Source organism: Lysinibacillus sp. NPDC095746, from assembly GCF_044763535.1.
Taxonomy (GTDB): Bacteria; Bacillota; Bacilli; order Bacillales_A; family Planococcaceae; genus Lysinibacillus.
The window spans coordinates 1-57,671 of the sequence record NZ_JBIWGL010000013.1; the positions used below are offsets into that span (position 1 = coordinate 1).

Genomic DNA, 57,671 nt, shown 5'->3' on the forward strand with positions numbered 1-57,671 from the left:
AAGGCACTTCCTGTTCAAAATTGAACAAGAAGTGCCTTATTTTTATCTGAGAAAGGTTCGCTTTTATGAAAACGTAAGTTTTTCAGTGCCCTCCAGTAAAATGCACATCTTTTTTTGTTCACATCAATTTAATATTTTATCCAATTCTATTGTTATATAATAAAATGTGACATGTTTTACCAAGGGGAAGGTGGAAGTTTGTATGGGGTTATTCGGTTTATTTCAAAAGCCAATGGATGAAAGTGTTGAGATGCACAACGATTTAGAAATACAAATATTAAAAAAGCGAATTCTGGAATTGGAACTTGAGCAGGAAAGCATTGATGTGAAAAATGCGATTTTAGATTTTGTACTAGCGCATATGGAGTTAATTAATTTTCAAACGGCTTTAAAGGTTCAAAATGTCTCTACGAGTGTAGGGGATATTTCAGCAATGAGTGAAGAAATGTCGTCAAATACAGAGGAAATGCTTGCGGTTGAGCAAAATGTTAATGCAAACATTCAAGAAATAAAACAGCATTCATTACTACTTGTAGAGGAAATGGAATCATCTATTTCAAAAGGTGAAATGGTTCAGGAGTTGTTGGCCAAAGGAGCTCATTCAACAGAGCAACTGAAGAATGAAATGACCAAAATGGACAATATTAGTACTGGTGTAACTGGGATTGCCGATCAAACACAATTACTATCTTTAAATGCCTCAATTGAAGCCGCACGTGCTGGTGAGCATGGAAAAGGCTTTAACGTTGTTGCGATGGAGGTAGGGAAGTTAGCCAACAGTTCGAAAGGTTCATTGCAAGAAATGACAAAAATTCGAACAGTCATTGATAAGAAATTACATAATACAATAACAAATATTAAGCAAGTCGAACATTATTTAACTGACTTTTTAAGGATCATGAAGGACAATATTGCTAATCTGACTGTAACAAGTAGAAATATTGAAGAAGCAGCACATGGTATTCATCAAATAACAGCTGCCTCAGAAGAAAATGTAATAGCTGTAGGTCGTTTAGCGGAAACAACGACGGAATTATCACGTACTAGTGACTTCTCGGATCTAATACAAAATCAAGTATCTGAAATGTTAAAAGCTATTGCACCGACAATCAGAAGGCCATCAGAGCAAACGATAGTTAGCCAATTGGCAGCAAGGTTAATGGATCATGCTAGTTTTTTACGAAATGCTATTCACAAGGCTGGTCAAAAAGAAACGATAAAAACGCATCATCAATGTATGTTTGGAAAATGGTATTACGGACATTTTGAGGAATATCAAAACTTACCAGAATATCGTAATATTGAACAACCACACGAATTAGTACATATGGCCGCCCAAAAGTTAGTGAATGAACTGTCAATTCATAACATAGAAGAAATGATTCAACACTCACTTAATATTTTGGAGGCATTTATTTCGTTCATAGATGTGCTTTTAAAAAAAAGACATGCTCAATTATAAATAAAGGTTAACGAGGAAGCTGCTTTGCTGTCGCGTCTATAACGATAATCCAAGGAGTTGCTCAGTCTCTGCAGTGAATAACTTCTATATTATATATAAAAAGGATTGACATCCATAAATTAGGGATGACAATCCTTTTCGTTTTATTCAGTAGGAACGGTGTTCATGATTCTTTCTTTCACGTCCCATTTTACTGTGAACGTAACATTTTGTTGCTTTTCACGTTTTTCATCATAGCATTCTGTTAAATAACCTTTTGCTTGCTGGATTTGCTCAGCTATAAATCCTGCTTCAAGTCTAAAGCTACGAAGACCGATTTGTAACAGTTCTGGATCATTTGTCAACTGGAATATGCGTCCATCCTTCGACTCTTTGATAAGCTCTAAATTACCCCAACAGGCATCTGCGAAAAATGCGATAAGTTCATCTTGACTTGTACAGGGGAACTTCCGAGCTAGATCTTTTCCTGCCCAGTAAAGGACATCACCTTCGTGTTTACCAAGAATGGAAGATAAAATATAATCGCGAATTATCTCATACCCAAAAGCTGAGATTGTAGGAGATGAAGTGTTTAACATTGAAAGCCTTCTTTCTTTGAATTTTCTTAAAATTTGATACTGATAAAGTAAAGATAGATTTTTCGAGAAAAAACGATGCATCATGTACTAGATTACTTCTTTAATAAGGAGTGTGAAAAACTTTAAGTTGCCTTGACGCTCGTAGCTCTTGAGAGTACAATAAACATGTCATAATATTGTACCATGATGAAATACACAGTCAATGAAGTATCAGTTACAAAATGATGACTTCTTTAGTTGTGCTATTTTAAGTACTAAGGGGGGTAACAGTCTTGTCGAAAGATCGAGAGTTTTTATGGCGTCGCTTACATTCTCTACTTGGTATCATTCCAGTAGGTCTGTTTTTAACGATGCACCTGTTCATTAACTTTACAGCAACAGGCGGAGCAGAAAGTTACAACGCAGCTACCGCTAATATGGAAAAGATTCCATTCCTTATCCTAGTTGAATGGATTGTCATCTATATTCCATTAATGTTCCACGCATTTTATGGTGTCTACATTGCATTCACTGCTACACCAAATACAGGACGTTTCAGCACATACCGTAACTGGATGTTCTCATTACAACGTTTCACGGGTGTATTCTTAGTGATCTTCATTGCATGGCATATTTTCCAAACTCGTATTCAAAAAGCACTTGGTACAGAAGTTGATTACGACATGATGGCAAATATCGTTTCAAATCCATTCATGCTTGGATTCTACATTGTTGGTATTATATCAGCAACTTTCCACTTATCTAACGGTTTATGGGCATTCCTAGTAAGCTGGGGTATTACACAATCTCCTCAGTCTCAAAAGATTGCTACTTATGTAACAAACATTATTTTCGTAATTCTAAGTGTAGTTGGTGTGGCTGCTATTTTAGCTTTTGCTTAATGTAATAGAAGCTACTATAGAGCATATGGCAATCATTGCAATTTTTTAAGAGGAGTGAGAAATAATCATGGCGAAAAGCAAAATAATTGTTGTCGGCGGCGGTCTAGCTGGTCTGATGGCAACGATTAAAGCAGCTGAAGTTGGTACTGAAGTTGATTTATTCTCATTAGTTCCTGTAAAACGCTCACACTCTGTATGTGCGCAGGGCGGAATTAATGGTGCGGTAAATACAAAAGGTGAAGGGGATTCTCCTTGGATTCACTTCGATGATACAGTATACGGTGGGGACTTCTTAGCGAACCAACCACCAGTTAAGGGTATGTGTGATGCAGCCCCTGGTATTATTCATTTAATGGACCGTATGGGTGTTATGTTCAACCGTACACCAGAAGGTCTTCTTGATTTCCGTCGTTTTGGTGGTACATTACACCACCGTACAGCATTCTCAGGTGCGACGACTGGTCAACAATTACTTTACGCACTAGACGAGCAAGTTCGTTCTCACGAAGTAGCTGGTTTAGTTAACAAATATGAGCACTGGGAATTCCTTGGTGCAGTAATCGATCCTGACGGCGTTTGTCGTGGTATCGTAGCGCAAGATATGCGTACAGAAGAAATTAAATCATTCCGTGCAGATGCTGTTATTATGGCGACTGGTGGCCCTGGTATTATCTTCGGTAAAACAACAAACTCTGTTATCAATACAGGTTCTGCTGCTTCTATCGTTTACCAACAAGGTGCTTCTTACGCGAATGGTGAGTTCATTCAAATTCACCCAACAGCTATTCCTGGAGATGACAAAAACCGTCTAATGTCAGAATCAGCTCGTGGTGAAGGTGGCCGTATTTGGACTTATAAAGACGGTAAACCATGGTACTTCTTAGAAGAGAAATACCCAGCATATGGTAACTTAGTACCGCGTGATATTGCTACACGTGAAATCTTCGACGTTTGTGTGAACCAAAAACTAGGTATTAACGGTGAAAACATGGTATACCTAGATCTTTCTCATAAAGATCCACATGAATTAGATGTAAAACTTGGTGGTATTATTGAAATCTACGAAAAATTCGTAGGTGATGATCCACGTAAATTACCAATGAAAATTTTCCCAGCAGTTCACTATTCAATGGGTGGATTATGGGTTGACTACAACCAAATGACTGAAATTCCTGGTTTATTTGCAGCAGGTGAATGTGATTATTCTCAACATGGTGCAAACCGTCTTGGTGCAAACTCATTATTATCTGCTATTTATGGTGGTATGGTTGCTGGTCCAAACGCAGTAGACTATGTTAAACATCTTAAAAAGCATGCGGAAGATCTTCCACAAGAAATCTATGATGCACGCGTTCAAGAAGAACAAGCTAAGTGGGAAGCTATCATGAAAATGGATGGCACAGAAAACGCTTACTTACTTCATAAAGAGCTTGGTGAAATGATGACTGCTACTATGACAGTAGTACGTTATAACGACCAACTTGAAGATACATTGAACAAACTTGATGAATTCCAAAAACGTTGGGAAAACATTAACATCAACGATACACAAAAATGGAGTAACCAAGGTGCTCACTTTACGCGTCAGTTGAAAAATATGATTTACCTTGCGAAAGTAATGACAAAGGGTGCATTATTACGTAACGAATCACGTGGTGCACACTATAAGCCAGATTTCCCGAACCGTGATGATGAGCAGTTCTTAAAAACTACAATGGCGAAATTTGACCCAACTACTGGTGATCCAATTATCACGTACCAAGAAGTCGACGTTTCATTAATTCCACCACGTAAACGTGATTACTCTGCGAAAGGAGACTAAGAATTATGAATATCGCAGCTAATACTGGAAGAATGGTCAAAGTTGAAATTTTACGTCAAGATACACAAGGTGGCAATGGCTACTGGCAGAAATTCGAAATTCCTTACCGTCATGGTATGAACGTTATTTCTGTATTAATGGAAATTCAAAAGAATCCAGTTATGTCAAATGGTGAAAAAACAACACCAGTTGCATGGGATATGAACTGTCTTGAAGAAGTTTGTGGTGCATGTTCAATGGTTATCAATGGCCGCCCACGTCAATCTTGTTCAACGCTTGTTGACCAATTGACTGAGCCAATTAAACTTGAGCCTATGAAAACTTTCCCAGTTATTCGTGACTTACAAGTTGACCGTGAACGTATGTTCAATGCACTTAAAAAAGTTAAAGCATGGGTTCCAATCGATGGTACTTATGATTTAGGTGAAGGTCCACGTATGCCAGAAGGTAAACGTCAATGGGCTTATGAATTATCTAAATGTATGACTTGTGGTGTATGTATGGAAGCATGTCCAAACGTGTCTGAAAAAGCTTCATTCATCGGACCAGCACCATTATCACAAGTACGTTTATTCAACACTCACCCAACTGGTGCAATGATTAAAGACGAACGTTTAAATGCAATCATGGGTGATGGAGGCCTTGCAAACTGCGGTAACTCACAAAACTGTGTAGCTGCTTGTCCAAAAGGTATTCCTTTAACAACATCTATCGCATCATTAAACCGTGCAACTACAGTGCAAATGTTCCGTAACTTCTTCGGTTCTGACCACTACGTAGACTAATAGTACAAGCTTTACTCCGAAACTCCCTTACACTGCACGTGTGAGGGAGTTTTTTCTATGAAAAATAAAAAATAATTTTGTAGAATAAAACTTGAAAATGCTTGATTATCCAATTCGCCATTAAAGTTTCGTACAATAGGGAGTTCAGATAGGGGCATTTTCAAGAAAGAGTAATAAACTAAATATGATGTCTTCATTAAAAAGATCGAATTAAGGAATAAAATAGCATCATTGGGGTGTACAGAAAGTGAGTTTTAACGAGTGAAAATGTGAATTTTCTATGATAATATAGTGTTTTCCTTTATAATGAATCTATATTCATTTATAACTTGCTAATTCCGTTTGTTGTTTTGGGAAGAAGCGAGTGAAAACTAGGGGGATGGCTAAGATGAAAGCAAATTATATCGGAGATTTTCAGGAATGGGCAAAGGATTTTGCATTTTTTATTGAGGTTCGTGTACGTTTTTCAGAAACGGATATGTACGGTCATATGAACAATACAGTTAGCTTTACATATTTTGAACAAGCACGAATTGATTATTTTCGTCATTTAGGTGTTCTCATGCCATCAGCAATTGACGAACATGTTGAGGGTATTCCAATTGTAGCCGACTTACAGTGTGATTACGTGAAACAAGTTTTCTTTGATGATGTACTAAAAATCTATACGAAAGTAGCGACAGTAGGCAACTCATCATTGGACATTCATTACTTAGCGAAAAACCAACATGATGAAGTTTGCTTTACGGGTCGTGGTACGGTAGTGCAAATGAACCCTCGAACTGGCAAGAGTGTACCATTATCTGAAGAAGAAAAAACTCACCTAGCAAGTTTGGTGTTCCTATAGTATTGGAAAAGGATGGCGAAAGTTAATTATCCAAAGACAGAAATTTTGAGCGTTATATTTTTCAACAGTATTGCAATTCGAGGAAATAAATATAAACAATGATTTCGACGATTGAAATTGCACATGTACGGCTCATTACAAAAAGTTGTAGATGACATTTGGTAAAGCGTATGCCATATATATAAGTTGATTGAAGTGGAAATTGGGCAATTCCTTGGGGATCAGCGCTCATCGGACGCCCCCGGGAAAGCGCCTAAGCGAAACAAGAAATCAACCACTCGTTATGGTGATGATGCATTTTTACATAAAATTATTAATTGTGGAAGTAATTTCCGAATTTTTTTAGGAAACACGAGATATTCATGAAAATAGCCGTCACCGCTCCTCATTCCTTAACATAAGTTACAATACGTGCGGGGGAGGAGGGTGTAACTGAAAATGAATGGCTCTCATCATCGTTCTCTTTTAACGAACCGAGAACGTGAAATATTTGCGCTTTTATTAGCTGAAAAAACAACGAGGGATATTGCAGAGCAACTTGGTATTAGTGAAAAAACAGTGCGAAATCACATTTCCAATACAATTCAAAAGTTAGGTGTAACGAATCGATCTCAGGCGTTAATTGAGCTGTTACGCTTAGAAGAATTCAAATTAGACTAATTGGACACTTGCTATTTCAGAAAAAAAACGACAAAATAGAACTATTCAACGTATTTTTAGGAGTGAAATAGTTATATGTCGGATAAAGTAACAAAGCACTCACCTGAAACCGTTGCAACGGTTGAAAAGGAATTACGCTATATAGCGGCGATTGTGAAGCAAAAAGGAAGAGAGATTGTTTCACAGTATGCGATTACGCCGCCACAATTTGTTGCATTACAGTGGTTAGAAGAGCTTGGAGATATAACAATTGGTGACTTGTCAAATCGATTATACTTAGCTTTTAGTACAACAACAGATCTAGTGGACCGAATGGAGAAAAATGAATTAGTCAAGCGAATGCGTGACGAAAATGACCGTCGTGTCGTTGTTGTTCATCTTCTCGAGAAGGGCGAACGCATTATTCAAGAGGTTATTGAAAAAAGACAGCAATATTTGCAAGAGAAGCTTGTTGGTTTTAACGAACAAGAAGTCGCGCAATTATCAAGCTATTTAGAAAAACTACATGTACACATGAAACAGGATTGAGGCGGAAAGTATGAATGCCCCGATAGGCGTTATTGATTCAGGAGTAGGCGGTTTAACCGTAGCAAAAGAAATAATGAAGCTATTACCAAACGAAACAATCTATTATATTGGTGATACAGCAAGATGTCCGTATGGTCCAAGAAGTCGTCAGGAAGTACGAAATTTCACTTGGCAAATGGCAAAAGCACTAGAGAAAATGAATATCAAAATGCTCGTCATTGCTTGTAATACAGCGACTGCAGTAGCACTCGAAAGTTTACAAAGAAATATGCCTTTTCCGGTACTAGGCGTTATTAATGCTGGCGCACGTGCAGCTGTAAAGAAAACGAAGCGACATGAAGTCGTTGTGCTTGCAACAGAAGGAACAATTAAAAGCGGGGCGTATGAGGAAGCCTTATTATCATTGAATACGTCGGCTCATATTATTCCGCTTGCTTGTCCAACATTCGTACCACTTGTAGAAAGTGGCGAATATAAAGGTGAATTTGCAAATAAATTAATTGCGGAAGGCTTAAAGCCGTTGAAAAATGAACAATTTGATACGGTCATACTAGGATGCACGCACTATCCTATTCTGCAAAAACAAATTGAAGCTGTTGTAGGAGAAGAAGTTTTTGTGCTTTCTTCTGCAGAGGAAACAGCAAAGGATGTTCAAGAAATGCTTGAATATAATGGCACATTGGCTGACCCAGACGCTGTGCCTGCCCATAAATTTTATGCAACTGGTTCAGTGCCTATTTTCCGTTCAATTGCTGAAAGTTGGCTTGAGCAAGGTACTCTCCAAATAAAACGTTTGACATTAAAATAAAAAATCAGCTTAGCTATGGGCTAGGCTGATTTTTGCCGTTTTTAGCATTGTACATAAGAGCCCGAGCACTTTTTTGAAGGTGAAAATTATGTTAAGATGAGTGCGCGAAAGATTTTAGGAGGAACGAAAATTATGACAAGATTTGATGGAAGAAATGTAGATGCGCTGCGTCCCGTGAAAATTGATAGTGAGTATTTATTGCACCCAGAAGGCTCAGTGTTAATTCAAGTAGGCAATACGAAAGTAATTTGCACAGCAACGATTGAGGATAAGGTTCCTGGCTTTTTACGTGGACAAGGCAAAGGGTGGATCACTGCAGAATACTCGATGCTACCTCGTGCAACAGCACAGCGTACAGCACGTGAGTCATCTCGCGGCAAAGTTAATGGCCGCACAATGGAGATTCAACGATTAATCGGTCGTGCATTACGTGCTGTCGTTGATTTAGAAGCACTTGGTGAGCGTACTGTATGGATTGACTGTGACGTGATTCAAGCAGACGGAGGAACACGTACAGCCTCAATAACAGGAGCATTTGTAGCGATGACACAAGCAGTTGCAAAGCTCGCAGAAGAAAAACAATTAGCAAAATTCCCAATCACAGACTATTTAGCTGCAACAAGTGTTGGTATTGTAGAGGATCACGGAGCAATTTTAGATTTAAACTACGTTGAAGATGTCGCTGCTGCGGTAGATATGAATATCGTCATGACAGGAGCAGGACGCTTTGTTGAGCTACAAGGAACAGGTGAAGAAGCAACCTTTTCTCGTGAAGAGTTAAATGAACTGCTGGCGTTAGGTGAAGCAGGCATTCAACAATTGATCGCACTTCAAAAAGAAACACTAGGTGAATTGGCTAACAAAGTGGGAGGAAATGAATAACATGAAACAAGTAGTCATTGCAACTAGAAATAAAGGAAAAGCAAAAGATTTCGAAGCGTTATTTGGTCCACTTGGTTATGAAGTAGTAACGATGTTTGATGTTGCCCCGGATATGGAAATAGAAGAGACAGGTACTACTTTTGAGGAAAATGCAATTTTAAAGGCAGAAGCATTAGCAAAAGAGCTTGGTACAATTGTTATCGCTGATGATAGTGGCTTAGCTGTTGACGCATTAAATGGTGAACCAGGTGTTTATTCTGCACGTTATGCTGGCGATCATGATGATGAAGCAAACATGGTTAAACTACTAGAAAACTTAAAAAATGTCGAGGATGAAAAGCGTACAGCACGCTTCTGCTGCTGCATCGCTATTGCAGGTCCTGATTTTGAAACGACAACAGTTTTTGGTACTTGTGAAGGTGTTATCGCACACGAAAAACGTGGTACAAACGGATTTGGTTATGATCCAGTCTTCTTTGTCCCAAGCTTAAATCGTATGATGGCAGAGCTAACAGCCGATGAAAAAGGAGCGATTTCCCACCGTGGGAATGCGATTCGTAAGTTAAAGGAACAATTACCTAATCTTATAAAATAAGAGGTGATATCCATGCAAATACTGGTCATGAGTGATACACATGGCGATAGTAATGTAATTGAAAAAGTTCGTAGCTTTTACCCAAATGCTAATGCTTTCATTCATTGTGGAGATAGTGAGCTTCCTTTCGCGCATAAAGCATTGGCTGGCATGAAGAAAGTGCGCGGAAATTGTGATATCGATAAAGCCTTCCCTGATGAGGTAGACTTCGATTTAGAGGGTGTTACAGTCTTTGTAACACACGGCCATTTATTCAATGTTAAAAATTCAATCTTATCATTATCATATCGTGCTAAAGAGGTAGGCGCGCAAATTGCGTGTTTTGGTCACTCTCATCTCCTTGGGGCGGAAATGATTGATGATGTGTTATTTTTAAATCCAGGGAGCTTGTTAAAACCACGTGGTCGTAAAGAAAAAAGCTTTGCTCTTGTAGAGGTTGAAGATATGTATTTTGAAGTAAAGTTCTTCACGGATAATAATAACTTACTTTCTACCCACAAGTTTATGCGAAAATGATGTAGCAAAAACGCTTAAGTTTTAGAAACTCTAAGCGTTTTTTGTTTTATCCCATAATCAAATCTCGGCATAATTTTCCGGAATCGGCTTTGTACTTAGGCCAACAAATGTTTTATGCGCGAAAGTGTAGTGCTAACGCAGCGTCAGCAACGTGTTTTTTGCCTGTGCGAAAGTGAAGGTTAGCAAGAGGACGTTATCTGCTCGAAAGCGAAGCGTCACCGGCAACAGCACCGATGTTGGTCACTCAGTCGTTGTTGCTGTCGCACAGATAACTAGCAACAGGACGTGGCGTTCTTAGACTGGGTTCCCCTATTTCAGCGGATGTCTCATTACCTCCTATAAAGGTGGGGAAATTCTATAACTGCCGTTTCACTTACGTTACAAAAAACATCTGTACCTGTCACTACGCTTTCTGTACAGAAAACATTTACTGAAAGAAGATAATTGCAAATGGTAAAAATGGCTATGAATTGTTTAGGATGAAGTAGCAAAAATAAAGATAAACGTAACGAAGGAGAAAACATGGAAAATACACTAAAATGGAATTTTGATAACAGCTATGCCCGTTTACCAAATATTTTTTATACATCAATTAATTTAAATCCAGTTCGTTCACCAAAGTTAATCATGGTAAATGAATCAGTTGCCCATTCACTTGGATTAAACGTCGATGCGTTGCATAGCGAGGAAGCGGTAGCGATTTTTGCAGGTAACGACAATCCGACTGGTGGCATGCCCATTGCACAAGCATACGCAGGACATCAATTTGGTCACTTTAATATGCTCGGAGACGGAAGGGCACTGTTATTAGGTGAACAACTTACACCGACTCATGAACGCTTGGATATCGCACTAAAAGGCTCAGGAAGAACTCCTTATTCCAGGGGCGGAGATGGCAGGGCAGCACTTGGTCCAATGCTTCGTGAATATATTATTAGTGAAGCCATGTATGCACTTGGCATTCCAACCTCTCGAAGTCTAGCTGTTGTGACGACAGGCGAAATGATCCTTCGTGAAACAGAGCTTCCAGGGGCAGTTCTAACCCGTATTGCAAGCAGTCATTTGCGAGTGGGGACCTTCCAATATGCAGCGAACTTTGGAACGGAGGATGAGCTAAAAGCTTTGGCGGATTATGCTTTGGACCGTCATTTTCCTAATGCTGAAGTAACTCAAAATCGTTATCTGACCCTTCTACAGGAAGTTATAAAGAAACAAGCATCTCTCATCGCAAAATGGCAGTTAGTTGGTTTTATTCATGGCGTCATGAATACAGATAATATGACCATTAGTGGTGAGACGATTGATTATGGTCCTTGTGCATTCATGGATACTTATGATCCAACGACAGTATTTAGCTCTATTGATCGACAAGGTCGCTATGCTTATGGAAACCAGCCTAATATCGGAGGGTGGAATTTAACACGACTGGCTGAATCATTAATACCGTTAATTCATGAAAATCAGGAAGCTGCCATACATTTAGCTCAAGAGACTTTAAAGCAATATCCTCAGCTGTATGATGCAAACTGGCTAACAGGTATGCGGGCAAAACTTGGGATATTTAACGAAGAAGATCAGGACGGTGCGCTCATTGAAGAGCTTCTGAAGTTAATGCATCAACATCAAGCAGACTATACGAATACATTTATCGCATTAACCTTCGATAAATTTGATGACTCATCGTTATTTAATACAAATGAATTTAAAGAATGGCATAAGAATTGGCTCGCAAGGTTAGAAAGACAGCAAGAAACAAAAGACATGTCTCAACAATTAATGCGCGATCATAATCCAGCAGTTATTCCACGAAATCACCGTGTAGAAGAAGCATTAGAGGCTGCTGTTGAACAGGGAGACTATAGCGTAATGGAGCGATTAATGGATGCCCTTGCTCAACCTTTTGCACATACTGTGGAGCAGCAGGAATATGCGACATTACCAACCCCATCTAACCAACCATATCGAACGTTTTGTGGCACATAAGTTGAAAATTATTGTGTCAATGAAATTATTGCGAAAATATAACCCTTCGGCAAAACGAAGGGTTGATTTTCGTTTTGATTGAACGCTTTCCTAAGAGCGCCCGATAATCCGTTTGGGGCAACAGATGTTTTTTGTGTGAAAGCGTAGTGTAACGTAGCGGTAGCAACAGGATGTTGGTCACGAAGGCGTTTTCACTGAACGTGATTGTTTTAGCCTTCGTTTCCCTATAAACTCGCTGCATGGTATATCTGTGACGCTAATCCCCAAGGAGCCGGGTAGTCTAATCAACCAATTACACAGTGTAGGAAAGCGAGTGGCCTAGAACGGAAATGATCCTCATTTAAAGAACAACAACATTCACCAAAATTACCTTGACCCATTTTGTTTTTCAACTGTTTGAAAACGAAGGATAAATTCTTCGTTTTTTATTTTGAAAAATGTCACTACACAAATTTATGAGCATACGCTATGTTATGAATAGTAGTGAAGGGAATGTGTAAAGTGCATAAGTATTCAAAAGGTTGGTTTGTGAAACAACTACGAGATCATGGTATTTTGGTGCATCCACAATATAAAAGTCATTTAGGCAATTATAAAGAATCCGAACTGCGCAATTTATACTACCGATATGTTGCAATAGAAACTTTAGATTCAGAACAAAAATAATCATTTTCGTTTGAATAACTCCTTTGTAGGAAAGAATTTAACTACAGAAAGGAGTTATTTTATGTGGAGTAAACCGTGGATTTTAACGCAAATATGGGAAGATGTGTTGTTTCTACATTGGCCAGTATCACCTAAGGATTTAGAGCAGTACATTCCGCAAGAGTTGCAACTGGATCTCTATGAAAATAACGCTTGGCTAAGTGTTGTCCTTTTTCAAGTAAAAGGACAACGACTAAGATTTCTACCACCATTCCCAGGAGTAGGTTCCCATTTGCAGCTTAATGTCCGGACTTATGTTACATATAACGGCATGAAAGGAGTCTATTTTTTTAATTCAGATGTTACGAATCGTTTTATTGTTCAAATAGCTACAAAGGGCAGTTTATCATATCGTCATTCAAAAATAGCTTTACAACAAAAAGAGAATAATTTTTCATTTAGAAGTTTATATCACGGTGCACAGGATGAAAGGTTGAAAATTTCGTATCAACCGATTGCCGGTGAAATAAGTAGTTCTACCTTTGAAAAATGGTTAGTGGAACGTTATCATTCTTGGTCAAAATATAAGAGTTCTCTAATTCGCATAGATATAAATCATATGCCATGGCAGTTGCAGCGAGTTCATTTTAACATTGAAAGCAACACAATAGCTCCATTTGTAAAGGAATCTATACAAGGCATGCAACCAATTGTTCATTATTCGAAACGTAAACAGGCTAAAATTTTTCCACCAATTTTGGAAAACAAAAAGATTTATTCATGTTAATAAAAGAGATAACAAAATTGCATCACAATGGCGCTTGCAATCATATCCGACATAGCAAGTGCCTCAGCTTCAATGTAATCAAAAACTTGAATATCCTCTTGATAGTTTTTCTGAATCATAGTTACGGCTTCTTTTTTTGTTAAAGCTAAATGTGTGTAGAACATTTTTTGTACTTCCTCAATACTCAAGTATGGATTAATTCGATTCAAAAATATTGCAATGTCATCTGCATTACGATACCATTCTTTTTCCTTTGCATCCGCTGTTGTAGTATCTCCTTTGGCAGTTGCAGTTACTAGCTGCGCAGCAATTAGAAGATGTTCTTTAATCAGTTCAGCATAACGATCAGCAATTTGGTCGCCGTAAAATGGACGTAGACAGTTACCTAAGTCCGTCGCATTTTGTAACAGCCGTTTTTGCACAAAGGGCAAATCAGGTAAGCCAAACACAAAGCTTATAATTGTCATCCTCGTCCAATTGACATGCTCCATCCATAAAATCCGATTCAGCCTTACTGATACAGCGACGATAATCGTTCTATGGCAGTAAAAAATGGCGAATAGGTGCAGTATACTGTGTGTAAGAGGCATTATAGAGCTTGCTTAAGGGACTTACGAATTTTCCGTTTGAATATGGGTACAATGTTTCCATTACTTCTAATTTTTTTCAAATATAAAATACTCCAAGGTATTTCTGTATATGAAAAGAACAATTTTGTGAAAGGCGTAAATATGGCTTTTCTTCATACACCATTTTTTTAGTTATCCCACCATCCATTGTTAGATTAATGTCTGTAACGAAATTAGTTGTTGGGCTTGATTAATTATGCCTTAGCAAAATTCTGTGACATCTGCTGAAAGAAGTTAAATTTGTTTGAATCATATCATTCCATTCATCCAATGTTACGTTATAAAAAGATTTATGTTGAAATTTCCCTGCATTATTAATTAAAATATGGATAGTACCAAAAACGATTAACCACTTTTGGTATTAAAGAAACAATGCCCTGTTTTTTCGTAACATCTGTTTGAACAAAAAGAACATAGTCTTTTCCTACGAAGCCCTAATTCTTTATTTACATCAGTAACAAGATAGGCTCTATTTCGTAAATACGTAAGTACAATGCCTTTTCCATCTCTTGCGCACCGCCAGTTACAATGACTACTAAATCTTTAACGATATTAGGAAAAAGTAGAGATGAGGAGGGCATAATGGGGAATAGGAAATCATATAATATTAATATTGAGGCAAACCTTGCCTTCATAGTTAAATTAATGTTGACATTATGATATAAAACACATATAATAAATATTGTCCTTGATATGGACTACATATAACATTATGTCTCAGTAGCTCAGCAGGATAGAGCAACGGCCTTCTAAGCCGTCGGTCGGGGGTTCGAATCCCTCCTGGGACGTACAGTTTTACAACGTTATATCTAGAGAAATAAGCACTTTCGCTTATGATTCAGTTTTACAGTACTCGGTCAGTCGAGTTTCTGTACTAATGGATTGTATGTGGAGGTGCTTTTTTCTTTGACCAAAAAGAAAGGGATATTTGATATCCAAATTGAACAACCGGTAATTCAAATGAAAAAACAGCAAGTGAAACGAAACGATATAAAAATTGAACAGGCACTATCTGTAATTTTAAAGCAACTTGAAGTAAGTGGATGTCGTGAAAGAACACTATACGATTACCGTATAATCGTTCAGTACTTCATTAGAGATACTAAAGTCGAGTATCTGATAGATATAACGAGTGAAGTGATTTATACATGGTTAGAACAGATGGAAGTTAAAAATACAACTAAACTAACTAGATTGAAGTGTTTTAAGGCATTCTTAGGACGTTGTTTTGATAATGGATGGTTTGCTAATAAGTTTTGGCGGTCAATAAACATCAAAGTGGATACTGAAATTAAGGTAGGGGCAACAGATGAAGATGTGAATTTACTACTATCTGTTCTAGACTATACAAAGTTCATAGATTTAAGAAATTCAGTTGCGATTTTATTGATGTATCGTTGTGGTTTAAGAATAGGAACGATAGCACGAATGAAGGAACGGCATGTTGATTTTATTAATAAAAGATTACATCTTGACGGGGAAGTTATGAAGAATCATAAAGGTTTAATTTTACCTTTAGATGAACAAATGACTTACCTACTGCAAATTATGATTAAGCAGAATGTTCTGATTAGAGATGAATACAAAGAAGTAAATGAAAATTTGTTTATAACGATAAAGGGAAAGCCTACAACAAATTCTATTACATCTAATTCAATCCAAAAGCAACTTAGAAAATACACATTGAAGTATGGAATCAACAATATAAATCCGCATGCCTTAAGACGTGGATTTGCTAAAAACCTATATGATAAATCTAATGATTTGCTGTTAGTTTCAAAGGCACTGGGACATAACGATTTATCAGTGACTACCAAATATCTACATACGGAATTAACGGATATTGCGGATAAATTAAAAGACTTTTTATAAGTACAAATAGGTAATAGTTTAGAAAATAAAAAGCCACCTACTCGCAATAGGTGACTGAACTCAATATCAAACTATAGACCAACTACAATTAAATACGAGTTGAATTGCCTTTATTTTACTTGAAAAAAAGTTAAAATGCAAAGGTCTAGTTTCCTATTGTCTTTTTTAGGATAAACTCTTTCGAGGTTGCCCACTAACTCGAATCAAAATAAAACTGGAAAGGTTATGACATTCCCGATGCAAACAAATGTCTAGGATACCAATACAAGCTTCCTTGTTGACTTGGGTATCTGAATGGTGCTAGCGACCATTAACGGCTAGGAGTGGAAGGTCTGATTAGTTACGGCTATACAGAATACATAATACATTGTAATTGTTGTTGAGTTTCTCATAACAGTAGAATAAGCATTTACGATACACGCAGAAGGCATGTAGACGGATTACAAGACGTTTCGGGGGCAGAAGTAGAAACTATATGTATTGTTCGAGAGAACGCATTTAACAAGGGCATACATAACGGATACCTCAAATGACGGATTCATGTACATATAAGAAAATGGCTGTCTATATTTCAGATTCTATTAATTTAGTTTCTGAAATGTAGGCAGCCATTTTGCACCAAGCCGTTGTCCTCAATTCTGGCTTCATGTTGGGGTAAACGCTGAAATAATGCAAGTAAATATGAAGAATTAAGGTTAGTAGTGCTTATATATTGATTATTAATGGTGTGAAAAATTAAATAATTCAGTTAGAATATTTGTATCAATGAAATTTGGGGGATATTAGATGAACTTGAAAGAAGAAAAAGAGAAATATTGTAAAGAAAACCCTGTGGATTATGTAAAAATTTTGGATTTACTCAATCAATATCCATCAGAGTATGAAGTCTTGAAAACAATCTATCAAGTAATAAAATTGTACGTCCCAGATAAAGTATATAAATATTATTCTTTAACTGAAGATGCAGAATTAAATTCATTAAAATTCAATACTTTAGAAAATAGAGAGGTGTATTTATCTCATTCTGACGATTTTAATGATCCATTTGATAATAGATCCTATTTTTATGATATTGAAATAATGAGGAAACATAATTTTGGATATTTTTTCGATGAAAGTTTTGTGGATGAAAATACAAAAAAACCAAATTAGCATCATTCTCAGCATCCGGTTTTGGTAATTTACCAATGTGGGCACATTATTCTAATAATCATAAAGGGTACTGTGTAAGTTATTCTACAGATTTTAATATTAATGAGGAATTATCTCCATCTTTGTTTCCAGTACAGTATTTAGATGGACGTGTTGATATTACCAATTATTTAGAGGGTTTTTTGAAACACATGGATACTAAATATACTGAAGCTATAAAGGGGCAGAAACATGAAATATTAATAGACAATCTTCAGATATTATGGGTTGTAATACTAACTTCTTATATTAAAGAGAAAAAATGGGAATACGAACAAGAATTTAGGGTGATGAAACCAGCAAATGTACCAAAATCAGAATTTATTAAAGCAAACCCAGCTGCTATTTATATAGGGGAAAAATGCAAAGAGGAACATAAGTTGAGATTAGTTAATATTGCTTTTATAATGAATATTCCTATTTATCAAATGGTAGTAAATCCAGCTTCAAAAAGCTTTGAATTAGTTCCCGAACAGATAAATATATAAAAAAGAAATAGAACAAGGAGGAACCGAAACTTAATTTTTAGAACAAAATAGTGGATTAGCAATAACTTATAAGGGAATAAAGAAATTTGTGATTGGTTGAAGTAGGAGTGGGAAAATGCAAAATTTTATTAATAGATATTATCTTTATTACACAAATGTATTAAAAGGTAAATACACACAAGAAGAATTAATTAATAAAATGAAAGAAAAATTTGGTTTATCTTCAGAGTGCATAAGTATAGAACAATTAGGTCGTCATCATCATTTTGATTGTATAGTTATTTCTGTAAATGATGTTCTACTTGCCATTCCGTTGGAGAATAAACAAGAGATACTGCAAAGGGGTAATATAACATTATCGTTGGGTGAAACGTTATTTGAAACACAACAATGGATTCTTCCCCCTTTTATTGCAATGGTGATGTTAGAAAATTAGCTTTAACTCCATTAGGGGAGGAATCACTGCGGTTATTTGAAAAAATATATTCGCCAATAATAATAGTTCGACAATTGAAAGGAACATATAGCAAAATACCTGAATTTAAGTCACATTTACATTTAATAATTCAGGCTATTGAAGGTTTTTATATCAATCACATAGCTGCATCAATTACACTGTTGCTTACTGTTATTGAAGGAATTGCCAGAGAGTATTGCGATAACAATTCGATAAAATATAATTCATCAGGTTCAACGAGTGCATTTAAAGCAGTGTTAAAGAATCAAAAAACGATTTGGTGTAATGAAATTTTGTTTGAAAAGAAGTATAAATTACCGGGTGATTATCATGAAGATGTATTTTTAAGAAGAATAGATGAAGGGATGGATATTTTAATTTCATATGAGAAGTATGGATTAGAATATTTATATAAATCCAATTCAGAACATCCTTTAAATAGACATTCAATTTTACACGGCGTAAACAAAAATTTTTATATTGATATTAACTTTTATAGATTGTTTTCGTGTTTAGAAGCACTTGCATTTGCCATCTCACTTAATCCTTTTTATTATGGTGCGGATACTCCTGAAGAAGCCATTGAACTCTTAATGCGATTCGAAAAATTACAAAAAGTATCTACTTTACTATAAAAAATAAAACCCCTACAGTATCAAAATCGTCTTCTAATAGTAGGGGAATTTACAAATCACTTTCAAGATAATCTTGTAAAATCGTTCTCATTCGCTTACTTGGAATATATAAATTAATCGCTTCACCATCCCTAATCTGGCTTCTCCATATCCACTGGAAAAGTTCAGATAATGCGTACATATCTTCAACTACTTCAACACCTTTTGAAAGAAAGAATTTCTTTTCATAAGTGTTCATGAAGCGATTTACTGCATATGCAAGTGACTTTTTCCTTAAATTCGTTGATAACACGTGCATTACAAGAAACAAGTCCTATAGTGGTCGTAAGTTTAGTTTTTTTTATTCTTCTTTCTATTGTTAGCAATCATATCAAATTCAGCAATTAGATTTTTATCTGGTACAGAAGTACCCTTCCAAAAGATTCGTGGATTAAGCTTTAGATATTTTTCATTTTTACTTTCCACTTTTACAAAGGTTGTTTGTCCATTTAGAAGGATAGAAGAAAGTGATAGACTCATTTTTTTACTGTCTTTCAAGTCTAGTAGTTTAGCTATTTCAGAAAGCGAAAAGTAATCAATATCTTCAATGTGTCTAACTTCAGGATTTTTACAAATGATGTTGCTAGAATGGTGCAAATAAGGAATGAGTGCAAAGACCGGATAAAGTGCAGTAGGTGAATATTTTCGTTTTCCTGTTTCTGTTTTTGCTTCATATAGTTCACGGATTTGATAAATATAAGTTCTAACTAACATTTTTGGCTTTGCTTTTCCTGTAGTCCTACCGTAAAAATTAAATTTTTCGTTCCATTTAAAAGCATCAGCAGAAGGAATAAGTATTTGATGATTAATCAGCTTGTTAAAAAATTTTGAATATACGTTTCTACTTATTTCTAAGCATTCTTAATATTAGCTTTTGAAAGCTTTATTCCATTACCAAAAGATAAATACCCAGTTCCATTTAAATAGGTTGCAAGATAAAAAATCATGGTCAAATCGGCTTTAGTAAATTCAGGGGAATGAATTAAATAGTTAATTTGTTCAGGGTATGACCATATGAATTTTCTAGCTTCGGCATTAAATTCTTCAAAAGCAGCTTTCGCTTTTTCGTTATTTTTTACAAAAGCATCCTGTTTCCTACTTCTTAAATAATGAACTTCTCTGCCTAACGGGCTTCTTTTTTGGCAGAAAGAGAGAATGAATCGTATATGATAATTCAATCAACAAAATAAAATCTATATAATCTTTATGCTTTTTTGATATAAAGGTTGTGAGATTAGACTGCCATATATTATACTATACTTAATTCGGTCTTATTTCGAGAACTGTAATATTGAATTAGCTTAAAATATAACGATTGTTTAAATAAAATTTAACTAGGTCGGGGGTTCGAATCCCTCCTGGGACGTCAATAGGTAGTTTTAAAAATAGAAACTACAGAGTGAAAAACACCTTAAATCCTTTGATATCAAGGATTTAAGGTGTTTTTTGTAATTTTTAGAAGTCGTTAAAAAGAGTTAAAAAATAAAAGTTTTCTACACATTTTCTACACTTCCCAATTTTAGTTGAAGGCATTAACATCATCTTTTTTAAATACATCTGCTGTTTTTCTGGAATCACGTTTACGAAGTTCTTTTAGTACATGGGCATATGTAGAAGAAGTAATTTCTATACTTGAATGACCTAGACGTTCAGACACATAAATCAAATTTACTTCTTCAAAAAGTAAAATGCTCGCATGTGTGTGACGTAATCTGTGGACAGTAATGAGTGGTGTTATAAGAGGATGCCAATAGTAACGGTCTACTTTGTGATTACGGCCAGCGATTTGTACCACCAACGACATACTTTGTACCAATGAGTGACAAGATATTTACCACTGAATGACAGACCTTTTACCTCCTGTTTAATTAGTGAACATACCTAATGTAATGACATTTTTTATATAAGATTGACGTTTGACAAATCAATTGTTAATATATTAGATATCTAACATATTAGTAGGTGATTTTTTGTCCTTATATGAACAGGTTAAGCGCATTAATGAAGCAGAATATACGATAAACCGTTTGATATATAAGCATTATAAGCAATATTTAAATAGTGGCATTACAACACAACAAGCGGTTGTATTGGATATTGTGTATTTAGCAAAACGTATTACGGTGGGTGAAATTGCGATTGAAATGAATATTAGCTCTAGCGCAGTTAGCCAATTAATAGCGAAGTTGGAAAAGAATAAATATATCAAACGAGAAATTAATCTACAAAATCGCCGTGAAGTATTTATAACGTTAGCTGAAAACGGATTGGAGTATTTTTCGAAGCAAGATTATGTAGAACAGCAAATTGCAGATAAAATTTACAGCAAAATTTCATCAAATGAGTTAAACGAATTAGAACGCATTGTTGAAAAATTAAGGGAGATCGCAATGAAGGAATTATAAAATTTCTTCATGTCTAATATGTTAGGTATCTAATTTATTTAGGAGGTTAACAAGTGGAGGATTTACTTAAAAATATCTCGTTTAATGGTGCAATGTATTATGAAAAACATGAACAAATCAAGCAGTATTATCATGGTTATCAGGATATCTCAGAGCAACATCTTATTACTGAAAATACACAATTTAATCTTGCGTCGTTAAGTAAAATGTATACAGCGGTAATGACATTTCAACTAATTGAAAAAGGACAGCTACAGTTAGATGATAAAATTACAAATTGGTTTAACGCACCTCATTTTACAAATGTGACAGTTGCACACTTACTTACACACACATCAGGTATTCCAGAGTATATTGCAGAAGATTTTACAAAAAGTGTTGAAACATTTGTCGAGACGGCACTGCCACAACATATGCCGAATGAGCATTGGTTCTATAGCAATACGAATTATGTTTTACTTGCAAAAATTATTGAAGAAGTGAGTAGCTTATCGTATGAAATATATTTACAACAATATATTGCAAGACCATTAAATCTCACTAGTACAACAACACAGCCTACAAAACAATACGAAGCGCAAAATCATACGTATGATTACGAGGAGCAACGATATAAAAAGGTAAATAATGACCCATATTATTGCAAAATTGAAAAATATAATAATATATTTGGTGACGGTGGTATTTATGCAACGGTGGCAGAGGTAGCAAAGTTTTTAAAAGCATTTTTGCAAGGACGGTATATTAGCAAAGAGTTTGTGCAATCCATGTTAACACCAATAGAAGTCGCTGAGCATTATAGTTATGGTTTTATCGTACAAGATGACTGGGTTGGTCATACAGGTGGATGGATCGGTTGTTCAGCACAAGCTTTTATTAATACTTCCACAAAGGATATGATTGTATTAGCAACGAATCAAGAAGTGTTTCCGCAATATGAACAAGAAATTGTGAATTACTTAATGGGAATACAATATTCTGTAGAAGCACCAAAACATATAGAGATATTATCGCTTACTAATAAGGATGATATTACAGGTCAATATGAATTAGCAGATGAACTTAGCACAAGATTTACGATCATAAAGGATAGACAATTTATGATTTCATTTGACCATCAGTTGTCTGTGCCACTTTATAAAATAGATGAGTCATATTATTGGGTACACAATACGATGAGTTATGTAGATGTTGAGAATCAATTATTTATCGATGAAGGTGTTGAAGTACCTTATCATAAAGTCAATTGATATAGTCATAAAAGAAGTACTTGTAATAAAGAGCATTTAATAGAGCTACGGCAAATAAAAGAGAGGCTGGGACATAACTAAATGGTTCCTTTATGAAGCCGAATAATCTCTTATTTTTGTTCAAACCATATTTTAGACTCACTACCGTTAGCAGATAACTTGAAAGATGAATTACACAAAGTTGTATTAGCTTCAAAAGTATATTCTGTGGGAGATTTTATAAAAGCTAAGAACGTTCTTTTCAAAATTGCAATGGATATTAAAGAAGGTATTTTGACGGTTGCTAGTACATTAAGAGCTGTATTTGTAGGGGGGTATCGAAAGGCTGTAGAGCGTTTAAATAAGAAGCCTAATAAAATCATCATCTGTGGAGGGCAAAGAGCACAGGGAACGTCCATTGCCTTTCTATAATTGGTTAGAGGAAAGGAATATTCATAAACAATAAATAAGCGCATGACTCAATTTAACCTTTTTTAAATCATACACTTATTTATTGTATTAATAGTAGTGGGAATTCTTTATACAATATTAATACCCGCACTTGCAGTACCTTCAACTGAGAAATTTAATGCAGGAGGATTTATTATTGATGAAATGTAAAATACCATTAATAAACGATCCCCAGCCGATACTGGTACAGGCTCAACATTTGCTGAACCAAAAGTTATTCCTGCTGGAACTCCAGCGACAGGTGGAGCTAAATCAACACGTACATTTGTAGCAGTGAAGATGTTACTTCCTACAGGCGCACGATAAATTTGAGCTGTTATAGTAGTAAGCCCTCCACGGTTAAGATCTAAAAAGTAATTAAATGCTGCGGAAATAGCAGTAATATTACCATTGCGTGGAACTGAGAAGGCTTCGCTTAAAAGTCCAGATAAATCTATAGTATTGTTTAAGATAGGCACACCATTAATAGCAGTACCGAATCCTATAAGACTAGACGTTAAACCAAAGTCAGGTCCTATAGTAACTACAGAAGTTGAAATTCCCGAGGAAAAAGGGATTATTGAACCGCTATCGTTTTCTTCGCCACTTTCATTAAAGTTTATACAGTTAATATTTTTTGCCACAAAAGGTCCAAAATTTTCGCATTCTATTTGTGGTGATAAACCATTACACCTTTCATTATTTATGCGCACAATTTTCCCTCCTTTCATCTTATGCTATGTGGAAGAAAGTAAGTGAGGAGGGCTATTAACTTAATGGAGTTTTATTTATTTGGTGGAGGCGTCCACAAAAAATTGTGCTTAATGAACCATCGTTATATAATTGGCTGGAATGGTAGAGAGGGGAATATAAGGCATGGAACAACAAAAACAAATGACTATGAATGGTTTTTTAGAACAACCAATAAAAAACCTTCCACAGATGTTAATAAAGCTATTGATAAGAAGAAATATAAAGAGTCTCGTGTAAGGGTGTATATTGTACGGAGATAAAGAATAATAGTTTAATGTTTATGAAATTATATTAAAAACTCCAACCATAAGATTTCACTTCAATTGTAGAAATATTTTTTTATAACCTCCGGTGGTACATCAGGATAACTTAAATCGCATATTACCTTATGTCCCAACGGGCGTGTCCCAACGAGAGACAGTCGATGAAGCTAGTAATGACGCTGTTTGCCATCCACAAACTGAACCAAGCATCTATATCTTTTACTCTTTTAAGTTCTAAACAAGCAAATAATATTTATAACTTTGCGGATGAAATTGCTTTGCAAAAAGAAAAGAAAAAAGAATACATGAATGAGTACCAGGTTATGCTGTTCGATTTCATGCACTCATTACCTAAACCTGATGATCTTAAAGATGAATTACACAAAGTTGTATTAGCTTCAAAAGTAAATTCTGTGGAAGACTTCATCAAATCTAAGAATGTGCTATTCAAAATTGTAATGGACATTAAAGAAGGTGTGCTTACAGTTACAAGCACATTAAGAGCCGTATTTGTAGGAGCTTTTAGCAAGGCTATAGAACGTCCTATATTGAAGCATAATTTATCAAAATTTATCATTCTCAATAGAAGAAACACCTTATAAAGAACGTCCTGTGCCTTTCTATAAAGAGATGTTATTTTTAAACAATATTAATTCCTGCGCTTGCGTAGCCAGCAATAGCGACTCCTGTTTCCAATACATGAAATACCATTATTAAACTATCACCTATAGCTACCGATACAGGTTGGATATTAGCTGTTCCAGAAGATATTTCTCCTATTCCTGAAAGTGCTGTTATTGACGGAGCCAAATCAACACTTGCATTTGTAGCAGTGAAACTATTACTACCTACAGGTGCACGGAAAATCTGTGCTCGAACTGTCGCAGTTTCTAAGTCCAATACTCCTCCTAAATAGGTGAATGACGCTGAAATAGATGTAATATTACCGCCACGTGAAACAGTGAAGGCTTCACTAGGAAGTCCAATTAAGTTAATTGTATTACCAATAAGAGGAACTAAAGATACAGAACTACCAAAACCTATAAGAGCGACATTGTTAGTACCATTGCCAAAATTGTCACCGAATAAAATAAATCCAAATCCAGAGGAAAATGGAATTATGGATCCGCCAATAGGAATGGAAGTACTGATGCAATTAATATCATTAGCAGTAAATGTTCCGAAATTATCGCATTTTTTAATAGTTAATGATTCATTATTACTCCCACAATTATTCATGTAATGGTTATCTCCTTTTTGTCTTTATAATATGCGGTAAAGGGGAGGGGTATAAAGGCTATAAACCACGTTTTTGATAGTTAACCTAATCAGAGTAATCGAATTTATAATTGGTTGAATGAGCGTGATGGCCTTTCGCAATCAATTAGTAGTAGACCATATAATTTAGAGAAATGAGTAAAATGGTAGAGGAGAAAAATAATGTTATTGAAAAAACACTATACTTTTGTAGGGTTTTTAACATCCATTGGTAGAATATTAAGTTACTGGTATATAATACTATGATATTATGTTTTCTAATATAAAACAGTGTAGGGGGAGAATAATGAAAAAACTATTTACTGTGTTACTAGCAGCAATTGTATTTGCAGTATTAAATCCAACAAAATCAGAAGCGAAAGTGATGTATGATGGAGCAGAAGTTGTAAAAGGGCAAACCGGAAAAATGACCTTTAAAAAAGACATCAAGGTATACAAAAAAAATTCAGATGGTACCTTTGAATCTTTAGTGGTTAAGCGAAATAACTTCTTTAGAACGTATGATATTGAAAAATATGATAAAAAAATATTCTATCAAATGGGGCAATATCGCGTACAAGCAACGGATTTGGTAGTTTTCAAAGAAGTACCAATAAAAATTCGTTCATCTTTCTACAACAATCCAACTTATATTGTTATCAATCGTGATGGTATTTATAATATGGGATATTACGGTAAATATTTCCAAGATGGTGGCATTGGTGGTATTTCTTTCTTGGGTACAAATAATGGACAACTGCTGAAGCTTTCCGAGAGCTATGGGGGTGAAGGGTTATGGTATGATAAATATCCCGGTACAGATCTTAAAATCGCTGAGACAATATCGAGAGAAAGCAATGTACGTTTTGAGTTAACAAAAGATGCAGGTGGGAGAAGCACTCCCTTAAATGAAGTAAAACCTTTAACAATACATGCAAAAGGAAGCATTTTTACATCACTAGGTGTTGAAGTTAATGGTTATTTATATGTGGACAAAGGCTTAGAAGGAAATGACGAACAATATTTTTGGCTTCCAGTAGATTTATTAAAGCCAGTTGGAGATAAGTGATAGATTAAGAATTATATAAAGTCCTCTTATTTTTTTGATAAGGGGACTATTTTTTATGGTTGATTGACATGAGGATAGGATGTTTACCGATGTCTTGGGTTTAGCTAAAAAACTATTAGATGACCACTCCATGATGGGTGGTCAAAAAATTCAAGGTAAACAAAAGGTAATCATTCTGTTTGTAAACCATTGATATATCAATATTGTAGTATGTTCTCCTGGGACGTCATTATTGCGTTATAAATCGCGTCAAATAGCCTTCTAGCGTAGTTTTATAGCGGTCAATGAAGCGGTCTAACTGCGGAAATTGAAACGCCTTCTAACTAAACGTTAGAGGTTTTTTGCTTGTCTAATAAAAGAAACGGTTTAAATGTAGGTGTGGATTTAAATGGAATATTCAGCGCGGAGGATAGCAAGAACCCGATCGTTGTTAATCCGAAGTCTGTGCTATCTATCGAAAAAGCGTTAGAAATTGTCGTAAGACAGATGCGAGCGAGCGGATTGCGTGAGCGTACGGTTCACGATTATGAAACGTACGTAAACGATTTTGTTCGTAAGACAGGCGTTGAATACTTGCTTGCTATAGATGCTGACGCCATTTACGGATGGTTAGGGCAAATGAAAGTAAAGAATACGACAAAGCGCGTTCGTTTGAAGTGCTTCTGCGCGTTTCTCGGCTAGTGTTTTAATAATGGTTGGCTTAACGATATAGCTTTGTTTATATATGTAATGGTGTAATTAACGACATTCCAGTTAAATACTCACCCACGCCAACGGGTTGAGTCGCTAATCCTGCTCCAACAGTATCGGCATTCGCTTGGGCTTGCGCCAACATTGACCAAAATAAAACTAGAGGCGGCTACAAACGTCTTTAGTCATTTTTTGATATTAATTTTCGTGATTTGGCATCATAAATTTCATAACCGATTTCAAAGATATGGTCTTTTGTAACAGTCACCTTACAATAGTAAGGAATTGACTTACCATAAGCATCTAGCTCAGGGATTTCGCTAAAGTAATATTGTTCATCAGTATCTATCATGTTAAAAGATGCTTCTGCAGAGCGCCCGGAAGAAGAAACTTCAATCGTACAATCTCCACTAATAACATCATAATCTTTTTGAATAACAGATTTTAGACTTGGTAGGGTAAGCACTAACAAAGTAACACCTACTAAAAAACCAAAAAGAGACTTAAATCCATCAAAGGATAGAAGTTCTTTGTCTTGATACATAAAAATTAATAATATAGCTTGCGAGAGAACAAGCAATAATCCTATTGAAAGTACTATATAATACAATTTTTCACTTCCTATGTTTAACTGTTGAATATTTCATTGTAGCAAATATAAAGTTGATCTAACATATTTTATCGTTTTATTCTTATCAAGGTAAACAGGATTATTATTCCGTTAAATATTGTCATTCATAATTAATTGAATAAAGTGGTCCAAAATCGGGATTATGCTCATGTTCATAAAGATGCTAGATGTCTATTTTAAATCGAATCCCTTTTACTTATATCGATTCCATCACCAATCGTATATAATTTAGCTTTGTCTAATGTTTTACATTGAAATGAAAACAAAAAAGATTGGCCAAGATACGTTTACGTTACCAAGTGAAACCGCATATACGTGCTGAATCAATTTGAAAAGCTTTGAGTTAGGTTCTGGGGCAACGCTGATGATTGGGCATTAAACAATCTGGCTACAGGTGATGGATGTTCCTTAGCAATATAATATGCTGGCAACTACAGTACATGATTAACAGGAACTGTAAATATAGCAAGATATGCTGGTCAATATGTTGAAATCAAAGGAAAAAAGGTGAACCTAACAGTTTCAGGTTGGGGCTATACGACGAGTGCAGCAACAACTGGTATTCACAATTAGTCTGTTCCACAAATGCGAGTGGGACTTCTTAAAATGAGCATGCGACTAGATGGCAATTTGCAAAAAATACTTTCATTGCAGACAAGGATTTTGTCAGAGCAAAAGTATATGTCAATTCGAACAGCTATGGCTTTTTTGACAATATTAAAGTAGAGCAAACAGGTTCAGGCGTATCAAAATCGTATACCAATCTTTCAGAAGTTAAGTAAGGGAGGGAATAGGATGGAATATAATATTATTTTTTCGGCCGAAAAAGAGTTATATATAGAACATTTATATACTATTGAGGGGTATTCTACATTTAAAATAAAAGTGAAATCTGGTGAATTCAAAGGTGCGACCAATTTTTGCTTATCGCAAAATAATATTGATACAATCACAAATATCTTATCTAACATGTACAATATGTTAGAAGGTGTTTGTGAAATAGAAGATAATGATTCAGATTCTGTATTGAGTTTGTGTATAAATAATAAATTAGGGCATTTAGTTGTCCATGGCCAAATCGGAGGAAGTCATGAGACACATAACATGAAATTTGAATTTTTGACAGATCAGACAGTGTTAGAATCATTAAAAAAGGTATTCGATATTTATAAATCTTAAGGTGCAAAGGACAAGTATAAAATATTGGGTTTAGAAACTTTCTGGAGTTCGTTATTTTAAAAGCACTAGGATGAGCACATATAATGCTAATCTTAATAGGATAGGTGATTAATAATGCACAAGTACAGTATTTCTAAGTATGACCCTTTGTTCAGGGATGAAGCTGGATGTTATCAAAAAAATGAGTGGACTGCAATCAGTGATATTGGGAAATCTTTCGATGGAATATTATTAACGGATGAAGAGTATATAGGGATAGAGGATAAATATGTTGATGCAGTGAAACTAATAATTAAATTTCATTCACTTACTAGTTTATCTGTAGCAAATTTATGTCATTCATTCTCAAAAGAAGAATTTTTAAATTTAATAAAACCTTATTCCCAGTTGTACTCCGAAAGTTTACTTGACTTCTATTCAAATTTTAATGGAAGTCAGGCGGGTCTTGACGAAGTTGAGAGTTTATGTAGGTTACAGCTTAGAGAAGATATTGGGGTTGATATATTTTCTCCGAGAAAGCTAAAAATATTTATCGGATACGATTATTTAATGGGGGTTCATAGTTCAAAATCTCTGGAGCCAATTATTCCAGAAATAAACGCTATGGGATTGTTTGTCGAAAAATTTGATTAATAAACTGAATAGTCCTTAATACAACATTTGGTATTGCCTTTCCGGAAAAAGAAGAATAGAAGGAAAGAACGACCTGTAATTGGTACAGGATTATTTTGGTGAAAATTTTAGGTTGTAATTCATAGTGAAAAAGGAATAAAAGACATATAGAATAAGGGATCGTTTAATTGAATTAATAATACGATTCAACAAAGACGTAGCAAATGATGCCTATTTAAATATACTTTATAGGTAAAATTTGATGGTGCTCTTACTAGTCGTGACAGAACTGCAAATGGCGCTTGAAACGGAAAAGTTGAGCAAGGAAGATATTATGATAAAAATGGGAATGCTGACCTGGATATTGACTATACAAATCATGGAAATTCGAAGTAACACCCAAAAGTACCTCATAGACATGACTGGAACTGCACTAGTAGAGGTCTAGTTTATTAAAAAGGAGCAAAGTACATGGGTGAAAAAGAATATTTAGAATTCAAAAAACTCATTTCAATGGGTGACGAACTCAATTTTTACTATAAAGAGGATGAATACTGGATAAGTCATAGTTTAGAAAAATCCTTCCTATCAAGAACTAAAGATTCGTACACACAAGAGTTTAATGGCTACAATGAACTATTTGAAAATGCAACAATAGAGGGTATAGGAATTTCCAAAATATATCCAAAACTAAGACTACTAAAATAAAAATAGTAATGTATAAAAGGGCCGAGTTTAGTATTAGATTACTCAAACTTGGTCTTTGCTTGATTTAATCCTACTTTCGATAAAGAAGAAAAAGACAAATTCAGGTGTGATGGGTTATCTTTAAATTAGGGTAAACATGATAGTTGTAAACCGTTGATATATCAGTATTGTCCTCCTGGGACGTCTATAGATCCAGATAGAATAAATTTGAACCAACTGAAAAGCGCTTCAGATCCTTTGTTATCAAGGATTTGAAGTGCTTTTCCTTTTTTGAGAATACGTTAGAAAAGGATGGAGAATGAATAGAGAGAAAATTTTTATGGAGAAATGTATCATATCATCTAAAAAAACTTAAAAAAATGGAGAAAAAAATATCGCTAGCATAAATCAATGTTTATGCTCTCTTTTTTTGTTATTGTCTATAAACTCGTCGATTATGCTGCTAGTACGACGCTATCAGACGCTTCTCAAAGGCTACAAAAAGAAGAGGTTTTTTAAATCAATTTTAAAAGATTAATAGAATCTCAATAAATTTAGTGAAAACTCCAGATCTAATTTTTTAGGAATAAAGCATTTTCATTACAAACAGATAATCTGTATTTGTCGTCAATGAATCATTAGTAAAAATAATTTCGTTTTCATTAATCAATCTCAAAAGTAATTGATTTTAAAGGGATAGAAAGACCTTCCCCAACAGTTTTAATATAACTTTCTTTCAAGTCCATAAGTTGAAAAATAAAGTGTTTCTATCATTTCACAACTCCGAATAATTCTTATCCCATTTTACCCTCACTTTTTATTTCCTTATTGTTTTTGTTCAGGCATTGACGGATGGCAATCTCAGGGCGACGGAAAGGCATGGCTCACTGATGGAAGGAAGTCTTAGAGCAATTTTAAAATAATTTACTATAAGACAAGTGCGACAGTGACTAGAAAACTCTTAATATTTATGCTTTGGATCTTTTTAGATTAATATAACTGATTTTTTACCGTTTAAACGATTATTCAAATAATACATTTGCACCTTAATTTCAAAGTAAAGAGGTTTGGAATATTTATCCTACTTTTAATGCGTATTCGAAATCAATATAGTTCTAAAGGTAGCAAATATAAACATAGGTATTTTAACATAAAATTCAGAAATATTTATTTCCAATAAGATACAAATATGGTAGAGTTAAAAAGGGTGGATTAATGTTATTATTTGTTATATTGCCTTTTGTTTTCCAAAAAGAGTGTTTTGTGGGAGGTTGAAATGTGTGCTAATAAAGAAAAACATGTTGTAGTTGGAACTGGACCACTTGGGCTTGCAGTAATGAGAGAGCTTCTAATTAGGGAGAAAGAGGTCATAATGGTTAACCAAAAGAGTTTCATCGAACTTCCTAAGGACGTAATTTTAATCCATGCGAATGTTTCAAATTTTGAAGAGTCAGCTAATGCATTTAAGGGAGCAACAGTTGTATATCATTGTGCCAAACCTGATTATACGAAGTGGCCAGAGCAATTTCCGAATTTAAACAAAGGAATTATTTATGGAACAAGTCAAGCAGGGGCTAAATTGATTTATGCAGATAACCTTTTTATGTATGGTTCTTCAAAACAGCCGTACAATGAATCGTCGTTAAATCTTGCGAGTGATCGGAAGGGGTTAGTTAGAGCTCAAATGGCTGAAGAAATATTAGAAGCTCACTATAGTGGTACAATACGGGCCGCTATTGGAAGAGGACCTGATTTTTATGGTCCAAATGTTTTACATTCAATCCTAGGTGAAAGGGTATTTAAGTCTGCGTTACAAGGAAAAGCAGCTAAAGTAATTGGGTGCATAGATGTTCCTCATACACATATTTATATAAATGATTTCGCTAGAGGACTTGTAACTTTAGCAGAGAATGAAGAATCGCTTGGAGAAATATGGCATATCCCGAGTGATACTACTGTCACTACTAAAGAACTAATACAACTAGTTTATAAAGAAATACAGAAAACATTTAAAGTACAATGTGCTCCGAAACAAATATTCCGATTAATGGCATTGTTTAATCCTTATATGCGTGAAATGAAAGAAATTTATTATGTTTATAATCAACCATATATCGTTGATCATAGTAAGTATGAGCGTACATTTGGTCTAGAGGTTACACCGCATGCAAAAGCTATAAAAGAAACGTTAGATTGGTACCGAAATAACCTCTATTAAGAAAGTAATTTACGGAAGACTTATCCAATTCTGTGAAGGTTTGATATACATTCTTTTATACGTCGTTAAGGAAGTACAAAGAACAATACATTGCTACTTTAAACGCAAGATAAAAAAACTTCTTTTCAAAAACATAAAACTACTATAAGCGAGGGAATATGATGACATTAAAAGATAATTTAACAGAACCAATTGCGGTAATAGGTATTGGATGCCGTTTCCCAGGAGGTGTAAACTCACCAGAATCTTTCTGGGAGTTATTAAGTAATGAAGTGGACGCTATAACTGAAATTCCAAGTGATAGATGGAGTATATCAAACTTCTATAGTTCTAATAAGGTAAACCAAGGGAAATCGAATTCTATGTGGGGTGGATTTTTAGACAATGTAGATCAATTTGATGCCTCTTTCTTTGGTATATCTCCTAGGGAAGCAGCTTTATTAGATCCGCAACAACGTTTGCTTCTAGAAGTTTGTTGGGAGGCTATGGAAAATTCAGGTCAAATGCAGGAACGTTTAGCAGGTACAAATGTAGGTGTTTTCATGGGTGCTTTCACTTTAGATTATAAATTATTGCAATTTTCGGAATCTAACAGACATTTAGTAGATGCACACTCAGCTACAGGCGCGATGATGACGTTATTGGCAAACCGAATTTCTTACACATATGATTTCCGTGGGCCAAGTATTACGGTGGATACAGCATGTTCTTCATCCCTTGTTGCGTTACATTTAGCTTGTCAAAGTATAAGGAATGGGGAAAGTACAATGGCATTCGCGGGCGGTGTCAATGTAATGATTAAGCCAGAATATTTTATTGCTGAATCTAAAGCAGGGATGTTATCAGCTGATGGGAGATCTAAAGCATTTGATTCTTCTGCTAATGGTTATGTACGTGGCGAAGGAGCAGGAGTTGTATTATTAAAACCACTTTCTCAAGCAATTCAGGATAATGACCCTATCCATGCAATTATTAGAGGTAGTGGGGTTAATCAAGATGGTAATTCCCAAGGTATTACTGTGCCAAGAGCAGAAGCACAAAAACAATTATTATGTGACGTTTATGAAAAGAGTGGTATTAAACCTAATCAGGTACAGTACGTAGAAGCTCATGGAACAGGAACGCCGGTTGGAGATCCTATAGAAGCTAATTCATTAGGAAGTATTTTGGGGGCTGATAGAGTTCCTGGGGACAAATGTTATATCGGATCAGTTAAGACTAATATTGGGCATACGGAAGCTGCAGCAGGTGTAGCGGGATTAATTAAAACAATTCTTTGTTTAAAGAACCGTCAAATACCGGCTCATCTCCACCTTAAGAATGCCAACCCTGATATCGATTTTGAAAAACTAAATATTAAAGTTCCAACAAAATTAACTGCTTGGCCAGAAACTGACGTAGCAATTGCTAGTGTTAATTCATTTGGATTCGGTGGAACAAATGCCCATGTGGTTTTACAAGAATATGTACCTAATGAGACTATTCAGGACATAGAAAAAACGGAGGATCTCCAAACAATAGTTTTATCTGCACGGAATACTCAGGCATTAAAAGACTATGCTAAAGATTTCAAAAGAGCTATTTCTGATAATAAATACTCATTACGTGATATTGGGTATAACGCTATTACAAGACGTAGCCATCATAGTCATCGATTAGCTATAACTACAAATTCTGTGGATAAATTAATGGAGAAATTAGATGTATTCCTGGAAGATGGTAAAGAAGCTGGTATTGTCTCAGGAGTCGCTGATAATAAAAAATCACCTTTAAGTTTAGTATTCACTGGAATGGGTCCTCAATGGTGGGCAATGGGTAGAGAACTTCTTCAAAAAGATGATGTGTTCCGTAAAGCCGTAGAGCAATGCGACGAGATATTTAAACGTCTTTCAGGATGGTCAATAATTGATGCTATGCTAGCTGATGAACTATCATCCAAAATGGAGGAAACTGAAGTTGCACAGCCAGCTAATTTTATGCTACAAGTTGGTTTGGCTGAATTATGGAAATCTTGGGGAATAACACCTGATGCTATCGTAGGACATAGTGCTGGAGAAGTTGCAGCAGCTTATTGTGCTGGTGTTTACAGTTTAGAAGATGCAGTAAAGGTAATATACCATCGAAGTAATCTACAACAACGTACTACTGGATTAGGTCAGATGGTAGCAGTAGGATTATCTTTTGAAGAAGCCAGAATTGAAATTCTAGATCTTGATCAAATATCTATAGCTGCTATTAATAGTCCTAATGCTGTAACGCTTGCTGGGGCTCCTGAATCCCTTGATATACTTATTGAATCACTCGAAAAGAAAAAAATATTTTATAAATACCTAAATGTTAAAGTTCCGTATCATAGTCATTATATGGATCCTTTAAAAGAAGATATTTTAAATGCTCTTAAAGATATTAAAGTTCATAAACCACACACTCCAATCTATTCTACTGTAACTGGCAAGTTAATGAGTAATGACGACTTTACCGCCTACTATTGGTGGAAAAACGTAAGAGATTCAGTACTTTTTGCAGCAGCAGCGAATAACATGATTGAAGATGGTTTCTATAATTTTATAGAAGTAGGCCCACATCCTGTTTTAGCTAATTCTATTTCAGAATGCTTGTCACTTCATAACGTTCAAGGACTTATAATCCCTTCTTTACGTCGCAAAGCCGTAGATAAGGAGGTATTATTCGGATCTCTTGGTGCCTTATATACAAAAGGGTATGCTATTAATTGGGATAACATACACAAAAAGGCGGATAATACGATCTGTTTACCTACTTACCCTTGGCAGAGAGAACGCTATTGGCAAGAGTCTTTAATATCCGAACAAGAGCGACTGGGAACACATGTCCATTCATTACTAGGAAAAAAATTAAATACACCTGAGCCTACTTGGGAAAATGATTTAGATTTGAATCGCCTTCCTTATTTATGCGACCATCAAATTCAGGGAGCATATGTATATCCTGGGGCGGCATATGTTGAAATGATGTTAGCAGCATCTAAAGAATTATTTGGGTCTACTGGTTTCGTCTGTGGTGAAAGTGTTAAGTTTAATAAAGCCTTGTTTTTAACATTAGGAGAGTCTGTAAAATTAAGACTGGTTTACTCAGTGGAAAACTCAACAGTTTCTATTTATAGTCAGCCTACGGGAGTAAGTCAGGACTGGACATTACATGCTGAAGGGCAGATAAGACCGAACGTTAGTCTTAAATCTCAAAACAAAGAACTTCAGGTCTTAAAACAACGTTGTACTTTACAACTTTCCCAGGAACAATGTTATTTGCAATTCCGTAAATTCGGTCTTGAGTATGGAGAAACTTTCCAGGGTATTGAAACACTATGGCAAGGCGAGCAAGAAGCATTGGCAAAGATAAGTTTACACGAAATAATTGGAGCTCAATTGGATGAGTATGAAATACATCCTTCTATCTTGGATTTATGTTTCCAAGTACTTGCTGCTGCATTGCCATTCCAAGAGGACGAAGAGAATACGACAGTTTATATGCCTGTAGGTGTAGCAAAGGGAGCTTTACATCAAAAAGTTCGTTTAAATACAGATTTGTGGATTCATGCTTCTATTTTGAACAAAACAGAAACATCATTAGAGGGAGATATACACCTTTTTGATTCTGAAGGAAATATTATTATGGAAATTTTAGGATGTAACGCAGTTTCATTAAAGGATACAACTTCATCTAACAAATCTTTAGGAACACAAGATATATATGAATTGCAATGGCATACGCAAGTAAGAAAAGAAGCTAGTGAATTTTCTCCTGTAAAAAACGTTTCTAACAAAGGGTATTGGATAATTTTTGAAGACGAACAAAAAATAGGACATTCTGTTGCAGAAAAGCTAATTAAGGTAGGAGAGCACTGTTATTCTGTGCATCCAGGAGTTAAATACGAAAAAACAAATAATATATTTACTATAAACCCTTCAAATTCTGAAGATTTCGTTATATTAATGGATGATATACTTTCAGATTCCGCTCAATGTCGAGGAATTATTTATGGTTGGGCACTTGATAATAAAGTAACAGATATTTTAAACACAAATGGCTTAAATAGAGTGGAAGAATTGGGTTGTGTTGGTTTGCTTCACCTTGTTCAATCTATTGTTCATAAGCAGCTTCCAGATAATGTTCGTTTATGGGTAGCAACGACTGGAGCACAGCAAGTAGGTACGGACGGTTTGAATAATGTAGCTCAATCAGCTGTATGGGGGCTAGCAAAAGCGATTGGGCATCAGGAACATATGAATTTATGGGGAGGAATTATAGATTTAGATGATTCCTTGTCAGTTGAGAAAAATAGTAATCTATTATTTGAAGAGATTTGGAATACAGATGGAGAAGATCATGTTGCCTTTAGACAAGGGGAACGTTTTGTTGTTCGGTTAGAAGAAGATGTTCAACTTAATAAGCCACTTCCAATAGTATTCAGACCAGATGCAAGTTACTTAATTACTGGTGGTTTTGGTGGTTTAGGGTTATTAACGGCTCGCTGGATGATTAAAAAAGGCGCTAGGCATTTAATTTTAATGGGCCGTGGAAAATTCCACAATCGCTTAGATTGGGATAAAGTAGATATCGATAGTGTAGAAGGGAAGCGTATTACAGCTATAAAAGAGCTAGAGTCGCTGGGTGCTACTATCCATATAGCTACTGCTGATGTATGTAATAAGAGTGAAATAGAGAAATCTCTGCTTCAATATTCTGAAGCTGGATGGCCAGAAATCCGTGGAGTAATCCATACAGCCGGGGTAGCTCGACCACAATTATTATATCAAATGAATCAGCAACAATTTACCGATGTTCTTCGACCAAAAATGATTGGCGGATGGAACTTACATGAACATTTTGAAAACCAATCACTAGATTTCTTTGTTCTATATTCATCCATTGCATCTGTTGTAGTTATGAGTGGACAGGCTAATTATTCAGCGGGCAATGCATTTTTAGATGGATTGGCACATTATCGAAGATCTCGGGGAATGCATGGATTAAGTATTAACTGGGGGCCGTGGCTAGAATCTGGGATGGCTACACAGCTTGATTTGCTAAATTACTTTGATAATCGCGGTTTATATTCGATGACAAATGATCAAGGGCTTGAGGCACTTAACCAATTATTATGTCAGAATAGAGCGCAATTCAGTGTAGTAGGAGCAGATTGGCCAAAAGTAGCCGATAAAAACTATCCTCTTGGAAATGTACCTCCTATCATTGCCGAACTTGTTAATAAACATAGAGAATTACAAAGTCACACGGATAATTCAGAAGATAATTCGCAAGACTTTTTGAATAGTTTATTACAATTAAAGGATCGTAAGGAACAGCTATCACAACTTGAAGCACACATTATGGAATTATCTTGTGCCGTGTTGCGTTTAAATCGTACACAGATAGAAGTAAATGTACCACTTAACGCTTTTGGTTTAGATTCCATGATGGCAATGGAGTTGAAAAATACAATTGAAGCAAGTCTTCAGGTTACTATTGCTGTTGTAGATTTATTACGTGGGGTAACTTCACAAGAGTTATCAATGAATATTATGGAAATGCTAGATAAAAAGCACAACTTAATCCAAGATGAAGAAGTAGAACAGATTATTTCGGATTTAGGAGAACTTTCAGAAGACAAAATAAACGATATTATTAGTTTAGTCGCAGCTGGGAGGGATCAAGTTGAATAAGTATCTTGATCAGATTGGAACACTTACAGATGAACAGAAAGCTTTGCTGGTAAATCAACTTAAGTCAAAGTTAATTGGCCGAGAAATCCCTAAAACTGAAAACCATACTTTATCTTTTCCTCAGAAAAGATTATGGTTTTTAAGTCAATTAGATCCTGAGAGCTCTGCTTACAATATTCCTTCTGCTTTTCTGTTATTGGGAGAGCTTGATATTGATGTTTTGCAGGCTTGTTTCAAAGAAATAGCTAATAGACACGAAACACTTCGTACAAGTATTGTTGAAGATAGGAACGGTGAACCTATAAGAAAAATAACGTCCGAATCTTCAGTGATGATGGAATTTTTAGATTTAAGAGAATTGCCTAAAGACGTACAACGTCAAGAGCGAAATAGAATCGTCAATGAGGAAATTCAAAAACCATTTAATTTAAAAGATGACTCTTCTTTATGGAGAGTCGTTTTACTTCAATTGAATGATGATGAACACTACCTAGTAGTTACAATGCATCATATTATCTTTGATGGGTGGTCCGTTACAGTATTATTACAAGAGCTTAGTGAGTTATATGAAGCTTTTATCAACAACACACCTTCTAAATTAAAGAATCTTACAATGCAATATTCTGACTACGTGTCATGGCAACAGAAGTATTTGACTGATGAACTTTTTCAAGAACAGCTAACATATTGGAAAACAGCCCTCGAAGGCTCTCCGCCTGTTTTAGAACTACCGACGACTTACTTACGTCCGGCAATACAAACTTTTAAGGGATCCTCATATGTTTTTGAGTTATCAAAAGCAACAAGTGATAATTTGAAAAAATTATATAATTCTGAAGAGTCGACAGCTTTTATGGCAATGCTTACAGTGTTTTATACCTTGTTATATCGTTACACTGGACAAGATGACATTATCGTTGGTGTTCCTATCTCAGGAAGAAACCGAAATGAATTCCAAAAGTTAATAGGTGTATTTGTTAATACTTTGCCTCTTCGTGTAAGGCTGTCTAGAAATTTAAGCTTTAAAAATTTACTTAAGCAGGTGAAGGAAGCTTCTTTAGAAGCTTTCTCTCACCAAGATGTTCCTTTTGAGAGTATTGTTCAGAATGTAGCTCCTGAAAGAAGCTCAAGTCTTAACCCGCTTTTTCAGGTTTTATTCACATATCAAAATGCGGTTCCAAACTATCGACTTAATAATGTATTGATGAATTATCAACCTATAGATGGTGGTACAGCAAAGTTCGATTTGTCTCTTGATATTTTAGATGGCGGAGATATTTATCCACAGAAATGCATTTTGGAGTATAATACCGATCTATTTGATAGTACCTTTATTTACAAAATGGCAGAGCACTTCCAGATTCTACTAGAAAAAATTCTGTCTGAACCTGATAAGCCAATTGGTGAAATAAATTATTTGACAACTGAGGAATTGAATCAATTAAAGTTATGGAATGGAAATATCATTGATTTCCCTAAAGATGAAAACGTATGTACATGGTTTGAAAAACAAGTTGAGAGAAATCCAGATGCAATAGCCATCGTTTTCAAAGATGAATCCATGACCTATAAGGAGCTTAATGTAAAAGCGAATCAACTTGCATCTTTGATTTTGAAACAAAAGGAAGCGGAGGATTCAATTATTGGGATATGTTTGCCTAAATCAATGGATTTAGTTATATCCGTTTTAGGGGTATTAAAAACAGGCCTAGCTTATCTACCAATGGATTCTTCATATCCAAGCGATCGACTACATTACATGCTCAAAGATTCCAAGGTAGCTACTATTATCACTAATAAAGTGCTTAATAGTTCGCTCTTAGCTGAATCGAGCCTAAATACTATTGTTGTTGACGATACACAGGTAAAAGAGAAGTTAAATCAAGAAAAATCTACAAATAAGCCAATTAAGATTAACCCAGATAGTTTGGCTTATATCATCTACACATCTGGTTCTACAGGTCTTCCGAAAGGGACTATGGTAAGCCACAATAATTTGGTGCACACTTTTAATGGCTGGGAACATGAATATCAGTTAATGAATAATACGCATGCCCATTTACAAATGGCCAGCTTTTCATTTGACGTATGCGTTGGTGACATTGTTCGTGCGCTATGCTCTGGCTCAAAATTAGTGTTATGTCCAGAAGAAGTTTTATTAGACCCAGAACAACTATATCAACTTTTACTTCATGAAAAAATTGATTGTGCGGAGTTCGTCCCTGCAATTATTCGTAGTTTGTTACAGTACTTAGAAGATAGTCAACAAAAATTAGATTTTATGAAGTTAGTCATTGTCGGCTCAGATAGTTGGAAAATAGAGGAGTATCAGAAACTTTGTAATTATTGTGGGGCACAAACAAGGGTTATTAACTCTTACGGCCTAACAGAAGCAACAATTGATAGTTCTTACTTCGAGTGTGCTAATAATCAATTACAATCCAACGATTCATTGCCTATCGGTAAACCGTTTCCTAATACCCAGCTACTGATCTTAGATGAATACCGTCAGGTAGTTCCAGTTGGCATTCCAGGTGAATTATACGTCTCAGGTGATGGAGTTGCTCAAGGCTATCTCTATAGAAAAGAGCTAACTTCTGAAAGATTTATATTATTATCTGATGAATCAGGAACAATGAAAAGGGCATATAAAACAGGTGACTTAGCTAAATATTTACCAGATGGGAATATTGAATTAATTGGACGTTCAGACTTTCAAATAAAGATACGTGGTTACCGAATCGAATTAAATGAAATTGAAAACAACATACTCCAGTATCCGGGGATTACTCAAAGTATTGTAGTTGTCAGAACCGGTAATTCCGAATTGCAGAGCTTAGTAGCTTATATTATTTGTCAGAAAAATAGTGCAGTTTCTATTCGGGATTTAAAAAGTTATTTAAATACGAAACTACCCGATTATATGGTTCCATCCTATATTGTTTTGTTAGACGCATTTCCATTAACCAATAATGGCAAGATTGATCGGAAGCGACTACCAGAACCAGATATTACTGAATGGAATATGCTTAATGAATACACACCAGCCCGAACGCTTACAGAAGAAATTTTGGTTGATATATGGAAAGAAGTATTTGGTGTTTCTAGAATTAGTGTAAATGATGATTTTTTCCAAATAGGGGGCTACTCTTTACTTGCCATGAAAATAACGGCACAAGTAAGGAAGATTTTTAAGATTGAATTTTCGTTGCAAACTTTATTCAACTTTACAACAATTTCGAAATTGGCTATTGAAATTGATAATCTAAAAGGGAAAAATCAAGAGTACTTTGATGATAAGCAGCTACTTCCAGTTATTAAACCTAATCTACAAGACAGATATGAGCCATTCCCACTAACTGATATCCAACAAGCATACTGGATTGGACGTAATGATGTATACGAATTAGGTAATGTTGCTACACATAGTTATGATGAATATGAAGCACAATATTTAGATATTAATAAGTTCGAGGAGGCATGGAACTATTTAATAAAAAGACATGATATGTTAAGAACCGTAATAACATCCGACGGCAAACAACAAGTTTATCGAAAAGTACCGTATTATCCAATTACAATAACGGATTTGCGGGGGAAAAATCCTGATGAAGTAGAAAGTGCAGTTAAAGCTACAAGGGAAGAATTATCCCATCAAGTACTAGATATTTATACGTGGCCAGTGTTTGATATAAGAATTACTCTACTTGAGGATCAAAAATCACTTATCCATTTTAGTTCAGATGCATTAATGTGGGATGTATGGAGCTTTGTTATTTTAATGAGGGAGCTAGTGACAATTTATCAAGGAAAAGAAAACGAGCTAGCACCATTGGAAATCTCTTTTAGAGACTACGTTATGGCAATTGAAGAATTCAAAAAAACAGTTAGGTATAATAATGCTCTTGACTATTGGAAAAAACGTGTTGATTCTTTACCAATGGCACCAGAGCTTCCTCTATCAAAAAGTCCGAAGGAATTAAGAAATCCACAATTTGTACGTCTTCACGAGAGTTTAGATTTTCAGTCATGGAAGAGATTGAAATCAAAAGCAATGAAAGCGGGAATTACTACCACAGGTATTTTGTTAGCTGCATTTACGGAGGTACTAAGATATTGGAGTAATAGCCCTGAATTTTCACTTAATCTAACATTTTTAAATCGAAATGCTGCACATCCTCAAGTAAATGATATTGTAGGAGAGTTTACATCAGTTAATTTATTGGCAGTAACAAATTCGAATGAATGCTCATTTATTGAGCGCGCAAGGAAGATCCAAGCTGATTTATGGAGTGACCTTGAAAATCATTATATTAGTGGTGTTCAAGTGCTTCGTGAAATGACAACGAAAAAAGGAGGCGCCTTTGAAGCAAAGATGCCAGTTGTCTTTACCAGTGCGCTAGTTGTTCCAATACCGGAGGAAAAAGATGTCCCGTTCCCTATTAAACCTGTGAATGTAAATGGTGTTACACAAACTTCCCAAGTATGGCTAGATTGCGGCGTTTGGGATGATCGTAACGGACTTTATTGTAATTGGGATGTAGTTGAAGAAATTTATCCCCCAGGCTTTATTCGTAGCATGTTTTCAACATTTTGGTCGTTAGTTACTCGACTTGCGAATGAGGAAGAGATTTGGAATCAGCAAGTTATTCCATTAATTCCTCTAGAACAACTTGAACTAAGAAATGATATTATTTTGCATGAAAACATTGAGTCGGCGGATCTTTTACATTCACTATTTAATCAAAAAGCGAAGAGTCAACCTAATTCTCCTGCGATTATCAGCAGCCATAAAACAATGACATATGATGAAGTTTATAAATGGTCCAATAAAATAGGCAGATTTTTAAAGTATAAAGGAACCCAAACTAATCAATTAGTAGCTATCTTTATGGAGAAAGGGTGGGAACAAGTTGTCGGTGTACTTGGTATTTTACAATCTGGTTCAGCATACTTACCTATTGATCCGGCACTTCCGAATGAACGTATTCTATATCTTCTACGTTCTACGGGTGTAAAAATTATTCTTACCCAATCAGGAATGAAATCTCAAATAGAATTACCAGAAGAGATATCTATTTACGAAGTAAATGAGCAATTTTTGTCAGATTGGTCTGACGAACCGTTGCCATTCGTTCAAAGTCCTGATGATTTAGCCTATGTAATATTTACTTCTGGTTCCACAGGTGATCCAAAAGGAGTGATGATTACTCATTCTGGTGCAGTAAATACCATTATTGATATAAACAGCAAGTTTAATGTAACGGAGAAAGATCGTGTGATTGCACTTTCAGCCTTACATTTTGACCTATCAGTCTATGATATATTCGGAAGTCTTGCCGCAGGTGCCAGTATTGTCATACCTGATGCAGATGCCGGGTTTAATCCAAAGCATTTGGAATGGCTTTTGAGCATTGAGAAAGTTACAGTGTGGAATTCAGTCCCTGCTTTAATGGAGATGTTTATGAATCATTTATCACAGAAAAATGGATATGCTGATAATCTTAGACTAGTTATGCTGAGCGGGGATTGGATAGCAGTTTCGTTGCCAGAACTTATTCGTTCGTATTCATCTACAGAATTAATTATAAGTTTAGGAGGTGCAACTGAGGCTTCTATTTGGTCTATTTTCTACCCTATTGAAAATTTGCAAGCTAGTAGTAAAAGTGTACCCTACGGAAAAGCGCTTTCTAAACAAAAAATGCTTGTCTTAAATGAGTCACTAGAACCTTGCCCTGATTGGGTTACAGGACAAATTTATATAGGTGGTATAGGATTGTCTACTGGATATTGGAAAGACCAAGTTCGAACAAATGAGAATTTTATCTATCATCCTAAGACGAAAGAACGTTTATACCGAACAGGAGATTTGGGTAGGTATTTACCAGACGGTAACATTGAATTTATAGGTAGAGAAGACTTTCAAATAAAAATTAATGGATATCGTATTGAAATAGGTGAAATTGAATATATGTTACTTCAACATCCTGCGATAAAAGATGTAGTTGTTACTGTTGCTGACGAAGGAACAACTAAAAGACTTTTGGCTTTTTATATACAGGCCCATGGAGAAACTGTCGAGAGAAGAAATTTACGAACATTTCTTATTCAAAAATTACCCGAATATATGATTCCAAAAAATTATATAAAAGTTGATAAATTCCCTTTAACTTCAAATATGAAAGTAGATCGTCAACTTCTAATAAGAAATGTAGATGTAGAGAGTTTAACAATTAATTGTTACGAAAAACCTCGGACTGTAGTAGAAAAAAAAATAGCCGAAATATGGTCTAGTTTACTTGCATTGGATAAAATAGGCGTACATGATAGCTTTTATGAACTTGGAGGAGATTCTTTGCAATCAATGAAAATGATTGAGGAAATCCGAGAAACTTATCAAATCAATTTCCCTTTAAGGGCGTTATTACAAACCAGTACAATTGAAGAGATGGCCACTTATATTGAAGAGCAATTGGAAATAGAAAACAATTCGGTTAAAGCAAGGTCGTCTGAAGGGAATGTTAAAAATGAATCAGTTAACTCTCATTAAGTACAATCCATGGATCGTTACTTTTAAAGCTATAAAGGCACCACGTCTACGCCTTTTTTGCTTCCCTTTCGCTGGGGGGAATGCCCTAACATATAAAGATTGGGGTGACTATTTACCTGAAGATGTTGAGGTATGCTGTATTCAATTACCTGGTAGAGGGAATCGATTGATCGAGAAGCCAATTTCTAATCTTCCGAATCTTTTAGAAGCACTCGAAGAAGCATTTTTGTCGTTTATAGATGATGTTCCTTTTGTATTTTTTGGACATAGTATGGGCGCATTAATAGCCTTTGAGTTCACCCGTCATTTGGAGAAGCGTCATGGTGTTCGTCCAGATTGTTTATTTGTCTCTGCTCACAGGGCACCACATTTACCACGGAAATCTTCAACTTTTTATCATACTCTACCAAATAATGAACTTTTAGAAAGGTTGAAGAGTCTAAATGGAACACCAGATTGGTTCTTTGAAGAGCAAGAACTTGTTCAACTCTCTTTACCTATGATAAAAGCTGATTTAGAAATATGTGAGTGCTATGTTTATGAACAAGGGCCGTCTCTAAAAATTCCTATTATTGCGTTTGGCGGAACGCGAGATAAAGAGGTGAGTGAAGAGAGTATTTTGCAGTGGGGAAAAATAACAAATTCATCCTTTCAAATGTTTTTGTTACCAGGGAATCATTTCTTTTTAAATAGCTCGCAGGATCGTCTTCTTTCTGAGATATATAAATATATACGTACCATATAAAAGTCGTGTATAAATGGATAATCCTTGTTAGCAGGATTTTAAAGAGCTTCGAAAATAGAGGGAAACATGGATCCTATATGCTCTAAACAACTTTTCTATCAAAAAGCGAGGGATATTTTTGAGTGATAATGAAAAATATGAACGTTCGATAAAGAGAGTTCGAGCATTGAAGAGTTTTTATATCCACTTATTTGTATATATAATTGTCAATTTAGGATTGATAATTATTAACTTATTCTCTTCACCGGGAAGCTTATGGTTTATTTATACTTTACTAGGTTGGGGAATCGGAATTGTAGCACATGGTATTTCAGTATTTAGTAGAGGCAAGTTTTTGGGGGAAGAATGGGAGAAGAGGCAGTTAGAAAAATATATGAATAAAAAATAAATTCAACTTTAATAATAAGTAATTTCGATTTACCTAGACGTTTCAAAAGCTCAATGTTTTTGAAACGTTTTTCTTCTATTTAGATGCATAAAAAGGATTTGTTGAATAGTTATCTCGGTAATTTGGACTGGAATTCCACTTTCAATTACTTTTTCAGTTACTTAATTCGAAGTGTTAAGTGCTTGATGTATCTAAGAGGCAAAAACTTAAATATGCAACTTATTAAAGAAAATAAACACCTTGTAGTTAATTTAATACATTTCATTTAGATTTTTAATTTTATGGAAAATTAAATGGTATCATTATTTTAGTGGCATGGAGGTCTAGATGAAAATAAAGATAAATATCGAAAAGCAATATGATGAAATAGAAGTACACATTTATGCAAATGAATATAACGCTGAAATTGAACAGTTGATGAAACAATTAAAAAAGAATGAAGTTAATGTCATTGATGGGTATAGGGATAATGAAATTCACATGTTAAAAACGAATGATATTTACTGTATCTATGCAGAAGGTATAAAAGTTTTTTTTCAAACTGAAGAAGAAGAATTTGACTCAAAGCGGAGAATTTATGAATTGGAACAATTACTTGGCGACAAATTTGTGCGTGTCAATAAATCAACTCTTGTTAATATTTCTAAAATTACCTCTATACAATTAGGGCCACTTGGATCAACACAACTATTTTTAGAAAATGAGATTTCCGTTGTTGTGAGTCGAAATTATTTAAAGAAACTAAAACAAGCACTCGGTATTGGGAGGAATTAACAATAAAAATTATACAAAATGGGATAATTGGACTTCTTATTGGACTAAGCACGTCCTATGTAATATTAACACTGGGTAGTGTTGCGAACCCAGATAGTTTAATTAGTGGTCAAGATCTATTAAGAGAGCTATTGACTGCAGCAATTATGGGTATTTCGATTGGCATTGCAACACTTATATTTGAAACGGGAATTGTGTCTTTCAATGTTCAATTAACACTTCATTTCTGTTTTGTTACTATTTGTGTCTTTGTCGCAGGATTGGTCGGCTCTTGGTTTGAATTATCAAAATGGCATACCATCTGGCCAGTTTTTTTAATTGAAGCCATCGCCTATATCATTATTTGGATTCTATTATGGCTACTAACAAAGCGTGAAGTAGATGAAATTAATAACTTATTACAAAATAGAAAGAGAGGTTAGTTAAATGGAATTAGTAATTGACGTGAAAAATTTAAGTAAGAAATACGGTTCACATGAAGCAGTAAAGGGAATTTCGTTTGAGGTAAAGAAGGGTGCATTATTTGCATTTTTAGGGACAAATGGTGCTGGAAAATCTACATCTATTGAAATGTTGTGTACATTGTTGGAAAAAACTTCAGGAGATGTAAAAATTAATGGTGTGACTCTAGGTAGTCGAACAAATAATTATTTAATTCGAAAAGCAATAGGGGTTGTTTTTCAGCAAAGCATTTTGGACGCGCGTCTAACAGTGAAAGAAAATATCTTACATCGAGGTAACATATATAACTTGACAAAAAAAGAATTACAAGAAAACTGGGGATTTGTAGATCGCTATTTACATTTAGAAGATATTGCGAAGAAAAAATATGGGACATTATCTGGCGGTCAAAAGCGACGTGCAGATATTGCAAGAGCAATTATTCATAAACCAACTATTTTATTTTTAGATGAACCCACAACAGGCCTTGATCCACAAACACGCGTCTTTGTTTGGGATGCAATTAAAAAGCTACAAGAAGAAACGAATATGACGATTTTTTTGACTACTCATTATATGGAAGAAGCTGCTGTAGCAGATGAAATAGTAGTAATGAAGGAAGGAAAAATCGTGTCTAAAGGTACACCAAATACATTAAAAGAGCAATATACATATGATGAATTATTTGTCTTTTTTAATAACGGTGTAGATGGTTCATCATTACTAACACAAAACAATCTTAATTTTGAAGAGAAAAATGGTGAGTACCGCGTACGTGTTCAATCTACCATTCATGCACTTGATATTTTAAAAGAACTTCAGACTTTTATCAGCTCATTTGAAGTAAAGAAAGGTTCGATGGACGATGTATTTATTCGTATCAATGAGGAGGTGCCATTAACATGAACACAATGTTGAATTTGGTTAGTAGGCATAATAAAGTATTTCGACGTGATCGTATGCTTGTATTTTTTTCAATCTTATCAGTGATTATTGTTATCATGCTGTATGCAATTTTTATTCAAAAAACACAAGTAGATGCCATTGAACAATTAGTACCAGCATCGGATCAATTGAAAACTATGGTGAATGAATGGATGGTTGCAGGCTTACTCTCCATTATTGCTGTAACTACGACGTTAGCAGCTCTAGGTATTTATATAAAGGACTTAGAGACAAAAGTAATGGCAGATTTTTTAACAACTCCTAATGCACGTGCAAAAATTCAATTAAGCTATGTTATCAATTCCTTGCTTATTGGCTTTGTTTTATCGCTTATTGGGTTAATTGCATGTCAATTATTTATTGTGTTCATGGGCGGATCCTGGTATACGTTTGAAAAAATAGTTCAACTCATTGGGATTATTGTACTTGCAGTTACACTAAGCAGTGTTTTTAACCTATTTCTTACTCTGTTAGTCTCAACACAAAATGCTTTTTCAACCTTAAATACAGTTGTAGGTACCGCTATTGGTTTTTTATGCGGAGTATACGTGCCACTTGGCGCAGTACCTGATTTTGTACAAAAAATAATCATGGTATTCCCGATTAGTCATACAACAGTTTTGTTTAGAGAAGCTTTGATGCGTGATTCCCTTGATAAGGTTTTTGAAGGCGCACCTGAAGCAGGAAATAATTATGAAATTCAATTTGGTGTCCATTATGAATGGAACGATATGATTTTTTCCCCAATGCATAGTGTAATTTATATTATTGCTTCTATTATTGTTTTTACGCTTATCTCATTATGGCTATATGGTAGAAAAAACAAATAAATATTTACTTAACTTTCGCATTTAACTACACATTATGACTTCATTTGCACTTGTGGAAGAGCCACATACGACTTTACCGTATGTGGTTCTTTTTGTTAATCACATGTTTGTTACCCTTATAGGAAAAGTGTTTAAAACAAAACCCTACTATTTAAAGTTAATCCTAATGTTATAGTTAGAGTCATTGTATACAAGATTCAAGGTTTTGAACAGCTGAGAGCCAACTCGAAGGACGATACGATTTTATGCCGTTTTCCCTGTTTTAGAATAATTTATATAAAAAACGGAAAGGAATATGTGTAAAAATGTTGGAGTTGATAGTGATGGAATTTGATAAAGAGAAAGAAGTTTACTGCTACAGCTGTCGTAAAAAAACTGTATTTACTCGAAAAGATATGCATAATAAAAATGGGGTAGACAGTCACTGTAGTGAATGTTCTGGTATTTGGTTTGAATGGCAAAATCGAGCCGTGGAGAGAGAAATGGAAAAGTGGATTGAATATAATAAACGGCTCATAAATTAGCAGAGTTAAAATTAAAACCATTTCAAATTACAATACGTCAACAAGAGGAGCTAAAACTTATAAAAAGCGTTATAATATAATAGGAAGAAACTCAATAAAGAGAGATGATTTTAACATGAACGAACAATTAGAAGATTGGATTACACGTTTTCAAAAGGAGAAAGATATAGAGGCTCTCGCAAACTTAAAAGACTATTGCTACTATATGATTGAACCTTTAATTGAGGAATTTACGGAGAAATATGGTGAAGATGCTGGGGAGTTATTAAGGTTAAAGTGGGATAAGCGTTTTTATTTTATTTTTACAAAATATCAATTAAATGTTGGGTTGCCTTTAGATTCTTTTGTTAAAAATACGTACCGTTTTTATTTTATGCAGGTTTTAAAAAAGGCTGGTTATTGAATTACATATAGGGGAGTGTTTCAAATTTGAACATGGCTCCATTAAAAAATCCTTGTCTCGTGTTAAACGCGAGACAAGGATTTTTGTGTTTAATCATGCTCTTAGGCGAGAGATTAATTACCTGCAAAAGCCTGATGGGTAAGTAGGGGGATGAAGAAACCCGCCCACTGATGAAAGTTTCACTTTATTGATACATCATATCTTCTGCAAGATGGGTAAATACCTCACCGATAATGGAGTCTTCGTCATAAACGGAAGAACCTGTATTTTCCTCAGGTTGCGCAAATGGAACTTGAGCGAGGATACTTGTCTGAAGTTCATCTGCTAATTTTTCTGCGCCACCTTGACCGAATAAATAGTTCTTTTCACCATTTGAGTTTTCGAAGTAGGCCATGTTTTCAACTACACCAAGAATCGTATGTTTCGTATGTTGAGCCATCAGACCTGCACGAGAAGCAACATGAGAAGCTGCAAGGTGTGGTGTTGTGACAATAATTTCCTGTGCTTGTGGAATCATTGCTGCCATATCAATGGCTACATCTCCTGTACCAGGTGGTAAGTCTATAAGGAGATAATCTAATTCATCCCAATGTGTATTGACAAGGAAATTACGAATCCATTTGTTGAGCATTGGGCCACGCCACATGACAGGTTGATTTTCGTTTGTGAAAAAACCCATCGACATGATCTTCACACCATGACTTATTACTGGAATAGCTGTTTGGTCAATCATTGTTGGCTTTTGTTGAATCTTCATCATGGCAGGAATACTGAATCCATATATGTCGGCATCTAAAATACCTACACGTTTACCGAGACGGGCAAGAGCTACTGCTAAGTTAATCGTCACGGTAGATTTACCGACGCCACCTTTACCACTAGTAACTGCTATAAATTTGACACCAGAATCGGGTAGAAGCATTTTAGGCATACCTTTATCCGTCACTTTTTCTGATTTTAAAGAAACTGTTAAACTACGACGTTCGTCATCTGTCATAGAACCAAATGTAATGGAGACATTGGATGCGCCGATCGCTTTCAACGCTTCTTCAACATCTTGTTGGATTTTGGCTTTTAAAGGACATCCTTGAATAGTCAAAATAATATCAAGTGAGATATCCGTACCGTTGACTTGAATATTGCGTACCATATTCAAGTCAACGATGCTTTTATGAAGTTCTGGATCATCGATTTTCTGCAAAGTTTTTAAAATATGTTCGTTCGTTAGCATATTAGAAACCACCTTCCTATTTTAAGCCTTTGCCAAGCCCTTTTAAGAAGTGAACGCCAAAGTTTACAGCACGATTAACATCAGGATCGTTTAACATTTTGAACAACTTAAAGGCACTAACCTTTTCGTCCGATTCAACGGCCTTGTTCGCTTCATCTATACCGGTATTTAAACCCTCAACAAGCTTTGTTGTTGTTTCGGGATTCAGTTCAGTTAGTGCTCCCGCAACACCCATTAAGTTGTTGATAATATTCGTCACTGGCTTACGCGTTAATTGACCAAGAGCAATATGTGCAACATCCTCTTTTGCTTCAAGTAGTTTCGTAGCAGCTTCTAGCGCTCCAATATCATTTAATTCTGCCATGATTGTAAAGACCTGGTTTACCATTTCTTCATTCTCAGAAAGAAGTTGCTTTAAATTCTCTAACTTTTCTTCCTTTAGTTGTTCTTCTGTTACTTGCGCTTTTTGAATTGTCGTAATTGGTGCAGCCATGAAATCACTCCCTTTCGTTAGTTGTTAAGTGAACGTAACCGGGACGATTCCATTTACGTTGTACCTCAACACCATTTTGTGGATGACGTTTTTTATAACGCGGGTTTGTTCTAGGAAGTGGCGATTTTCCTTTTTGCTTCAATACTTCTACACGTACTTTTGTTTGTTTGTACGCCGGTGTCGATGTATTGATGTCTCCAGCTGGGCCCGTTAAGAAATTAATCGCTGAATCTTTGCTAACAGAGTTCATAGGTAAGAAAAGTTCATTTCCTTGTACGCGATCTGTTACTAGGGCATTTAATTTTAATGCGCCTTGAGGAGACACTAAACGAAGAAGAGCTCCATCTTCAATGCCGCGTTCTTTTGCTAGCTCTGGTGATACTTCAACAAAAATTTCAGGTACTTTCGATTGAATCCCTTTTGATTTATTTGTCATATTACCTTCATGGAAGTGTTCAAGCATACGACCGTTATTAATATGGCAATCATATTGCGCTTCATATTCAACCGGTCTAATCCAATCATTTAAAGCAAATCGAGCTTTTTTGTCAGGGAAGTTAAAGCCATCCTCATATAGTAATGGTGTGTCTTTACCATCATGGCTACCCCAACAGAAGCTACCCCAATTTTCTAATACATCATAGTTCGCTTGCGAGAAGAATGGAGCAAGACTAGCCATTTCAGCAAAGATTTCACTTGGGTGACTGTAATTCCAGTCAGCACCTAGGCGACGTGCTACTAATTGAAGGATTTCCCAATCGGCTTTTGATTCACCAAGTGTTGGTAATACTTGATATAGTCGTTGTACACGACGCTCTGTATTCGTGAACGTACCTTCTTTTTCAAGAGAAGGTGCTGCTGGTAAAATAACATCTGCATATTGTGCTGTACGTGAAAGGAAGCAATCTTGTACAACAAAGAAGTCTAATTGTGAAAGTACTTTATCTACATGGTTAGCATCGCAATCTACTAGTGCCATATCTTCCCCAACTAAATACATTGCTTTCATTTTACCTTCCATGATCGCATCTAACATTGCCATATTCGTACGACCTGGTTCAGGTTTGATTTTCACACCATATGCTTCTTCAAATTTCTTACGTGCTTCATCGTCTATTACTTTTTGATTACCTGGTAATAGATTCGGTAGTGTACCCATATCACAAGCACCTTGAACATTGTTGTGACCACGAAGAGGGTAGGCACCTGCACCTGGACGACGATAGTTACCAGTAGCTAGAAGTAGGTTAGAAATTGCAGCTGATGTATAGGAGCCACCTGTATTTTGTGTAACACCCATACCCCAAAGTACACATGTACCGTCAGCATCACGAATCATTTCAGCAACATTTATCAACGTTTCTTTTGAAATGCCCGTTTCTTTTTCTGCATATTCTAGTGTGTATGTTTCAAGTACATCTTTAAAATCATCAAAGAAGTGCACATTCTCTTGAATGAAGGCTTCATCATGCCAACCTTGATCGATCATATATTTTGTAACGGCCATTAACCATACTTGGTCTGTTCCTTGTTTTGGGCGCATGAAAATATCAGAACGCTCAGCCATTTCATGTTTACGAACGTCGGCAACAATTAATTTTTGACCGTGTAACTTATGGGCACGTTTTACACGAGTAGCTAAAACAGGGTGACCTTCTGCAGGGTTTGCCCCAACAATAATAACAAGGCCAGCTTTTGCGATATCTTTGATCGTTCCAGCGTCGCCACCTATACCAACTGTGCGTAGCAGGCCATCTGTAGCTGGAGATTGACAATAGCGTGAGCAGTTATCAACGTCGTTTGTTTCGAACAGTTGACGTGCCATTTTTTGAATTAAGTAGTTTTCTTCGTTTGTAATTTTTGAAGAAGAAATAAAGCCGACAGAACCAGAACCGTGTTCTTTTTGAATGCCACCTAGTTTAGAAGCAATTAAGTCAAGAGCTTCATCCCATGAAGATTCAACAAATGCATCATTTTTACGAATTAATGGTTTTGTAATTCGTTCTTCAGAGTTGATGAAGTCCCAGCCGAATTTTCCTTTTACACAAGTAGAAATAGCATTTACAGGACCGTCAGAAGGTTGCACTTTTAAAATTTTGCGGTCTTTTGTCCAAACTTCGAATGAACAACCTACTCCACAGAAAGTACAAACTGTTTTTGTTTTCTTCGTACGTTTACTACGCATAGCAGCCTCGACTTCAGAAACAGCAAAGATACCACTATAGCCAGGCTCTACTTCCTTAATTAAACTAATCATCGGATCTAATGTTTCTTGCTTAAGCCCAGTCATAAAACCAGCTTCACCAAGCATTGATTTTTCCATTAAGGCATTACATGGACAAACGGTAACACATTGCCCACAGCCTACACATGAAGAATCGTTAATGGCAACGCCTTCATCCCAAACTACTTTTGGTCTTTCAGCTTCCCAGTCAAGAGATAATGTTTCGTTAACTTGTAAGTTTTGACAAACCTCTACACATTGTCCACATGCGATACATTGGTTTGGATCATATCGATAAAACGGGTGCGACATATCTACTTCGTGTGGTTCAACTTTTGGTTGATACGGATATTTTTGATGTTCGATTTCCATTAATTCTGCTGTGTTGTGTAATGTACAATTTCCGTTGTTATTATCGCAAACTGTGCAGTACAGCAAATGATTTTCTAGTAGACGATCCATCGCCTCTGTTTGTGCAGCTTTCGCTTTATCAGAAGTAAGTTGGATATCCATGCCGTTTACTGCTTTTGTTGAACAAGAGCGAACTAATTGTCCATTCACTTCGACGATACATGTATCACAAGTTTCGATAGGATCAACAGCTGGTACATGACAAATTTGTGGATGGGCGATGCCATTTTGATTAATGGTATCAAGTATTGTAGCCCCCTCTGCTACATCATACGGTTGGCCATTAATTTTAATTGTAGTCAAGGTATTTTCCTCCTTTTGCTCTTTGAGACTTATTTGACAACAGGTTAATACTTAGGATAAATCGGGAATAGAGTTACGAGTTTTATTTTGATTGTCTAGTTATAATGTCATTTCCCAATTTGTCCAATTTCTACACCAACATAGATGAAGAAACATTAATTATTAGTTGTCGATGTTGATATTGCTCAAAAATAAAAAAATCCACCATGAAAAGGCATGTACTAACATGCTATTTATTCATGGTGGATAAAATTCTTAACAGGCCTTGCTAAAAATTCAATCAACTTTTATTTTTTATTCAATATAACTATAGAATATAAATATTAAAACCACCATGCCTATAGTTCAAACTTATTTGTATGAAACCATGACATAGGAATCAAAATACTTTCATTCCATATGTAATACCAATTATTATAGCCTTTTCAGCCAAAATGGACAATAATAATAATAAAAATTATCGATTGAGAATAATTATCATTGGATATTTTCTCTTTAATTTTTATTTAAGTTGCTATATTATTAACAAACTGTAAGGGTGACCCCCATGAACATAGGAAAAAAAGATTAATTACGTTGGGAGATCGTTAAAATGTCAAAAAAAGTGCATGAGTTCAACGACATTATTCGAAAACTACGCAAAGATATATTTGGAAAAGGACCAGAGCGTATTCATACAGTTTTCGTAGAGAACATGGCTGTCTCAACTTTATATGGTAATATCACACCGACAGAAAAATTTATTGCGAGTACGCCTGAAGGGTTAAAAATGGTTCATGCTGCACGTACAAGAATGATTCAAGATTTGTATACTAAATCACCTCCAGACGGCATGGAAGAATTGATGGGCACTAAGTTACTCCATTTATTTTCAGATATCAAAATTGAAGAAGATTTTGCTATTTCTGTCTTTGTTTTTGAAGATAATATTAGCGAATAAAGGGGATGCCATATGGAACGTGCAGTAACTAGAGAAATAATACGTGTTGAAGGTAATCAAATCAAAGAAATAGAAGATACTGTTGTCACAGAATATGCGGTCACAGTGAAGATTAATGAGCAAGAATTCGTGACGATGGTTTGCACACCAGAGTATGTAGAAGATATGGTTATTGGCTATTTGGCTTCTGAACGAATTATTCGCGATTACGAAGATATTGAAGCCATTTGGCACCAAGAAAAAGAAGGGTTTGTGCATGTTAAAACAAAGCGTGTGAATCCTTACTTTCAACAAATTCAAAATAAACGTTACATTACTTCTTGTTGTGGCATGAGCCGCCAAGGGTTTGTTTTTGCTAATGATGCATTAGTCGCTAAAAAAATGGAAGGCATTCATGTGCGTATTACAACAGATGATTGTTTTCGTTTAATGCGCGATATGCAAGATTTGGCTGAAACATTTAAACAAACTGGTGGTGTTCATAATGCCGCGCTATGTGATACGAATGGTGTTTTATTAAGTAGAATGGATATTGGGCGCCATAATGCCTTAGATAAAATATATGGTTATTGCCTAAAAAACAAAATTAGCATTCAGGACAAAATTATCGTATTTAGCGGAAGGATTTCATCTGAAATTTTACTTAAAGTATCGAAAATTGGCTGTGAAATTGTACTGTCCAAATCGGCTCCAACAGAATTAGCATTGCAATTAGCAGAGCAACTCGGTATTACGACGGTAGGCTTTATTCGTCAAAATACACTTAATATTTATACACACAAAGAACGTATTCACTTACCAAAAAGTTAATCGCTCTAACAAAATGAAAGGAAGAGATTAAAATTACTAGTCTACAAGACCAACTACACAGACCATTAAGAGATTTAAGGATATCAGTGACAGACCGTTGTAATTTTCGTTGTCAATATTGCATGCCTGCAGAAGTATTTGGTCCAGATTATGCTTTTTTACCGTCCGAAAAAATATTGAGTTTTGAAGAAATCGAGCGATTGGTAAAGATTTTCGTTTCATTAGGTGTAAAAAAAGTACGCATTACTGGTGGTGAGCCTTTACTTCGTCGTGATCTGCCGACATTAATTGAACGTATACATCGCATAGATGGAGTAGAAGATATTGCCTTAACGACCAATGGCACATTGTTGAAAAAATATGCCAATGAATTGGCGAGAGCAGGTTTATCACGAGTAGCTGTTAGCCTAGATTCTCTAAATGAAGAACGTTTTTTCGAGATGAATGGCCATCGAGGAAAAGTGAAAACGGTATTAGAAGGTATAGAAAAAGCGGCAGAAGCGGGTTTACAAGTGAAGATCAATATGGTCGTTCAAAAAGGGAAAAATGAGCAAGATATCATTTCGATGGCAGAATATTTTAAAGAGAAACAGCATATTCTGCGCTTTATTGAATATATGGATGTCGGTAATTCGAATGGTTGGCGGCTGGATGAAGTTGTGTCGAAGAAAGAAATCATTGACCAGGTCAACCAATTTTCCCCTTTGCATCCTGTTGACCCTAATTATAAAGGGGAAGTGGCTACACGTTATCAATATGAGGATGCTCAGGGCGAAGTTGGCGTGATATCATCTGTAACAGATTCTTTCTGCTCCACTTGTTCGCGTGCCCGTATTTCGGCAGAAGGAACATTATATACTTGTTTATTTGCAACAGAGGGAACGAATCTACGAGATTTGTTAAGGTCTGGGGAAGATGATGAAACCATCACCCAACACATATCGAATGTTTGGGAAAATAGAAAAGATCGCTATTCCGATGAACGAAATGAACAGACAATGGAAAAAAGGAAAAACTCAAAAATTGAAATGTCACATATCGGTGGGTAGACGAAATAGAGTGGTATTAATTAGTGCTGGCTTGTTAGTATTGGTGTAAAAAACAGAAAAAAATCGGCAAAATAATGCCGAATTTTTTCTGTTTATTTATGGACAAAGTCGCCACTTTTTCCGCCCGTTTTTTGAACGAGATATGTCTCTTTAATGACCATAGATTTATCGACGGCTTTACACATATCATAAAAAGTCAGTGCAGCTATGGATACAGCGGTTAGTGCTTCCATTTCGACGCCTGTTTTACCATTACATTTAACTGTAGCTTGAATGTGTAGTTCGTAACCATCCTCTGCTTTTGTATATTCAAATTGAAGATCTGTTCCTTGTAACATAATCGGATGGCACATTGGGATAATATCAGCAGTTTTT

General features: G+C 35.4%; 57 protein-coding genes and 1 tRNA gene (1 of these 58 running past the window's edge). 44 read left to right on the forward strand and 14 right to left on the reverse strand.

The features are described 5' to 3' along the window. Positions 1-202 precede the first annotated feature (202 nt). Complete coding sequence (locus tag ACIQ7N_RS11185; protein WP_402931988.1) at positions 203-1,462, forward strand: methyl-accepting chemotaxis protein; 1,260 nt, start codon at positions 203-205, stop codon at positions 1,460-1,462. A gap of 143 nt (positions 1,463-1,605) precedes the next feature. On the opposite strand, the gene ACIQ7N_RS11190 is transcribed toward ACIQ7N_RS11185, so the two are convergent. Continuing rightward, on the reverse strand, positions 1,606-2,040 hold the full coding sequence (locus ACIQ7N_RS11190) for a YslB family protein (RefSeq protein ID WP_132357132.1): 435 nt from the start codon (positions 2,038-2,040) through the stop codon (positions 1,606-1,608). Positions 2,041-2,312: 272 nt separating this feature from the next. On the opposite strand from ACIQ7N_RS11190, the gene ACIQ7N_RS11195 reads away from it, so the two are divergent. The 13 genes from ACIQ7N_RS11195 to ACIQ7N_RS11255 all read left to right on the forward strand — a co-directional run bounded on the left by ACIQ7N_RS11195 (position 2,313) and on the right by ACIQ7N_RS11255 (position 13,779). After that, positions 2,313-2,921 carry a succinate dehydrogenase cytochrome b558 subunit gene (locus tag ACIQ7N_RS11195; RefSeq protein WP_132357131.1) on the forward strand — a complete coding sequence of 203 codons (609 nt, stop codon included), beginning with the start codon at positions 2,313-2,315 and terminating at the stop codon, positions 2,919-2,921. Between the two features lie 67 nt (positions 2,922-2,988). After that, on the forward strand, positions 2,989-4,743 hold the full coding sequence (gene sdhA / locus ACIQ7N_RS11200) for a succinate dehydrogenase flavoprotein subunit (RefSeq protein WP_132357130.1): 1,755 nt from the start codon (positions 2,989-2,991) through the stop codon (positions 4,741-4,743). A 5-nt stretch (positions 4,744-4,748) separates the two neighbouring features. Continuing rightward, the gene (gene sdhB, locus ACIQ7N_RS11205) at positions 4,749-5,528 is read left to right on the forward strand and encodes a succinate dehydrogenase iron-sulfur subunit (RefSeq protein WP_132357129.1); all 780 of its coding nucleotides are present in this window, start codon (positions 4,749-4,751) and stop codon (positions 5,526-5,528) included. A 388-nt stretch (positions 5,529-5,916) separates the two neighbouring features. Beyond that, positions 5,917-6,375 carry an acyl-CoA thioesterase gene (locus ACIQ7N_RS11210; RefSeq protein ID WP_132357128.1) on the forward strand — a complete coding sequence of 153 codons (459 nt, stop codon included), beginning with the start codon at positions 5,917-5,919 and terminating at the stop codon, positions 6,373-6,375. Positions 6,376-6,813: 438 nt separating this feature from the next. Next, entirely contained in the window at positions 6,814-7,035 is a 222-nt protein-coding gene (locus ACIQ7N_RS11215) for a helix-turn-helix domain-containing protein (protein WP_004226437.1), read from the forward strand. A gap of 75 nt (positions 7,036-7,110) precedes the next feature. After that, positions 7,111-7,563 (forward strand): MarR family winged helix-turn-helix transcriptional regulator, encoded by a 453-nt coding sequence (locus tag ACIQ7N_RS11220; RefSeq protein ID WP_248716759.1) that lies wholly within the window; start codon positions 7,111-7,113, stop codon positions 7,561-7,563. Between the two features lie 10 nt (positions 7,564-7,573). Then, complete coding sequence (racE, locus tag ACIQ7N_RS11225; protein ID WP_248716758.1) at positions 7,574-8,371, forward strand: glutamate racemase; 798 nt, start codon at positions 7,574-7,576, stop codon at positions 8,369-8,371. 132 nt (positions 8,372-8,503) lie between these two features. Then, positions 8,504-9,253: a ribonuclease PH gene (rph, locus tag ACIQ7N_RS11230; protein ID WP_132357125.1), complete on the forward strand. Its 750-nt coding sequence runs from the start codon at positions 8,504-8,506 to the stop codon at positions 9,251-9,253. Between the two features lies 1 nt (position 9,254). Continuing rightward, the gene (locus ACIQ7N_RS11235; RefSeq protein ID WP_402931992.1) at positions 9,255-9,848 is read left to right on the forward strand and encodes an XTP/dITP diphosphatase; all 594 of its coding nucleotides are present in this window, start codon (positions 9,255-9,257) and stop codon (positions 9,846-9,848) included. A gap of 12 nt (positions 9,849-9,860) precedes the next feature. Further along, the gene (locus ACIQ7N_RS11240) at positions 9,861-10,364 is read left to right on the forward strand and encodes a metallophosphoesterase (protein ID WP_402931994.1); all 504 of its coding nucleotides are present in this window, start codon (positions 9,861-9,863) and stop codon (positions 10,362-10,364) included. Between the two features lie 522 nt (positions 10,365-10,886). Next, positions 10,887-12,347, forward strand: coding sequence for a protein adenylyltransferase SelO (locus tag ACIQ7N_RS11245; RefSeq protein ID WP_402931996.1), 1,461 nt, complete (start codon positions 10,887-10,889; stop codon positions 12,345-12,347). A gap of 492 nt (positions 12,348-12,839) precedes the next feature. Further along, positions 12,840-13,013, forward strand: a complete 174-nt coding sequence (locus tag ACIQ7N_RS11250; RefSeq protein WP_323653195.1) for a DUF2639 domain-containing protein — start codon at positions 12,840-12,842, stop codon at positions 13,011-13,013. A 61-nt stretch (positions 13,014-13,074) separates the two neighbouring features. After that, positions 13,075-13,779, forward strand: a complete 705-nt coding sequence (locus ACIQ7N_RS11255; RefSeq protein ID WP_402931997.1) for a YqjF family protein — start codon at positions 13,075-13,077, stop codon at positions 13,777-13,779. Here ACIQ7N_RS11255 and ACIQ7N_RS11260 read toward each other — a convergent pair. Both ACIQ7N_RS11260 and ACIQ7N_RS11265 read right to left on the reverse strand, forming a co-directional pair. Beyond that, the gene (locus tag ACIQ7N_RS11260) at positions 13,776-14,246 is read right to left on the reverse strand and encodes a hypothetical protein (protein ID WP_402931998.1); all 471 of its coding nucleotides are present in this window, start codon (positions 14,244-14,246) and stop codon (positions 13,776-13,778) included. The genes ACIQ7N_RS11255 and ACIQ7N_RS11260 overlap by 4 nt on opposite strands. A 352-nt stretch (positions 14,247-14,598) precedes the next feature. Then, positions 14,599-14,754, reverse strand: coding sequence for an SDR family NAD(P)-dependent oxidoreductase (locus tag ACIQ7N_RS11265; protein WP_402932171.1), 156 nt, complete (start codon positions 14,752-14,754; stop codon positions 14,599-14,601). Positions 14,755-15,122: 368 nt separating this feature from the next. Here ACIQ7N_RS11265 and ACIQ7N_RS11270 point away from each other — a divergent pair. The 6 genes from ACIQ7N_RS11270 to ACIQ7N_RS11295 all read left to right on the forward strand — a co-directional run bounded on the left by ACIQ7N_RS11270 (position 15,123) and on the right by ACIQ7N_RS11295 (position 19,051). Then, positions 15,123-15,196 (forward strand) — tRNA-Arg (locus tag ACIQ7N_RS11270). A gap of 118 nt (positions 15,197-15,314) precedes the next feature. After that, positions 15,315-16,280: a tyrosine-type recombinase/integrase gene (locus ACIQ7N_RS11275; RefSeq protein WP_402931999.1), complete on the forward strand. Its 966-nt coding sequence runs from the start codon at positions 15,315-15,317 to the stop codon at positions 16,278-16,280. A gap of 786 nt (positions 16,281-17,066) precedes the next feature. After that, a complete protein-coding gene (locus ACIQ7N_RS11280) occupies positions 17,067-17,432 on the forward strand; it encodes a hypothetical protein (protein ID WP_402932000.1) in 366 nt (121 codons plus the stop codon). A gap of 35 nt (positions 17,433-17,467) precedes the next feature. Next, positions 17,468-17,959, forward strand: coding sequence for a DUF2971 domain-containing protein (locus tag ACIQ7N_RS11285; RefSeq protein ID WP_402932002.1), 492 nt, complete (start codon positions 17,468-17,470; stop codon positions 17,957-17,959). Positions 17,960-18,074: 115 nt separating this feature from the next. After that, positions 18,075-18,395, forward strand: a complete 321-nt coding sequence (locus tag ACIQ7N_RS11290) for a hypothetical protein (protein WP_402932004.1) — start codon at positions 18,075-18,077, stop codon at positions 18,393-18,395. A gap of 74 nt (positions 18,396-18,469) precedes the next feature. Then, positions 18,470-19,051: a hypothetical protein gene (locus ACIQ7N_RS11295; protein ID WP_402932006.1), complete on the forward strand. Its 582-nt coding sequence runs from the start codon at positions 18,470-18,472 to the stop codon at positions 19,049-19,051. 49 nt (positions 19,052-19,100) lie between these two features. Here the strand turns inward: ACIQ7N_RS11295 and ACIQ7N_RS11300 are convergent, their stop codons facing one another. The 4 genes from ACIQ7N_RS11300 to ACIQ7N_RS11315 form a co-directional block, all read right to left on the reverse strand. Further along, positions 19,101-19,349 (reverse strand): hypothetical protein, encoded by a 249-nt coding sequence (locus ACIQ7N_RS11300; protein ID WP_402932008.1) that lies wholly within the window; start codon positions 19,347-19,349, stop codon positions 19,101-19,103. A 32-nt stretch (positions 19,350-19,381) separates the two neighbouring features. Continuing rightward, positions 19,382-19,804: a hypothetical protein gene (locus tag ACIQ7N_RS11305; protein WP_402932010.1), complete on the reverse strand. Its 423-nt coding sequence runs from the start codon at positions 19,802-19,804 to the stop codon at positions 19,382-19,384. 137 nt (positions 19,805-19,941) lie between these two features. After that, positions 19,942-20,268 (reverse strand): hypothetical protein, encoded by a 327-nt coding sequence (locus ACIQ7N_RS11310; RefSeq protein ID WP_402932012.1) that lies wholly within the window; start codon positions 20,266-20,268, stop codon positions 19,942-19,944. 341 nt (positions 20,269-20,609) lie between these two features. Beyond that, positions 20,610-20,894: a tyrosine-type recombinase/integrase gene (locus ACIQ7N_RS11315; RefSeq protein ID WP_402932014.1), complete on the reverse strand. Its 285-nt coding sequence runs from the start codon at positions 20,892-20,894 to the stop codon at positions 20,610-20,612. 166 nt (positions 20,895-21,060) lie between these two features. Here ACIQ7N_RS11315 and ACIQ7N_RS11320 point away from each other — a divergent pair, with 166 nt between their 5' ends. From ACIQ7N_RS11320 to ACIQ7N_RS11330, 3 genes are all read left to right on the forward strand, one after another. After that, entirely contained in the window at positions 21,061-21,495 is a 435-nt protein-coding gene (locus ACIQ7N_RS11320; protein WP_402932016.1) for a MarR family winged helix-turn-helix transcriptional regulator, read from the forward strand. A gap of 53 nt (positions 21,496-21,548) precedes the next feature. Continuing rightward, positions 21,549-22,745, forward strand: a complete 1,197-nt coding sequence (locus ACIQ7N_RS11325) for a serine hydrolase domain-containing protein (protein WP_402932018.1) — start codon at positions 21,549-21,551, stop codon at positions 22,743-22,745. Positions 22,746-22,904: 159 nt separating this feature from the next. Next, positions 22,905-23,156, forward strand: a complete 252-nt coding sequence (locus ACIQ7N_RS11330) for a hypothetical protein (RefSeq protein WP_402932020.1) — start codon at positions 22,905-22,907, stop codon at positions 23,154-23,156. Between the two features lie 107 nt (positions 23,157-23,263). Here the strand turns inward: ACIQ7N_RS11330 and ACIQ7N_RS11335 are convergent, their stop codons facing one another. Continuing rightward, a complete protein-coding gene (locus ACIQ7N_RS11335) occupies positions 23,264-23,887 on the reverse strand; it encodes an exosporium glycoprotein BclB-related protein (protein WP_402932022.1) in 624 nt (207 codons plus the stop codon). A gap of 63 nt (positions 23,888-23,950) precedes the next feature. Here ACIQ7N_RS11335 and ACIQ7N_RS11340 point away from each other — a divergent pair, with 63 nt between their 5' ends. Together ACIQ7N_RS11340 and ACIQ7N_RS11345 are read left to right on the forward strand one after the other, a co-directional pair. Then, positions 23,951-24,187, forward strand: a complete 237-nt coding sequence (locus ACIQ7N_RS11340; RefSeq protein WP_402932025.1) for a hypothetical protein — start codon at positions 23,951-23,953, stop codon at positions 24,185-24,187. A gap of 164 nt (positions 24,188-24,351) precedes the next feature. Continuing rightward, entirely contained in the window at positions 24,352-24,792 is a 441-nt protein-coding gene (locus tag ACIQ7N_RS11345; RefSeq protein ID WP_402932027.1) for a hypothetical protein, read from the forward strand. A gap of 37 nt (positions 24,793-24,829) precedes the next feature. Here the strand turns inward: ACIQ7N_RS11345 and ACIQ7N_RS11350 are convergent, their stop codons facing one another. Beyond that, positions 24,830-25,429, reverse strand: coding sequence for an exosporium glycoprotein BclB-related protein (locus ACIQ7N_RS11350; RefSeq protein ID WP_402932029.1), 600 nt, complete (start codon positions 25,427-25,429; stop codon positions 24,830-24,832). A gap of 325 nt (positions 25,430-25,754) precedes the next feature. Between ACIQ7N_RS11350 and ACIQ7N_RS11355 the strand changes: the two genes are divergently transcribed. Both ACIQ7N_RS11355 and ACIQ7N_RS11360 read left to right on the forward strand, forming a co-directional pair. Beyond that, positions 25,755-26,516: a hypothetical protein gene (locus tag ACIQ7N_RS11355; RefSeq protein WP_402932031.1), complete on the forward strand. Its 762-nt coding sequence runs from the start codon at positions 25,755-25,757 to the stop codon at positions 26,514-26,516. Between the two features lie 345 nt (positions 26,517-26,861). Next, positions 26,862-27,197, forward strand: a complete 336-nt coding sequence (locus ACIQ7N_RS11360) for a hypothetical protein (RefSeq protein ID WP_402932033.1) — start codon at positions 26,862-26,864, stop codon at positions 27,195-27,197. Between the two features lie 190 nt (positions 27,198-27,387). Here the strand turns inward: ACIQ7N_RS11360 and ACIQ7N_RS11365 are convergent, their stop codons facing one another. Further along, the gene (locus ACIQ7N_RS11365) at positions 27,388-27,816 is read right to left on the reverse strand and encodes a hypothetical protein (protein WP_402932035.1); all 429 of its coding nucleotides are present in this window, start codon (positions 27,814-27,816) and stop codon (positions 27,388-27,390) included. A gap of 816 nt (positions 27,817-28,632) precedes the next feature. On the opposite strand from ACIQ7N_RS11365, the gene ACIQ7N_RS11370 reads away from it, so the two are divergent. From ACIQ7N_RS11370 to ACIQ7N_RS11435, 14 genes are all read left to right on the forward strand, one after another. Next, positions 28,633-29,016, forward strand: a complete 384-nt coding sequence (locus ACIQ7N_RS11370) for a hypothetical protein (protein WP_248716740.1) — start codon at positions 28,633-28,635, stop codon at positions 29,014-29,016. Positions 29,017-29,130: 114 nt separating this feature from the next. Then, positions 29,131-29,649, forward strand: coding sequence for a hypothetical protein (locus ACIQ7N_RS11375; protein ID WP_248716739.1), 519 nt, complete (start codon positions 29,131-29,133; stop codon positions 29,647-29,649). A 450-nt stretch (positions 29,650-30,099) separates the two neighbouring features. Further along, positions 30,100-30,336, forward strand: coding sequence for a hypothetical protein (locus tag ACIQ7N_RS11380; protein WP_402932038.1), 237 nt, complete (start codon positions 30,100-30,102; stop codon positions 30,334-30,336). A gap of 1,255 nt (positions 30,337-31,591) precedes the next feature. Further along, entirely contained in the window at positions 31,592-32,533 is a 942-nt protein-coding gene (locus ACIQ7N_RS11385) for an NAD-dependent epimerase/dehydratase family protein (protein WP_402932040.1), read from the forward strand. Positions 32,534-32,694: 161 nt separating this feature from the next. Next, positions 32,695-38,235: a type I polyketide synthase gene (locus ACIQ7N_RS11390; protein ID WP_402932042.1), complete on the forward strand. Its 5,541-nt coding sequence runs from the start codon at positions 32,695-32,697 to the stop codon at positions 38,233-38,235. Then, a complete protein-coding gene (locus ACIQ7N_RS11395; protein ID WP_402932044.1) occupies positions 38,228-44,785 on the forward strand; it encodes an amino acid adenylation domain-containing protein in 6,558 nt (2,185 codons plus the stop codon). Before ACIQ7N_RS11390 ends, ACIQ7N_RS11395 begins: the two co-directional genes overlap by 8 nt. Then, the gene (locus ACIQ7N_RS11400) at positions 44,763-45,530 is read left to right on the forward strand and encodes a thioesterase II family protein (protein WP_402932046.1); all 768 of its coding nucleotides are present in this window, start codon (positions 44,763-44,765) and stop codon (positions 45,528-45,530) included. The genes ACIQ7N_RS11395 and ACIQ7N_RS11400 overlap by 23 nt, the downstream gene beginning before the upstream one ends. 118 nt (positions 45,531-45,648) lie before the next feature. Further along, positions 45,649-45,918 carry a 2TM domain-containing protein gene (locus ACIQ7N_RS11405; protein ID WP_132357055.1) on the forward strand — a complete coding sequence of 90 codons (270 nt, stop codon included), beginning with the start codon at positions 45,649-45,651 and terminating at the stop codon, positions 45,916-45,918. A gap of 327 nt (positions 45,919-46,245) precedes the next feature. Continuing rightward, positions 46,246-46,692: a LytTR family DNA-binding domain-containing protein gene (locus tag ACIQ7N_RS11410; protein WP_402932048.1), complete on the forward strand. Its 447-nt coding sequence runs from the start codon at positions 46,246-46,248 to the stop codon at positions 46,690-46,692. Between the two features lie 11 nt (positions 46,693-46,703). Next, complete coding sequence (locus tag ACIQ7N_RS11415) at positions 46,704-47,114, forward strand: DUF3021 family protein (protein WP_483869815.1); 411 nt, start codon at positions 46,704-46,706, stop codon at positions 47,112-47,114. 4 nt (positions 47,115-47,118) lie between these two features. Next, complete coding sequence (locus ACIQ7N_RS11420; RefSeq protein ID WP_132357052.1) at positions 47,119-48,039, forward strand: ABC transporter ATP-binding protein; 921 nt, start codon at positions 47,119-47,121, stop codon at positions 48,037-48,039. Next, complete coding sequence (locus ACIQ7N_RS11425) at positions 48,036-48,908, forward strand: ABC transporter permease (protein ID WP_402932051.1); 873 nt, start codon at positions 48,036-48,038, stop codon at positions 48,906-48,908. The genes ACIQ7N_RS11420 and ACIQ7N_RS11425 overlap by 4 nt, the downstream gene beginning before the upstream one ends. A gap of 323 nt (positions 48,909-49,231) precedes the next feature. Next, a complete protein-coding gene (locus ACIQ7N_RS11430) occupies positions 49,232-49,432 on the forward strand; it encodes a hypothetical protein (RefSeq protein WP_132357050.1) in 201 nt (66 codons plus the stop codon). 115 nt (positions 49,433-49,547) lie between these two features. Beyond that, positions 49,548-49,835, forward strand: coding sequence for a hypothetical protein (locus ACIQ7N_RS11435; RefSeq protein WP_323653232.1), 288 nt, complete (start codon positions 49,548-49,550; stop codon positions 49,833-49,835). Between the two features lie 184 nt (positions 49,836-50,019). Here ACIQ7N_RS11435 and ACIQ7N_RS11440 read toward each other — a convergent pair whose 3' ends face one another. From ACIQ7N_RS11440 to fdhF, 3 genes are read right to left on the reverse strand one after another with little or no spacing between them, the layout of a single operon-like run. Beyond that, a complete protein-coding gene (locus ACIQ7N_RS11440; RefSeq protein WP_402932054.1) occupies positions 50,020-51,066 on the reverse strand; it encodes an Mrp/NBP35 family ATP-binding protein in 1,047 nt (348 codons plus the stop codon). 16 nt (positions 51,067-51,082) lie between these two features. Next, positions 51,083-51,559 carry a helical membrane plugin domain-containing protein gene (locus ACIQ7N_RS11445; protein ID WP_402932056.1) on the reverse strand — a complete coding sequence of 159 codons (477 nt, stop codon included), beginning with the start codon at positions 51,557-51,559 and terminating at the stop codon, positions 51,083-51,085. 4 nt (positions 51,560-51,563) lie between these two features. Further along, positions 51,564-54,497: a formate dehydrogenase subunit alpha gene (gene fdhF / locus ACIQ7N_RS11450; protein ID WP_402932058.1), complete on the reverse strand. Its 2,934-nt coding sequence runs from the start codon at positions 54,495-54,497 to the stop codon at positions 51,564-51,566. A 592-nt stretch (positions 54,498-55,089) separates the two neighbouring features. Between fdhF and ACIQ7N_RS11455 the strand changes: the two genes are divergently transcribed. The 3 genes from ACIQ7N_RS11455 to moaA are packed head-to-tail and all read left to right on the forward strand — an operon-like array spanning position 55,090 to position 57,296. After that, positions 55,090-55,437 (forward strand): Na-translocating system protein MpsC family protein, encoded by a 348-nt coding sequence (locus ACIQ7N_RS11455; protein ID WP_132357045.1) that lies wholly within the window; start codon positions 55,090-55,092, stop codon positions 55,435-55,437. A gap of 12 nt (positions 55,438-55,449) precedes the next feature. Beyond that, positions 55,450-56,247 carry a formate dehydrogenase accessory sulfurtransferase FdhD gene (fdhD, locus tag ACIQ7N_RS11460; RefSeq protein ID WP_402932060.1) on the forward strand — a complete coding sequence of 266 codons (798 nt, stop codon included), beginning with the start codon at positions 55,450-55,452 and terminating at the stop codon, positions 56,245-56,247. A gap of 26 nt (positions 56,248-56,273) precedes the next feature. After that, positions 56,274-57,296 carry a GTP 3',8-cyclase MoaA gene (gene moaA, locus ACIQ7N_RS11465; RefSeq protein WP_402932175.1) on the forward strand — a complete coding sequence of 341 codons (1,023 nt, stop codon included), beginning with the start codon at positions 56,274-56,276 and terminating at the stop codon, positions 57,294-57,296. Between the two features lie 92 nt (positions 57,297-57,388). Here the strand turns inward: moaA and moaC are convergent, their stop codons facing one another. After that, positions 57,389-57,671, reverse strand: partial view of a cyclic pyranopterin monophosphate synthase MoaC gene (gene moaC / locus ACIQ7N_RS11470; RefSeq protein WP_370075498.1) — the 3' portion only. Its footprint extends 200 nt past the window's final position; the window shows 283 of its 483 coding nt (coding positions 201-483); the start codon falls outside the window, past its right edge; it ends in the stop codon at positions 57,389-57,391.

What these genes read in the sequence shown, in the direction of transcription:
- ACIQ7N_RS11185 (WP_402931988.1), top strand. Translation starts at nt 203, where the DNA reads ATGGGGTTATTCGGTTTATTTCAAAAGCCAATGGATGAAAGTGTTGAG.
- ACIQ7N_RS11190 (WP_132357132.1), bottom strand. Translation starts at nt 2,040, where the DNA reads ATGTTAAACACTTCATCTCCTACAATCTCAGCTTTTGGGTATGAGATA.
- sdhA (WP_132357130.1), top strand. Translation starts at nt 2,989, where the DNA reads ATGGCGAAAAGCAAAATAATTGTTGTCGGCGGCGGTCTAGCTGGTCTG.
- sdhB (WP_132357129.1), top strand. Translation starts at nt 4,749, where the DNA reads ATGAATATCGCAGCTAATACTGGAAGAATGGTCAAAGTTGAAATTTTA.
- ACIQ7N_RS11210 (WP_132357128.1), top strand. Translation starts at nt 5,917, where the DNA reads ATGAAAGCAAATTATATCGGAGATTTTCAGGAATGGGCAAAGGATTTT.
- ACIQ7N_RS11215 (WP_004226437.1), top strand. Translation starts at nt 6,814, where the DNA reads ATGAATGGCTCTCATCATCGTTCTCTTTTAACGAACCGAGAACGTGAA.
- ACIQ7N_RS11220 (WP_248716759.1), top strand. Translation starts at nt 7,111, where the DNA reads ATGTCGGATAAAGTAACAAAGCACTCACCTGAAACCGTTGCAACGGTT.
- racE (WP_248716758.1), top strand. Translation starts at nt 7,574, where the DNA reads ATGAATGCCCCGATAGGCGTTATTGATTCAGGAGTAGGCGGTTTAACC.
- rph (WP_132357125.1), top strand. Translation starts at nt 8,504, where the DNA reads ATGACAAGATTTGATGGAAGAAATGTAGATGCGCTGCGTCCCGTGAAA.
- ACIQ7N_RS11235 (WP_402931992.1), top strand. Translation starts at nt 9,255, where the DNA reads ATGAAACAAGTAGTCATTGCAACTAGAAATAAAGGAAAAGCAAAAGAT.
- ACIQ7N_RS11240 (WP_402931994.1), top strand. Translation starts at nt 9,861, where the DNA reads ATGCAAATACTGGTCATGAGTGATACACATGGCGATAGTAATGTAATT.
- ACIQ7N_RS11245 (WP_402931996.1), top strand. Translation starts at nt 10,887, where the DNA reads ATGGAAAATACACTAAAATGGAATTTTGATAACAGCTATGCCCGTTTA.
- ACIQ7N_RS11250 (WP_323653195.1), top strand. Translation starts at nt 12,840, where the DNA reads ATGTGTAAAGTGCATAAGTATTCAAAAGGTTGGTTTGTGAAACAACTA.
- ACIQ7N_RS11255 (WP_402931997.1), top strand. Translation starts at nt 13,075, where the DNA reads ATGTGGAGTAAACCGTGGATTTTAACGCAAATATGGGAAGATGTGTTG.
- ACIQ7N_RS11260 (WP_402931998.1), bottom strand. Translation starts at nt 14,246, where the DNA reads ATGACAATTATAAGCTTTGTGTTTGGCTTACCTGATTTGCCCTTTGTG.
- ACIQ7N_RS11280 (WP_402932000.1), top strand. Translation starts at nt 17,067, where the DNA reads ATGAACTTGAAAGAAGAAAAAGAGAAATATTGTAAAGAAAACCCTGTG.
- ACIQ7N_RS11285 (WP_402932002.1), top strand. Translation starts at nt 17,468, where the DNA reads ATGTGGGCACATTATTCTAATAATCATAAAGGGTACTGTGTAAGTTAT.
- ACIQ7N_RS11290 (WP_402932004.1), top strand. Translation starts at nt 18,075, where the DNA reads ATGCAAAATTTTATTAATAGATATTATCTTTATTACACAAATGTATTA.
- ACIQ7N_RS11300 (WP_402932008.1), bottom strand. Translation starts at nt 19,349, where the DNA reads ATGCACGTGTTATCAACGAATTTAAGGAAAAAGTCACTTGCATATGCA.
- ACIQ7N_RS11305 (WP_402932010.1), bottom strand. Translation starts at nt 19,804, where the DNA reads ATGTTAGTTAGAACTTATATTTATCAAATCCGTGAACTATATGAAGCA.
- ACIQ7N_RS11315 (WP_402932014.1), bottom strand. Translation starts at nt 20,894, where the DNA reads ATGTCGTTGGTGGTACAAATCGCTGGCCGTAATCACAAAGTAGACCGT.
- ACIQ7N_RS11340 (WP_402932025.1), top strand. Translation starts at nt 23,951, where the DNA reads ATGGAGTTTTATTTATTTGGTGGAGGCGTCCACAAAAAATTGTGCTTA.
- ACIQ7N_RS11345 (WP_402932027.1), top strand. Translation starts at nt 24,352, where the DNA reads ATGAAGCTAGTAATGACGCTGTTTGCCATCCACAAACTGAACCAAGCA.
- ACIQ7N_RS11350 (WP_402932029.1), bottom strand. Translation starts at nt 25,429, where the DNA reads ATGAATAATTGTGGGAGTAATAATGAATCATTAACTATTAAAAAATGC.
- ACIQ7N_RS11355 (WP_402932031.1), top strand. Translation starts at nt 25,755, where the DNA reads ATGAAAAAACTATTTACTGTGTTACTAGCAGCAATTGTATTTGCAGTA.
- ACIQ7N_RS11370 (WP_248716740.1), top strand. Translation starts at nt 28,633, where the DNA reads ATGGAATATAATATTATTTTTTCGGCCGAAAAAGAGTTATATATAGAA.
- ACIQ7N_RS11375 (WP_248716739.1), top strand. Translation starts at nt 29,131, where the DNA reads ATGCACAAGTACAGTATTTCTAAGTATGACCCTTTGTTCAGGGATGAA.
- ACIQ7N_RS11380 (WP_402932038.1), top strand. Translation starts at nt 30,100, where the DNA reads ATGGGTGAAAAAGAATATTTAGAATTCAAAAAACTCATTTCAATGGGT.
- ACIQ7N_RS11385 (WP_402932040.1), top strand. Translation starts at nt 31,592, where the DNA reads ATGTGTGCTAATAAAGAAAAACATGTTGTAGTTGGAACTGGACCACTT.
- ACIQ7N_RS11390 (WP_402932042.1), top strand. Translation starts at nt 32,695, where the DNA reads ATGACATTAAAAGATAATTTAACAGAACCAATTGCGGTAATAGGTATT.
- ACIQ7N_RS11400 (WP_402932046.1), top strand. Translation starts at nt 44,763, where the DNA reads ATGAATCAGTTAACTCTCATTAAGTACAATCCATGGATCGTTACTTTT.
- ACIQ7N_RS11410 (WP_402932048.1), top strand. Translation starts at nt 46,246, where the DNA reads ATGAAAATAAAGATAAATATCGAAAAGCAATATGATGAAATAGAAGTA.
- ACIQ7N_RS11420 (WP_132357052.1), top strand. Translation starts at nt 47,119, where the DNA reads ATGGAATTAGTAATTGACGTGAAAAATTTAAGTAAGAAATACGGTTCA.
- ACIQ7N_RS11425 (WP_402932051.1), top strand. Translation starts at nt 48,036, where the DNA reads ATGAACACAATGTTGAATTTGGTTAGTAGGCATAATAAAGTATTTCGA.
- ACIQ7N_RS11430 (WP_132357050.1), top strand. Translation starts at nt 49,232, where the DNA reads ATGGAATTTGATAAAGAGAAAGAAGTTTACTGCTACAGCTGTCGTAAA.
- ACIQ7N_RS11435 (WP_323653232.1), top strand. Translation starts at nt 49,548, where the DNA reads ATGAACGAACAATTAGAAGATTGGATTACACGTTTTCAAAAGGAGAAA.
- ACIQ7N_RS11440 (WP_402932054.1), bottom strand. Translation starts at nt 51,066, where the DNA reads ATGCTAACGAACGAACATATTTTAAAAACTTTGCAGAAAATCGATGAT.
- ACIQ7N_RS11445 (WP_402932056.1), bottom strand. Translation starts at nt 51,559, where the DNA reads ATGGCTGCACCAATTACGACAATTCAAAAAGCGCAAGTAACAGAAGAA.
- ACIQ7N_RS11455 (WP_132357045.1), top strand. Translation starts at nt 55,090, where the DNA reads ATGTCAAAAAAAGTGCATGAGTTCAACGACATTATTCGAAAACTACGC.
- fdhD (WP_402932060.1), top strand. Translation starts at nt 55,450, where the DNA reads ATGGAACGTGCAGTAACTAGAGAAATAATACGTGTTGAAGGTAATCAA.